Genomic DNA, 55890 nt, shown 5'->3' with positions numbered 1-55890 from the left:
CACCACCATCGAGGGGTTGGCCACCGACGGTCAGCTGCACCCGGTGCAGGAGGCCTTCCACGAGTGCCACGCCCTGCAGTGCGGCTACTGCACCCCGGGCATGATCATGCAGTCGGTCGACCTGCTGCGGGACAACCCCGACCCGAGCGAGGAGGAGATCCGCCTCGGTCTCGAGGGCAACCTCTGTCGCTGCACCGGCTACCACAACATCGTGCGAGCGGTGCAGACCGCAGCCGGGTCCTCCGGGGCGGCGGCCAATGCCGGCGCCTCCGACAGCGCGGGCGGCACCCGATGAGCGTCGAGGCCGCAGAGCAGACCACCGAGCAGACCACCGACAAGCCGGTCCGCGAGATCGGTCGGGACCGTCGCCGCAAGGAGGACCAGCGGCTGATCACCGGTCGTACCCGCTGGACCGACAACATCGTCCTGCCGGGCATGCTGCACATGGCCATGGTGCGCAGCCCCTTCGCCCACGCGAGGATCACCGCCGTCGACACGAGCGAGGCCAAGGCCGCGACCAATGTCGTGGCCGTGTACTCGGGGGCGGACCTCGACGAGTCGGTCGGCGTCCTGATCAACGCCTGGCCGCTGAGCCCGGACCAGGTGACCCCCGTGCACCCGCCGATGCCGACCGACCGGGTGACCTTCGCCGGCGAGATCGTCGCCGTCATCGTCGCTCGCAGCGCGGCCGAGGCTCGAGACGCGGCCGAGCTGGTCGACGTCGACTACGAGGAGCTACCCGCCGCGCTGGACCTCAAGGAGTCCGCGCAGGACAAGGTCCTGGCGCACCCGGACCTGGGCACCAACAAGTCGGCGCTCTGGGTCTTCGACTCTGTCGCGGCAGGGACCGGGACCGACGTCGAGGAGGCCATCGCGACGGCGCGTGACGGCGGCATCCTCATCGAGCGCGAGTATCGCCAGCAGCGGCTGATCCCTGCCTTCATGGAGCCGCGCTCCGTCGTCGTCGACCCGACCGGTGAGCAGCTGACCATGTGGACGGCGACCCAGATCCCGCACATCGTGCGCTTTGCCCTCGCGGCGACGACCGGTGTGCCCGAGTCCAAGATCCGGGTCATCGCCCCCGACGTCGGCGGCGGCTTCGGCGGCAAGCTGCAGGTGACGCCGGAGGAGTGGCTCGCCTGGTGGGTCGCCCGGCAGCTGGGCAAGCCGGTCAAGTACACCGAGACCCGCTCCGAGTCGCTCATGGCCGCCCACCACGGGCGCGACCAGTGGCAGCGGCTCACGCTCGCGGCCGACAAGGAGGGGCACGTCACCGGGCTCAAGGTCGACCTGCTCGCCGACCTCGGCTCCTACGTGGCCCTGATCGGCGGAGGGGTGCCCGTGCTGGGCGCCTTCATGTTCAACGCCATCTACAAGTTCCCGGCCTACCACTTCTCGATGCAGTCGGTCCTGACCAACAAGGCCTGGACCGACGCCTACCGCGGCGCCGGGCGACCCGAGGCGACCTTCGGCATCGAGCGGATGATGGACGAGCTGGCCCACGAGCTCGGTGAGGACCCCCTGGTCGTCCGTGAGCGCAACTGGATCACGCACGAGGAGTTCCCCTTCACCTCCGTCGCCGGTCTCGAGTACGACTCCGGCAACTACGAGGCCGCCACCGCGATGGCCAAGGAGATGTTCGGCTACGACGAGCTGCGTGAGGAGCAGCGGCGACGCCGCGAGAGCAATGACCCCGTGCAGCTCGGCATCGGGATCTCGACCTTCACCGAGATGTGCGGCCTGGCACCCAGCCGGGTGCTCGGCAGCCTGGACTACGGGGCCGGCGGGTGGGAGCACGCGAGCGTGCGGATGCTCGCCACCGGCACGGTCGAGGTCGTCGTCGGCGTGAGCGCCCACGGCCAGGGCCACGAGACGGCCTTCAGCCAGATCGTCGCCGACCGGCTCGGCGTCCCCTTCGAGAGCGTCGAGATCCTGCACGGAGACACGCAGATCTCGCACAAGGGCCTGGACACCTACGGCTCGCGGTCGTTGGTCGTCGGGGGAGAGGCCGTGGTCAAGGCTGCGGACAAGGTCATCGACAAGGCGCGTCGCTACGCGGCGCACATGCTCGAGGCCAACCCCGACGACCTGGAGTTCACCGACGGTCGCTTCGCGGTCGCCGGCACGGACCAGTCGGTGGGCATCACCGAGATCGCCGGGGCGGCCTTCGCCTCGCACGACTACCCGGACGACATCGAGCCGGGCATCGACGCCGACGCGACCTATGACCCGGTCAACTTCAACTACCCGCACGGCACGCACCTGTGCGCCGTGGAGATCGACACCGAGACCGGGCAGGTGACCCTGCGCAAGTACACCTGCGTCGACGACGTCGGCCAGGTGGTCAACCCGCTGATCGTCGAGGGACAGATCCACGGCGGTCTTGTCCAGGGCATCGCCCAGGCCCTGTGGGAGGAGGCCGTCTACGACGACTCGGGCACCCTCGTCAGCGGCAGCTTCGTCGACTACCTCGTGCCGACGGCGGCCGACACCATCAGCTTCGACACCGCCACCACCACGACCCTCGCGACGACCAACACGCTGGGGACCAAGGGCGTCGGCGAGGCGGGCACGATCGCCTCGACGCCGTGCATCGTCAACGGCGTGGTCGACGCGCTGCGGATCTTCGGCGTCGACGACGTGCAGATGCCCTGCACCCCGGAGCGGGTCTGGCAGGCGATCCGGTCCGGCTCCGAGGGTGAGAGCACGACGGGCGCGGCCGCCCCGCACTTCGACGAGGTGACGGGCACGCAGGGCCAGACCGACCGCACCGCCGGTGCGGACGGCCCCACCGGCGGGTCTGCCGGTACCGATGCAGAAGGAGCAGGGCGATGATCCCGGCGAAGTTCGACTACGCGGCGCCGACCACGGTCCAGGAAGCCCTCGGGCTCCTCGCCGAGCACGGTGACGAGGCCAAGGTGCTCGCGGGCGGGCAGTCCCTGCTGCCGGTGCTGCGGATGCGGCTCAACGCTCCCGAGATGGTCATCGACATCGGCCGGATCGACTCGCTGCGCGGCATCAGCGACGACGGGTCGAGCATCACCATCGGTGCGATGACGCCGTACCACGAGATCCTGGCGGACGAGCGGGTGCGCACCCGCTGCAGCTTGCTGCACCAGGCGATCAGCGAGGTCGCCGACCCGCAGATCCGGCACCGCGGGACCCTCGGCGGGGCCCTCGTCCACGCGGACCCCGCGGGTGACTGCGGGGCACCCGTCCTGGCGATGGGTGCCGAGCTGGTCATCACCGGTTCCTCCGGCGACCGGGTCGTCGCGTCGGGCGACTTCTTCGAGGGGCTCTTCGCCACGGCCGTCGGCGAGGACGAGCTCCTCACCGCGATCCGGGTCCCCACCTATGACGGGTGGGGCTCGCACTACGAGAAGTTCGTGCGCGTGGCGCACCAGTGGCCCATCGTCGCTGTGGCCGCTCAGGTGAGGACAGAGGGGGGCTCGATCGCCGAGGCCCGCATCGGCCTGACCAACATGGGCTCGACCCCGGTGCGGGCCGCTGCGGTGGAGGCCGCTCTCGTCGGCGCCTCGCCGACGGCAGAGGGCGTGCGGGCCGCGTGCGACCTCGCCGGCGAGGGGACCGACCCTCCGTCGGACCTCAACGGCGACGCCGACTACCGCCGCCACCTGGCCACGGTGCTCACCCGACGTGCCGTCCTCGCGGCCGTCGGGGGACAGGAGGGGTGACGTGCAGCTGACCCACACCTTCACCGTCCCTGCCGGCATCGAGCAGACCTGGGCGGCGCTCGGCGACATCGAGTCCGTGGCCGGGTGCTTCCCCGGAGCCCAGGTCACCAGTGCGGACGAGAGCTCCTTCGAGGGCACCGTCAAGGTCAAGCTCGGCCCGATCGCGCTCGTCTACAAGGGCTCGGGCGAGTTCGTCGACAAGGACGCGTCGGCCCACCGCATGGTGATCAAGGCCCTGGGCAAGGACAAGCGGGGCAACGGCACGGCCGGCGCCGACGTCGTCGCCACCATGACCGAGCTCGGACCGTCGAGCACGCAGGTCGAGGTGGTCACCGACCTCAACGTCACCGGCAAGCCGGCGCAGTTCGGCCGCGGCGTCATGCAGGACGTCTCCGACAAGCTCCTCGGGCAGTTCGTCGACTGCCTCGCGGGTCGGCTCGCCGGGCCCGCCGAGGACGCGACGCCCGAGCCGGCAGCGGCCACGTCGACGCCGGACCAGGTCGATGGGTCGACACCGGCGGCGGCTCCTGCGACGGCCGCGGCTCCTGCACCAGCCGGCGCTCCTGCGACGGCCACTACTGCTGCACCGGCCACCGCGCCAGCGCCGGCCGCCGCACCCGCCTCTCGCTCGTCCCGGACCGCGTCGAGCAGCTCCGGTTCCGTCGACGCGATCGACCTCGGGGCCACCGCGCTCCCGGTGCTGCTGAAGGCCTACGGCCCCCAGCTCGCCGCCGGTCTGGGCGGGCTGGCGATCCTGGCCCTCCTCCTGCGTCGTCGACGGCGCTGACCCTGCACGACCCCGTCGTGGGTCGGGGTCCCGGACGTCGCGGGACCCCGACCAGACGACTCCCAGACACGAGGGCGAGCATGGAGCGATGACTGCGTCGTCCCCGCTCGTCCTCGGCCCCCTGCTGCGCTTCGTCGGGGAGCACGACGCCTCGATCTGGGTCGAGATCGCGCGGCCCGCGAGGGTCACCATCGTCTCCGACGGGCGGGAGTGGCACGCCGCCAGCTTCGTCGTCGAGGAGCACCACTACGCCCTCGTCCTGCTCGACGGGCTGAGCCCGGGACGCATCTACGAGTACTCCGTGCAGGTCGATGGTGAGCCGGTGTGGCCGCTGGGGGACTCCCCCTTCCCCCACCCGAGCGTCGCGACCCTGGACCACGACCGTCCAGCGCTGCTGGCCTTCGGCTCCTGCCGCACGAGCGTCCCGCACGACGCCGAGCACCACGAGAGCCACGGTGTCGACGCGCTGCGGACCGTCGCCCTGGCGATGGCCGAGGGGGAGTTCCGCCGCCCGGACGTCCTGGCCATGCTCGGCGACCAGGTCTACGCCGACGAGACCAGCCCGCAGATGCGCGAGTTCATCGCCTCCCGTCGCAGCCTCGACGAGCCGCCGGGCGAGGAGATCAAGGACTACGCCGAGTACTCCCATCTCTACGAGCTGGCGTGGAGCGACCCGGCGATCCGCTGGGTGCTCTCGGTCGTGCCGAGCGCGATGATCTTCGACGACCACGACATCCGCGACGACTGGAACACCTCGTGGACCTGGCACCAGGAGATCAACCAGACCCCGTGGTGGCACGAGCGCCTCGTCTCCGGGCTGACGAGCTACTGGGTGCACCAGCACATCGGCAACCTCGCTCCGGAGGAGCTGGCCCAAGACGAGATCTGGCAGCTCCTCGACGGCGCCGCCCCCGGCGAGGTCGACCTCACGCAGCCGCTGCGCAGTCTGTCCGATCGAGTCGACCGGCACCCCGAGACCTACCGTTGGAGCTACACCCGCGCGCTCGGTGGCTCGCGGCTGATCATGCTCGACTCGCGCGCCGCCCGGGTGCTCGAGCCCGACCGGCGCTCGATGCTCGACGACGACGAGCTCGCCTGGCTCGACGAGCAGGTGACCGGCGACCTGGACCACCTCTTCATCGGGACGTCCATCCCCTTCCTCCTCCCGCCCGGGCTCCACGACGCCGAGGCGATCAGCGAGTCCCTCGCCAGCCCGCACCGGTCCGGGCCGGTGCGGCGCGGCACCGAGGCGCTGCGCCAGACCGTCGACCTCGAGCACTGGGGGGCCTTCCAGTCCGGCTTCGTCGAGGTCTTCGAGCTCGTCATGTCGGTCGCTCGCGGCGAGCGCGGCCACCCGCCGGCCACCGTCACCTTCCTCTCCGGCGACGTGCACCACTCCTACGTCGCCGAGGTCACCGATCCCGCATCGCACGGCGCGCGCAGCCGCATCGTGCAGGCCGTGTGCAGCCCGATCCGCAACCCGATGCCGCGCGGGATCCGCGTGCTGATGTCGCAGATGGCCAAGGGCCTGGTCCGGCCGATGCGATGGCTCGCCGTCAGGACGAAGGGGGTCCCGCACCTGCGCTACCCGTGGGAGCTGACGCACGGACCGTGGTTCGACAACAACCTCGCGGTCGCCGAGGTCCACGACGGGCACCTGACCCTGCGGTGGGTCACCGGCGACGTCGTGGTCGGCGACGACGCCCACCCGCGGCTGCGGGTCGTCTCCACCGTCGAGCTCTGAGGGGACCTCCCTTCGTCCTCCTGCGGCCCGCCACCCGTGGGCTGCGGGGGGATACCCCAGTGACCGGAGCCCACCGGCACACCTAGATTTGTCGCGGACGCATCGGACGACGCACGGGAGCAGGGGACATGAGCACGCAGGTTGCCGCAAGCACGCACGAGCTGCGCAAGGTCTACGGCAAGGGGGAGGCCAGCGTGGCCGCGCTCGACGGCATCGACCTGGACATCGGTGGGGGGCAGTTCACGGCGATCATGGGCCCCTCCGGGTCGGGCAAGTCGACGCTGATGCACTGCCTCGCCGGTCTGGACGCCGTCACCTCGGGGCACGCCTACATCGGCGACACCGACATCACCCGGCTGAAGGAGAAGGACCTCACGCGGCTGCGCCGCGACCGGATCGGCTTCGTCTTCCAGGCCTTCAACCTCATCCCCACGCTGACCGCGGAGGAAAACATCCTCCTTCCGCTCGCCATCGCCGGGCGCGCGGCCGACCCGGCGTGGTTCGACCTGGTGGTCGACACCGTCGGGCTGGGCGACCGCCTTCGCCACCGGCCGGGCGAGCTGTCCGGGGGGCAGCAGCAGCGCGTCGCGTGCGCCCGGGCGCTGGTGTCGAAGCCCTCGATCATCTTCGCCGACGAGCCGACCGGCAACCTCGACTCGACCTCGGGGGCCGAGGTGCTGGGCTTCCTGCGGCGCAGCGTCGACGAGTTCGACCAGACCATCGTCATGGTCACCCACGACCCCGTGGCCGCGAGCCACACCGACCGGGTGCTCTTCCTCGCCGACGGCCGCATCGTCGACGAGCTGTGGCAGCCCGAGCGCGAGAGTGTGCTCGAGCGGATGGTCGCCCTCAGCAACGGGGCCCACTGATGCTCAAGGCCACTCTCAAGTCCCTGCTGGCGCGCAAGGCGCGCCTGCTCATGAGCGCGATGGCGATCGTCCTCGGGACCGCCTTCGTCGCGGGTTCGCTGATCTTCACCGACACCCTCGGGCGCACCTTCGACGGCATCATGGACGGCACCGTCGGTGACGTCGTCGTCCAGGCGGAGCAGACCGACGACTACGGCGGCTCCGGTGGCGCGCGCATCTCCGCGGCCGAGGTCGACGAGCTGGCTGCGCTGCCGGGCGCCGCCCGGGCCGACGGCAGCATCGACGCCATCGGGGTCTTCGTCGTCGGGACCAACGGCAAGGTCGTCGGTGGCCAGGGAGCACCTGCGCTGGCCTTCAACTACAACGACGCCCCCAACCAGCTGGGGGAGCCGCCCCTGGCCATCGTCGACGGCCGGGCTCCCGAGCGCACTGGTGAGGTCGTCGTCGACACCACGACTGCTGAGCGCGCCGGGTACACGGTCGGGGACGAGATCCCCCTCGTCACGACGGGCAAGGTCCCGCGCATCACGGCCACGCTCGTCGGCACGATGACCTTCGGCGAAGGGGGGATGGCCGGCGCCTCGATCGCCGTCTTCGACACCGCGACGATGCAGAAGTACTTCATGGACGGCAAGGACGAGTACTCGTCCGTCTGGGTCACCGCCAAGGACGGCGTGAGCCAGGGCGAGCTGCGCAGCCAGGCCGAGCCCCTGGCGCCCGAGGGCTTCAAGGCCTGGACCGGCAAGAGCCTCGCCGACGCCAACCAGAACGACGTGCAGCAGGCGCTGGGCTTCATCACCACCTTCCTGCTGGTCTTCGCCGGCATCGCCCTCTTCGTCGGCTCCTTCCTCATCATCAACACCTTCAGCATCCTCGTGGCCCAGCGCGGCCGTGAGCTGGCGCTGCTGCGGGCCATCGGTGCGTCCAGGCGTCAGGTCGTGCGCTCGGTGCTCGTCGAGGCCTTCGTCGTCGGTCTCGTGGGGGCGACGCTCGGTCTGCTGCTCGGGGTGCTGCTGGCCCTGGGGATCCAGACGCTCTTTGCCACCTTCGGTCTCGACCTGTCGGGCAGCGGGCTCGTCTTCACGCCGCGGACCGTCATCGCCGCCTACGCGGTCGGCATCGTCGTCACCATGCTCGCGGCGTGGGTACCCGCTCGCCGGGCCGGCTCCGTGCCGCCCGTCGCCGCGATGCGCGACTCGATCGACACCGGCATCGGGCATCACCCGGTCCGGCGCGGCCTCGAGGTCGCCGTCCTGGTGCTGGGTGTCGTGGCCTTCCTGGTCGGCCTCTTCGTGGCCGACTCCCGCCAGCTGTGGTGGATCGGGGCGGGCATCGTCGGGCTCGTCCTCGGCACGGCCTTCCTCGCTCCCTTCGTCGGTCGTCCCCTGATCGCCGGGCTCGGCTGGGTCTACCGCAGGGCCTTCGGTAGCGTCGGGCGGATGGCGGAGCAGAACTCCGTGCGCAACCCGGGTCGCACCGCCGCAACGGCCTCGGCACTGATGATCGGGATGACTCTCGTGGCCCTCATGGGTGTCATCGCGTCGAGCGCGACCGCCAGCATCGACAAGCAGATCGCGGACAGCTTCCGCGCCGACTACATCCTCAGCAACGCCGTCGGGCAGCCCTTCTCGTCCACGGTGGCCGAGCAGGTTGCGCGCGTCGACGGGGTGCGGGAGGTCTCGCCCGTGCGGTTCGTGAGCGCCGAGGTCGACGGGGGTCGGCTCTTCGCCACCGCCATCGACCCGAGCACCTTCGCCGACGTCGAGCAGATCGAGCCGACCTCCGGGACGGCGGACATCGGCGCAGACTCGGTGATGCTCTCGACCAAGCACGAGGGCGGCCGGCAGGTGGGCAGCACCGTCAAGGTCTCGATGGGGGCCTCGACCAAGCAGCTGAAGGTCGTCGGCTTCTACGACGAGATCCAGGCGATCGGCTCACCCGACATCCTGCTGTCCGTCGACACCGTCGAGACGATGGGTGGTGCGGCCGCCGACAACTGGGCCTTCATCTTCCTCGACCAGGGCGTCGACAAGGCTGGCGTGCGGGCCGGGATCGAGAGGATCACCGACCAGCAGCCGCTCGTCACCCTCAAGGACCAGGAGGGCTACGCCGCCGAGCAGCGGGGCAGCATCAACCAGATCCTCTACCTCATCTACGCCTTGCTCGGGTTGGCGATCGTCATCGCGGTCCTCGGGATCGTCAACACCCTCGGGCTGTCGGTCATGGAGCGCACCCGAGAAGTCGGGCTGCTGCGGGCGGTGGGCCTCTCACGTGCCCAGCTGCGCAGGATGATCACTCTCGAGTCGGTGACGATCGCCCTCCTCGGCGCGGTGCTCGGCATCGTCCTCGGGGTCGTCGCCGGTGTCGCGATCCAGCGCTCGCTGGTCGACGACGGGATCACCGAGCTGGCGATCCCGTGGGTGCAGATGCTCGTCTTCGTGGGCCTCGCCGGGATCATCGGCGTGCTCGCCGCGCTGCTCCCGGCACGCCGCGCCGCGAGGATGGACGTCCTGCGGGCGATCTCCACGGAGTGAGTGGCCTACGCGGGTGGCGGGGGGGGTGACCGGTCGGCGGTCGCCGCCCCCGCCGCGCGTCGTCAGCGGCCGGAGCGCATCGTGCTCTTGACCGAGGTCTCGGAGGTGTCATAGGTCTGGCTCGCGTCGCTGAGCGCCCGACCGATCTCGTCCAGGCTCTCCTTGACCGTGCGCTGGGTGACGCGCCAGTCGTTGATGAGGTCCTGGAAGCTGGTCGACGCGTCACCCTGCCAGTCGTTCTGCAGCGAGATCAGGCGGCTCATCATGCTCGCCACGGTGGTCTCGACGTCCTCGGAGATCCGGGAGACGTCGGTTGCGCTGCTGGCGACCTGCGCGGTGTCGACGGTGAATGTGGCCATGGTTGGGTTCCCCTTCGTGCTCGTGGTCCGGACGCCTGCGGCCCGGCTCCCCTCAGACGCTAGGAGGAACCGGCCCGACGGGCGCCGGGTTTTCCACAGGACCGGTCTCGGGGGGGGGGGGGGGCGCCCGTCGGGTGCGCTCCAATGCCTGGGCGTAGCCGGCGCCCATGGCGAGCAGCAGCAGGCCCGCGACGATGAAGCTGAGGACCCGGGCGAGACCGCCGAGGAAGGACAGGTCGAAGAGCAGCAGCTTGCCGACGCTCAGCGCGGCCAGGGCCAGGCCGGCGGGGATGGCGAGGGTGGACCCGCGCAGGCCCCGCAGCAGCAGGACCGCTGCGATGGCCATCCAGACGACGGTCGCGCCGGCCTGACCTGCGGTGAAGCCTCCGCGCGGGTCGTCGACGAGCTGGCCGACGAGCGTGATGAGCAGGACGACGCTGCCGCCCACCCACAGCACGGACAGCGCGAGGAGCGCCCGGGGCAGGGCCGGCGCCAGGGTGGGCAGGACGCTCGTGACGGCCCGGGCGAGCACGAGGTAGAGGGCGGTGACTCCGACCGCCGCGACGAGGTGTCGCACCGCGACCTCGTCGGAGAGGCTGCGCAGGATGACGTGCGGCAGCAGCGTGAGGGCACCGAGCGTCGCCAGCGCGCCGAGGGCGAGCGCCACGACGAGCGTGACGCGGTGCCGCAGGGCCAGGGCGGCCACGGCCCAGACGAGGCAGAGACCGACGCCGATGACCGGGGTCCACCCCTGCCCGTCGCCGGCGCGGAGTGCAGCGCACAGCGAGGTCAGGCCAGCGGTGCCGAGGGCGAACTCGGGCAGCCGGTGCTGCACCGGGGTGCCCTCACGGTGGTCGGCCAGGCTGGCGACGAAGACGAGCAAGCAGGTGGCGACGACGAAGAGCCCGGCCCCGCTCCAGCGGTCGTCGACGGCCAGGGCGGCTGCGCCGAGCGGCAGGACCCCGACCGGGACCAATGCACCGAGCTGCCTGGGTAGGCGGGTGACCCGGGCGCCGGCCAGGCTGGTGGCGAGGACCAGGACCGCGAAGAGCACAGCGAGCAGACCGGCGACGTCGGTCCGCTCGTGGACGGCAGCCAGGGCGGTGAGGAAGAGCGCCGTCGGCAGGATGCGCGCCAGCTCCAGCACCCACCAGTCCCGCCCGACCTGTGCGGGCCAGGTGGCGGCGGCGAGGACGAGGAGGAAGGCGCCCGTGAGCAGTCCGTGCTCGAGACCGACGAAGGGGGCCATGAGCGCGACCCCGAGGACGGCGACGACCGCGAGCAGCTGGCTGTCCCAGGAGCGGGCGAGCAGGACACCGCCGAGGGCGATGAGGCCCGCGATGACCATGCCCACGGGCAACGGGACCCACTCGTAGATGCGGGTCATGGCCAGGACGTCGAGATATGCGGTCGCGATGCCGGTGGCGGCCAGCCCCAGGGCGCCGATGGTGCCAGAGGGCCGCCGCCGCACGAGGACCGCGGCACCGACGAGGGCGATGGCCAGCAGGGCGCCGCTCAGCACCCGGGCGAGGGGGCCGAAGAAGCCCATCTGGATGGCGAGAGCCAGCAGGAAGGCGACACCGATGAGGGTGATCGCGGTCCCGACGACGACCAGCAGCTTGGCGACCAGCCCGTCCCGCTGCCACCAGGGCTCGGCGGGTGCCAGCGCCATCGGTGGGACGAAGGGGGGAGTGCCCGCCGGCGCGGGCGGCGGCATGACATGTCCGGGAGCGACCGGTGGCGGGGACGGCTGGCCCCGGGTCGGCTGGGCCGGCGAGGGGTGACCAGCGCCCACCACCGGTGCCGCAACAGGGGTCCAGTGCTCGGGGCTCGCCTCGATCGCACTCGCCTCGATCGCACTCGTCTGCGGTGCGTCGGTGGCCTCCGCGCTCAGTCGTGCACGGACGCGGGCCAGGTCGTTGCCCACGCTGTACATGCGCGACATCGCCTCGGCGAAGTCGTCCTCGATCGCGCGCATCGAGTCGAGGATCGGTTCTGACATGCTCATGCCCCCAGTGTGCTGTGGTCAGCACGCTGGGGGCATGAGTTCGGCTACTCAACGCCGCCTTCAGACGCCACACCCAAAGGCGGGGGTAGCACCCCTGTGGGAGCCAGAGGAAGTCGGTGCCTGCGTCGGGGAGGAGACGATCGAGCGACCGTTGCTTCCTTGTCCTGTGCTCCTGAGAAAGACTCTGCACCACCAGACTTGGACGCTGCTGGCATCGACCTGTGAGTCCCCTGAGCCCGTCGGGCTCGGTCAGCTCTGGACGGACGGCGCCGTCCCGAGGGCGGCCTTGATCGTCTGCTCCTGGCCGTCGCGGATGACGCTCAACGAGACGGTCGAGTCGCTGCGCTGGGCGCGGATGAGGCCCACGAGCGACTCGGCCGAGCTGACATTGGTGCCGTCGACGCCCACGATGAGGTCGCCCTTGCGCAGACCGGCCTTGTCGGCGGCGCTGCCGCCGGAGACCTGGCGGACCTCCGCGCCCGAGCGGGTGGCCGCCCCCATCGTGGCCGACCCGTCGGCGGGGGTCACCCCGAGGAAGGCGTGCTGCGCGCTGCCGTCCTCGATCAGCTGCTCGGCGATCCACGAGGCCTCGTCCACGGGGATGGCGAAGCCGATACCGATGTTGCCCGACTGGCCTCCGGAGCCGCCGAGGGAGGCGATCGAGGAGTTGATCCCGACGAGGCGCCCGGCGGCGTCGACGAGGGCGCCGCCGGAGTTGCCGGGGTTGATCGCGGCGGAGGTCTGGATGGCGGAGGTGACCACCGGGGTCGACTGCTGCTGCCCGAAGGGGTCCTGGCCCTGGCCCTGGGTGGAGCTCGTGGCGACCGGCCTGTTCAGCGCGCTGACGATGCCGGTCGTGACCGTGCCGGCCAGGCCGAGCGGGTTGCCGACCGCCATGACCGGGTCGCCGACCTCGAGGCCGCCGGAGCTGCCCATCGTGATCGGCTTGAGGTCCTTGGGTGGGTCGGTGATCGTCACGACCGCGAGGTCCGTCGAGGCGTCCTGCCCGGCGATCGTCGCGGCATAGGTCTTGCCGTCGGCGAGGGTGACGGTGATGCGGGCGCCGTCACCAGCCCCGCTCACGACGTGGTCGTTGGTGAGTACCCGACCCTTGTCGTCGATGATGACGCCGGAACCCTCCCCTCCGGAGCTGCCGCTCTTGACGGTGATCGCGACGACGCTCGGGGAGACGGTGTCGGTCACGGCATTCCAGTCCGGGTTGCTCTTGGCGGCGGTGCTCACCGGGACGACGCTGGCGCTGTCCCCGCTGCCCTGGGAGGAGGACGTGGCCCCCGTGCTCCCGCCGGACCCCTGGTCGGTCAGGGAGATGACCCCCCACGTACCGCCGGTGGCGAGGGCCGCGGACAGGATGCCGACCGCGGTCAGCTCACCGATGCGGCGACCGCGGTGTCGCCGCATGGGCGGCGCAGGTGGTGCCGTGAGTGCCGTCGCGTAGGAGGTGGTCGGTGTCGGGCCGGCGTCGGGTCGAGGGGAGTGCGGCGGGATCGGTGCAGTCGGGTGGTCCATCAGGGGCTCCTTGTCGAGGCTGTCCCTCCACAGTGCCCCGGCAACTTCGGGCCCGGCTTGGCATTGCCTGTGGGCTTGCTGTGCGCCGGCCCGTCCGGCCACGCCCGGACCTCGGACCAGGCCCCTCAGACCCGGTCGGGGCGGATCGGCTGCGACCCGGGCAGCTCGACCCGGAAGGTCGCTCCGCCGCCCGGGGTCTCGAGCACCCGGACCGTGCCGTCGTGCTGGCCGACGATGGCGGCGACGATCGCCAGACCCAGCCCACTGCCACCACGGGCACGGGAGCGGGCCTTGTCCACGCGGTAGAAGCGCTCGAAGACACGCGCAGCCATGTCGGGCGCGATCCCCACGCCGTGGTCCCGGACCTCGACGACGGCGCGGTCCCCGACCTGACCGACCCGCACCTGGACGAGGACGTCGTCGGCGGTGTGCATGAGGGCATTGCCGATGAGGTTGCCGAGGACCTGTCGCAGCCGGCCGTCATCGCCACGCAGGACGACGGGGACGAGGTCTGCGTCGAGCCCGACGAGCTGGATGTGGCGCTGGGGCGCGCGGACCCGGGCATCGTGCACGGTCTCGGCGGCGAGCACGACCAGATCGACCTCGGCCAGCTCGAGTGGGCGCTGGTCGTCGAGTCGCGCCAGCATCAGCAGGTCGTCGACGAGGCCGGTCATGCGAGCGGCCTCACCCTCGATCCGGTCCATCGCCTGTGCGGTCTGGTCGGGTCCCTGCACGGCTCCCTGCCGGTAGAGCTCGGCGTACCCGCGGACGGTGGCCAGCGGGGTGCGCAGCTCGTGACTGGCGTCGGCGACGAACTGGCGCATCTTGGTCTCGGAGGCCTCCTGGAGGGTGAAGCTGCGCTCGACCTGCCCGAGCATGCCGTTGAGCGAGTCGCTGAGGCTCGCCACCTCGTCGCGGCTGTAGCGGACCGGGACGCGGCGGCTGAGGTCTCCTGCCGCGATGCCGGCGGCGGTGTCCTCGATGCGGCGAAGGGGGCGGAAGGCTCGCCTCGTCGCGAACCAGCCGAGCACTCCGCAGGTGAGCAGCGCCGCCAGGCCCACCACGATGGTGACGATGGCCAGGCGCCGGACGATCTGGTTGACCCCCGTCATCGGCATGCCCACGGCGAAGGTGGAGTTGTCGGGGGCGGTGTAGTGGCCGGCGATGAAGCGCCAGCGCGTGCTGCCGTCGAGGGATGGCACGGTGAAGGGTTGACCGTCGAGCACCCGTGGGTCGTCGAGCCGGAGCACCGGGACGTCGGGGCGGCTGGCCTCACCCGTGGGGAAGCGGTACTGCCACGCGGAGCCGTCGGAGGGCTGGCGCACGAAGAAGTAGTTGGTGGGGTCCGTGGAGGTCGTGTGGTTGTAGATGTCGCCGCTGTCGCCGCCGACGGTCACGGCGGCGTCGTCCTCGGCGATCGGTCTGGCCACGGCGCGCAGCTGGTCGTCGACATTGGCCTTGAGGTCGCGCTGGACGAGCCAGGCCGTCGTCAGGGAGGTCGCCATGAGGGCGGCGAGCAGGAGAGTGAGCAGGATGACGACGAGCCGCCAGGTGAGCGGCATCGCCTCGAGCTTGCGGACGACGGGCGCAGTGACCCGCTCCATGCTCATCTGCGGCTCATTCCGGGGGCAGGCGCAGCACGTACCCGAAGCCACGCTTGGTGTGGATCAGCGTGGGCAGGCCCTCGGTGTCGATCTTGCGCCGCAGGTAGGAGATGTAGGACTCGACGATCCCCATCTCCCCGCGGAAGTCGTAGTCCCACACGTGGTCGAGGATCTGCGCCTTGGACAGCACCCGGTTGGGGTTGAGCATCAGGTAGCGCAGCAGCTTGAACTCCGTGGGGGAGACGTCGATGGAGCGACCGGCACGCCGGACCTCGTGCCCCTCGTCGTCGAGCTCGAGGTCGGCGAAACGCAGCACCGACTCGGCGAAGGGCACGTCCTGCGTGCGGCGCAGGATGACCCGGATGCGGGCGATGACCTCCTCGAGGGAGAAGGGCTTGGTGACGTAGTCGTCGCCGCCGACGGTCAGGCCCTTGATCTTGTCGTCGAGCGAGTCGCGCGCAGTGAGGAAGAGGATCGGCTGGTGCCGCTCTGCCGCCCGCAGCCTGGAGGCGACCTCGAAGCCGTCGATGTCGGGGAGCATGACGTCCAGCACGATCAGGTCGGGCTCGAGGCGGTGGACGATGTCGAGCGCAGTGGCGCCGTCGCCGGCCACCTCGACCTGGAACCCGGCGAAGCGCAGCGAGGTCGCCAGGAGCTCACGGATGTTGGGCTCGTCCTCGACGACGAGCAGGTGCGGGCTCGTCTCGGCAGGGGTCGCATGAGTGCTCACCCATCGAGTGTGCGCCCGTTGTCTGGATGTCTGCTGAACGTCGCCGGTGGACCGCGAGGGTCCGTCGCGGGTCACGGATGGGCAACGAAGGGGGATGAAGGGCGGCGTTTGGCCCCCCTTCGGCAAGGTATTTGGTCGGGTGAGGGGAGAAGTGACTCGGCGGACCGGGACCGCCCCGGGGAAGACCCGCCGAGGGGAGGAAGACCGTGCGATACACGCGAACCCTGGCCGGAACCGCGGCCCTGACCCTGGCACTCACCCTCGCCGCCTGTGGTGACTCCGGTTCCGACGGAGCCTCCGAGGGAGGTGGTGACCACCTCGCCGAGCTGCAGGACAAGGGGACGATCACCGTCGCCTTCGCCGGTGAGGACCCGTACTCCTTCGAGAAGGACGGCGAGCTCACCGGCGCGACGATCGCCCTGCACAAGCAGATCTTCAAGGAGCTCGGGATCAACGAGGTCAAGGGCGTCAAGACCGAGTGGGCTGCCCTCATCCCGGGGTTGAAGGCTGGCCGCTACGACGCGGTCTCGGCGGGCATGTCGATCCTGCCGGAGCGGTGCAAGGAGGCCGACTTCGGTGACCCGGAGATCCTCTACACGACCGCGCTCATGGTCCCTGAGGGCAACCCCAAGAACCTCAAGAACCTCGACGACGTCAAGACGTCCGGCGCCAAGCTCTCGACGATGACCGGCGCCATCGAGTCCGACTACGCGAAGTCCCTCGGCATCGAGAACACCGAGGTCAAGTCGCCGCAGGACGGCATGGACGGTGTCGTGCGTGGCCGCAGCGATGTCTTCGCCCTCACCGGGATCTCGCTGCGCACCATGGCCGAGAAGGCCGACAACTCCAAGGTCGAGGTGACCGAGCCCTTCGTGGCCGTCGTCGACGGCAAGCAGCAGGTCGGAGCCGGCGCGACGGTCTTCAAGAAGGGTGACGACTCCCTGCGCGAGGCCTACAACAAGGAGCTCGCGAAGATCACCGGCGACGAGAAGGCCTACACGGACGTCATCGGCGAGTTCGGCTTCACCGACGCCGAGCGTCCCAAGGGTGACCTGACGACCGAGCAGCTCTGCGCCGGAGAGCTGCCGGACGCGAAGTGAGCGACAACCTCGATGCGCTCCAAGCGGCCCTGCCGCAGCTGGCCGAGGGTGTGCTCGTCACGCTCCAGCTGACTGTCGGCGGGGCCGTCCTGGCCTTCGTCGTCTCGGTGGGCTTCGGGTTGTTGAGCATCAGCCCGGTCGCGCCGCTGAGGTGGCTCTCGACCATCGTCGTGGAGTTCTTCCGGGGGACCTCGCTCGTCGTGCAGGTCTTCTGGCTCTACTACGTCATGCCACTCTTCGGCGTGAGCATGGATGCGGTGCTCACCGGCGTCATCGCCCTCGGTCTGAACTACGGCGCCTACGGCGCCGAGGTCGTGCGCGGCTCGATCAACGCGGTGGACAAGGGGCAGTGGGAGGGCGCCAAGGCCCTCAACATGTCGCCGCTGACGAGGATGCGCCGGATCATCTGGCCGCAGGCGTGGGTGCTCATGCTCTCGGGGTACAACAACCTGCTCATCATGCTCATCAAGGGCACGGCAGTGGCCCTCTTCATCGGGCTGCAGGACTTCGCCTACGAGCTCGACGAGCTGCGTGTCGACACGACGACGATCTTCGCCTACGGCATCGGACTGCTGGTCTACTACCTCTTCGCGCTCGTCTTCTCCTCCGGACTCAGACAGCTCGAGACACGCGCCCGCCGCCGACTCGGCCTGTCCGCCCGTAGTGCCCACGCGACCGCCGGAGCCGCCCTGTGATGCCCGCGATCACCTTCGACGAGTTCTGGAGCTGGGAGGCAGCGGCCGATCTGCTGCCCGAGGTGCTCACCGCCTTCGTCAAGGTCACCCTGCTCGTCACCGTCGTCGGCACCCTCGTCGCCGTCGTCGTCGGCATGCTGCTCGCCGTCCTCACCCAGGTCGCGCCACGGATCGTGGCCGCGCCCGTGCGCTGGGTCATGGACGTGATCCGGATGACGCCGCTGATCGTCCAGCTGGTCTTCGCCAGCTATCTCGTGCCCGTCTCCTGGGACCTGCTGTGGGTCGGCACCGCGGTCATCGGGATCCACTACTCGACCTACATGGCCGAGTCCTTCATCGGCGGCATCAGGTCCGTCGACCCCGGCCAGTGGGAGGCGGCGCGGGCGCTCAGCCTGCCGCAGGGGCGCACCTGGAGTGCGATCGTCCTGCCGCAGGCAGTGCGCTCGACCCTGCCCGCCCTGGGCAACTGGATGATCTCGATGTTCAAGGACACCCCCTACCTCTTCGCGATCACGGTCCTCGAGATGGTCACCGTCGCGCAGCAGGCCGGCGGTTCCACCTTCCGCTACAACGAGGCCTTCACGATCGCCGGCCTGATCTTCCTCGTGGCGAGCCTTGTCACCGCCTTCGCCGTCCGCAGATTGGAAAAAGCACTTGTCTACTGACCAGACCGGGGGGGCACCCCCTTCGTCCGCAGCGCCGCCCGTCATCCGCTTCGAGGGTGTCGAGAAGAAGTTCGGCGACAACACCGTCCTGTCCGGTCTCAGCTTCGACGTCGCCCAGGGCGAGCGGGTCACGCTCATCGGCCCGAGCGGGTCCGGCAAGACCACGATCCTGCGGCTGGTGATGACCCTCGAGGAGCTCACCGACGGCTACATCTGGATCGACGGCCAGCCGCTCACCCACGACCGTCGCGACGGCAAGCGGATCCGTCTGCGGGAGAAGGAGGTCGCCGCCACCCGCAAGAAGATCGGGATGGTCTTCCAGCACTTCAACCTCTTCCCCAACATGTCGGTCATCGACAACGTCACCGAGGCCCCGGTGCACGTGCTGGGCCGCGGCAAGGAGGAGGCCCGTGAGCGGGCGCTCTCCCTGCTCGACCAGGTGGGGCTGAAGGACCGGGCCGACGAGCACCCGAGCCGGCTCTCCGGTGGTCAGAAGCAGCGCGTGGCGATCGCCCGCGCGCTCGCGATGGACCCCAAGATCCTGCTGCTCGACGAGGTCACCTCGGCGCTCGACCCCGAGCTCGTCGGTGACGTGCTCGGCGTCCTGCGTGATGTCGCCGACTCGACGGACATCTCGATGCTCATCGTCACCCACGAGATGAGCTTCGCCCGCGACGTGTCGCACAAGGTGATGATGTTCGACGGGGGCCAGGTCCTCGAGCAGGGGCCACCCGACGAGATCCTCGGCAACCCGTCGCACGAGCGCACCCGCAAGTTCCTCGACTCGATCCTCTGACCGCCGCATCTCCTCAAGGTCGTGCGCACCCCAGGCGTATTTCCTTAAGGTCGTGCGCACCCCAGGCGTATTTCCTTAAGGTCGTGCGCACCCCTTCGCATTTCCTTAAGGAGATGCGAAGGGGGGGCTGCTCAGAGGTCGTCGGCGTCGAGGATCCGGTAGGCGTAACCCTGCTCGGCGAGGAAGCGCTGCCGGTGGGCGGCGAACTCCGCGTCGACGGTGTCGCGTGTGACGACGGTGTAGAAGTGCGCGGTGCGCCCGTCCTCCTTGGGCCGCAGCACCCGGCCCAGGCGCTGGGCCTCCTCCTGGCGTGAGCCGAAGGTGCCGCTGACCTGGATCGCGACGCTCGCCTCGGGGAGGTCGACGGAGAAGTTGGCCACCTTGGACACGACGAGGAGGTTGGACCTCCCTTCGCGGAAGTCGGCGAAGAGCTCTTGCCGCTGCTTGACGGGGGTCTCGCCCGTGATGAGATCGGCGTCGAGCTGCTCGGCGAGCTCGTGCAGCTGGTCGAGGTACTGGCCTATGACGAGCGTGGGCTGGCCCCGGTGCTGATCGACGATCGTGCGCACGACCCCGAGCTTGACCGGGGAGCAGGAGGCGAGCCGGTAGCGGTCCTCCGCCTCGGCGGTGGCATAGGCCATCCGCTCGGAGTCGGTCAGGCTCACCCGGACCTCGACGCAGTCCGCGGGCGCGATGTAGCCCTGCGCCTCGATGTCCTTCCACGGCGCGTCGAAGCGCTTGGGCCCGATGAGCGAGAAGACATCGGCCTCGCGGCCGTCCTCACGCACGAGGGTCGCCGTCAGGCCGAGGCGACGGCGGGCCTGCAGGTCGGCCGTCATCCGGAAGATCGGAGCCGGCAGCAGGTGGACCTCGTCGTAGACGACCAGGCCCCAGTCGCGGGCGTCGAGCAGGTCGAGGTGAGGGTAGATCCCCTTCCGCCGGAGCGTGAGGACCTGGTAGGTCGCGATGGTGACCGGCCGGATCTCCTTGCGGGCACCGGAGTACTCGCCGATCTCCTCCTCGGTCAGCGTGGTGCGCTCGAGCAGCTCCTGCTTCCACTGCCGGGCGCTCACCGTGTTGGTCACGAGGATGAGGGTGGTCGCCTTGGCAGCCGCCATCGCGCCCGCGCCGACCAGCGTCTTGCCCGCCCCGCAGGGCAGGACGACGACGCCCGAGCCACCGTCCCAGAACCCGTCGACCGCCTGCTGCTGGTAGGGCCGCAGGGACCAGCCGTCCTCGAGCAGCGCGATGGGGTGCGCCTCGCCGTCCACGTAACCGGCGCGGTCCTCCGCGGGCCAGCCCACCTTGAGCAGTTCCTGCTTGAGGGTGCCGCGCTCCGAGGGGTGCACGACGACCTCGTCGGGGGAGAGCATCTCGCCGAGCAGCGGCATGATCTTCTTGTGGCGCATGACCTCGGTGAGCACCGCGCGGTCGGTGGTGCGCAGGACGAGTTGGTCGCCGTCCTTCTCCAGGACGAGCCGGCCGTAGCGGTCCATCGTCTCGGCGATGTCGACGAGCAGGGCCTGGGGCACGGGGTAGCGCGAGTGGGTGAGCAGGGCATTGACGACCTGCTCGGCGTCGTGGCCCGCGGCGCGGGCGTTCCACAGCCCGAGCGGGGTCACGCGGTAGGTGTGGATGTGCTCCGGGGCCCGCTCCAGCTCGGCGAAGGGGGCGATGGCCCGCCGCGCGTCGGCCGAGCGCTCGTGGTCGACCTCGAGCAGGAGGGTCTTGTCGCTCTGGACGATGAGCGCGCCGTCGAGGGCCACCTCAGGACTCCGCGAGGACGGCGAAGAGGATGACGCCGGCGACGGCCAGGAGGGTGAGGCCGATCAGCGCCCCGAAGCTGATCCACCCGATCTTGGTCAGCTTGGCTGCACCCTCGGGGTCGGTGGCCTGCTTGGTCACGCCGAGGATGCCCAGGACGAGGCCGGGGATGCCGATGTAGCAGCAGTACCCGGTGAAGATCGTCAGCGACGAGAGCACGATCAGCACGATCGCGGAGGTGTTGGTCGGGGTCGGCGCTCCCATGGGGTAGGCGTACGGCGGAGGCAGGGGTGGGCCCGGTGGCTGGGGGAGCGGCGCGGAGCGTCCCGGCTCGTAGGCGGGGAGCTGCTGCTGGCCCGAGGGGCCGCCCGGGACATAGGGATCCGACGAGTACGGGTCCGACGAGTACGGGCCGTTGCCGCGCGGGTCGGGCCGATCGTTGGGGTACGGGTCGTTGCTCATGCTGTGGTGTCCTCCCTGGCCTGCTGCGGCAGGCCCGTGCCAACGGTACGTGATGCGAGATAGTGGTGACATGAGCCGTGCACTGCCGCAGAGCGAGCCGATGACAGACCTGCCTCCCCGGGTGACGATCTACGAGGTCGGCGCGCGGGACGGCCTGCAGAACGAGAAGGGTGTCGTCCCCACCGACGTCAAGGCGCAGTTCGTGCGGCGGCTGGTCGCTGCCGGCCTGCAGACCATCGAGACGACCTCCTTCGTCTCGCCGCGGTGGGTGCCGCAGCTGGCGGACGCCACCGAGCTCCTGGCCGACCTCGGCGAGGTGGGGCGCGGCCCCCTTCGTCCCGTGCTCGTGCCCAACGAGCGGGGCTTGGAGCGGGCGCTGGAGGCGGGCGTCGGGGCGGTCGCGATCTTCGGCAGCGCGACCGAGACCTTCGCGCAGAAGAACCTCGGACGCTCCCGCGAGGAGTCGGTCGAGATGTTCAAGCCCGTCGTCAAGCGGGCACAGGACGCGGGCCTGTGGGTGCGCGCCTACGTGTCGATGTGCTTCGGCGACCCGTGGGAGGGGCCGGTGCCCGTGGGGCAGGTCGCCGACGCGTGCGCGGAGCTGATGGACCTCGGCTGCGACCAGCTGTCGATCGGCGACACGATCGGCACGGGCACAGCGGGGCACGTCGAGGCGCTGCTGGCCGAGCTCGGCAGGCGCGACATCGGCGTGGAGCGGATCGGCGTGCACTTCCACGACACCTACGGCCAGGCGCTGGCCAACACCCTGACCGCGCTGCGTGCCGGCGTGAGCGTCGTCGACGCCTCCACCGGAGGCCTCGGCGGCTGCCCCTATGCCAAGTCGGCCACCGGCAACCTCGCGACCGAGGACCTGGTCTGGATGCTCGACGGGGCGGGCGTGGAGACCGGTGTCGACCTCGACGCCCTCGTCGAGACGAGCGTGTGGATGGCCGAGCAGCTCGGCAAGCCCTCGCCGTCGCGGGTGGTCAAGGCGCTCGCCGGAGCCTGACGAGGCCCGACGACGAAGGGGGCCGGCTCAGCCCTGGATGACCACACCGATGATGCGGTGCAGGCTGAAGACCTGCGGCTGGGCGTCGACCTCACCGATGATGCGACCCCCGTCGACCTTGGTGGGGTGGAAGAGGAACCGGCGGGTCGACCCGACCGCGTCGGTGACCCCGAGCCAGACCGGGAGCCGGTCGGCGGCAGCCTCGCGCAGGAGCGCGGAGCTGCTCGCCGGGTCGAGCGCCGGGATCGTCGGGGCACCGTCGTCCGGGATGCTGCGCTGCCGGTCGGCGCGAGCCTCGCCCTCGCGCAGGCGGGCGAGCACCTCGGTCGAGGGCTCCGGGGCGACCTCGGTGACCGGACGCTCGCGGCGGGGGGTGATGCGCGGCGCTGCAGGCTTGCTCGCGACCACACCTCCGGACCCCTCGAGAGCCGGTGAGGCGCCGACCTCGCGCAGCGACTCCAGCAGGACGGTCGGCCCCACGGGGGAGACGAGCACGGTCGGCGCGAGCTGCCGCAGCTGCAGGTGGCTCAGGTCGCGGTGGGTGAGCAGCGCCTCGAGGTGGGCGGCGTCGTCGCTGCGCAGGTAGCTGCTCGCGCTGCCGACGCGCAGCTGCCCGTGGCGCCGTGCGACATCGCGCACCAGGTAGTCCAGCGGCTGGGGGACGGGGCTGGCGCTGAACCGGGCGAGCGTCTCGAGCAGCTCGTCGGCGGTCCAGCCGGAGTCCAGGGCGGACCGGAGGGAGGTCTCGGTGAAGCGGTGCACGCTGGCGCCACCACGGGACTCGAGCGTCGCGCTGCGCCGCAGCAGCCCCGCGAGCTCGGGCACCGGGGTCCCGGGCACGACCGCGGTGAGGTCGGCCTGGAGGAGGAGCCGGTCGACCGGCTCGGGGACCATGGTCTCGAGCAGCTGGCCGGCGGCCACCTCGTCGTCGAGCAGCAGTCGACCGACGGAGCCGAGCGCACCCCGGCCGGTGACGCCGAGCTGCTCGCCCTCGCGCAGGAGGGCGGCCACGGCCTCGTCGGCCCCGTGCGGCATGCGGCGGGGGCGCCCGTGGCGCAGTCGCTCCAGCATCTCGGGGCCGTCGGGTGAGCTGCCACGGGGCAGGTCGGCCAGGATCTCGAGCAGCTCGCGGCGCAGGGCGCGCACCGGCGGCCAGACCATGCTCTCCGACAGGGCGTTGACCCGCCCGCCGTCCTCGGGGGCGGGGACCACGCTGGCGCGCAGGGACCGCAGCCACGGCCCGGCCAGGCCGACCCAGCGGCCGGCCGGCGGGAGGGCCCGCCACTCGTCGAGCGTCGTCGTGAGGCGCCAGGTCGGCTCGAGGGCGTGGTCGTCGCCGAGGAGCCCGGCGCCGAGCGCCAGCTCCAGCAGGAAGGTGGCGCTCGCCTCGTCGAGGTCGACCCGACCGGCGAGGGCGCGCAGGTCACGCACGGCCAGGCCGCCGCTGCGCAGGACCCTCGGGCGCAGGTCGTCGACCCGGTCGAGCAGCTCGTCGACGAGCGCGACGACCTCGGTGGCGCTGGCCGTCGCTGCGCGGTCGACGTCGTCGGGGTCGAGGGCTCGGGCACTCGCTGCGTCGAGGCCGGGCGAGGGGTCGAGGATGCGTCCACCGCGCACGAGCAGGCCGACCTCGCGGGGGAGCAGCACGTGCTGGTTGTCGGGGGCGACCACCAGGCCGGCATCGACGAGCCCGGCGACGGCGCGGCCGGCGGGCCCCTCGGGGTCGGCCGGCACGGCCGCGGTCGGGCCGTGGCGGGCGATCCGCTCCAGGACCGCGCGCTCCTGCGGGCCGATCCGCTCGAGAGCCGCAGGCAGGTCGTCGGGGAGGGAGTGCCCGACGGCCTGGGCCGTGGGCCCCAGGCCGGCAGGGTGCGGACCGAGCACGTCGGCGACCGTGCGGGACAGGGCCGTCCCCTCGCTCGAGCGCCACAGCAGGGCTGCGGTGGTGAGGTCGACGAGGAGGGCGGCAGCGCTCCCTTCGGTCAGGCCGAGGAGGGGGGCGATCGCCGCGGGATCGGTGGTGCCGGTGACGGCGCAGGCCTGCAGGGCCGCCAGGTGCGGCAGGTCGAGGTGGTCGACGGCGCGAGCCGTGGAGGCGCGCGTACTGGCACGAGCAGCGAGGGCGGTGAGGTCAGCGGGCTGCGGCCGGGCCAGGTCCGGACGCAGCTCCAGCAGGGCCACCAGCTCCTCGTCGGTGCGGTGGCGGATGTCCTCGGCGAGGGAGCGCACCGACCCACGGTAGTCGACCTGCGACGTCAGGCCTCCGCCGGCTCGAGTGGCTGGGCAGCAATGCCGTTGACCTCGGGGCTGATGATCCGCTCGAGCCGCAGCAGCAGCCAGCCGGTGACGACGAGCCCGGCGACGATCAGGCCGATGAAGAGACCGCCCAGGCCGCGGTCGAGCAGGACACCGGCCACGAGCGGGCCGAGGACCCCGCCGGACATGAAGGCGGTCGACTGGGCGGCGTTGACCCGGCCTCGCAGGTGGTCGGGCGCCATGTCGTTGGTGATCGCCGGCAGGGTCGGCTGCAGGAGGGTCTCGCCGAGGCCGAAGAGCGCACCGAAGACGACGACGAGGACGGCCGCGGTCAGGCTGGCGGGCAGCAGCCCGCTCAGGCCCATCGCGCCCCAGGCGCCGAACCACAGGACGAGCATGACCAGCCCCACCCGGGTGCGCCGGTGGCCGTCGATGCGCTGCAGCACCCAGAACTGCAGGAGCACGATGACCACGGTGTTGGCCGCGAAGAGCACGCCGATCGTCTCGGTGCTCACCTGGGAGACGGAGCGGGCGAAGGCAGGGACGCCGGCCTCGAACTGGCCGTAGCCGACGAAGCTCGACACGACGGCGATGAGCAGCACCCAGCCCATGCCGGGCAGGCGCAGGACGGTGGCGTAGCTGGCGGTCGCGCCGTCCTCCTGCGGGTGGGCGGCGCGGGCGTGGACATGGCGAAGGGGGCCCAGCAGCCAGATCCCGGGGATGAGCACCAGGACCGCGTCGACGAGGAAGATGATCTCGAAGGTGATCGGGGCGTGGACGTCGACGAAGGCACCGGCGATGAGGCCGCCGGCGCCGATGCCGAGGTTGAGCAGGGCGAAGTTGACGCCGAAGTAGCGCTGGCGCAGGGGGCCGCGCACGAGCGCGGAGATGAAGGTGTTGGCCGCGGACCAGCCGATGCTCGCCGACAGGCCCATGAAGACGGCACCGGTGATGGCGAGGGGGAGCCCGGTGGCGAAGCCCATCGCGGCGGCGCCGAGGCTCTGGCAGACCCCGGACGCGATGAGCATCCACCGGGCGCCGAGCCGGTCGGTGAGCGAGCCCATGGGGCCCGCCATGACCGCGGCCACGAGGGCGAGCAGCGCCATGATCGTGCCGGCGGCGTCGAGGGAGAGGTGACGCACCTCGTGCAGGTAGATGACGGTGAAGGGCAGGGTCATGCCCCGGCCGAGGTGCTGGAGGGCGACCGTGGAGAGGAGGAACCTCCCTTCGCGCGGCAGTGCCTGCCAGAACCCTCGCAGGCCGGGCCCGATCTCGTGGGCAGGCAGGTCCTTGGGCAGGGCGGTCACGACGGACCATCGTGCCGCACCCCACCGACAACCCACCACCGGGTTTTCGTCGTACGTTGGCGACATGGCTATCCCTCCCAGTGGCACGCAGTGGCGGCTGACCAGCGGCGACGTCGAGGCGGTGGTCGTCGAGGCGGGCGGCGGGCTGCGCAGCCTCGCCGTCGGCGGTGTCGACGTGGTGGCCGGGTACCCGGTCGACGAGATGGCCTCGTCCGGCCGCGGGCAGCTGCTCGTGCCGTGGCCCAACCGGATCCGGGACGGTCGCTACCGCGTCGCGGGGCAGGAGCACGAGCTGCCGATCACCGAGCGGTCCACGGGCACGGCCACCCACGGGCTCGTGCGGTGGGAGTCCTTCCGCCCGACGGAGCACGACGACGACCGGATCGTCCTCGTCCACACGGTGCACCCACGCCCGGGCTACCCCTTCGCCCTCGAGGTCCGGGTCGCGTGGCAGGTGGACTCGCGCGGACTGACCTGCAGCACCACCGTCGTCAACGTCGGCGCCACCACTGCGCCCGTCGGCTACGGCGCCCACCCCTACCTGGCCCTCGGTGCCACCCCGGCGGCGCGGGCCCGCCTGACCGTGCCCGCCGACCACGTCGTCCGGGTCGACCCGGACCGGCTGCTGCCGGTCGGGACCGAGCCGGTGGCCGGCACCGACCTCGACCTGCGGGAGGGCCCCGAGCTCGGTGACCGCGGCATCGACAACGCCTACACCGGGCTGGAGCGCGGCGCGGACGGCTGCTGGACCGTCACCCTCGCGACCGACGAGCGCACCGTCCACCTCTGGGGTGGTCCCGGGCTGGACTGGGTGCAGGTCTTCACCGGCCGCTCGGACCTGGCGACGGTGCCACCCGGCCACCCCGCCGGCATCGCGGTCGAGCCACTCTCGTGCCCGCCCGATGCCTTCAACTCCGGCGAGGGCGTGGTGGCGCTCGACCCGGGAGCCACGTGGGCCGGGCAGTGGGGGATCGAGGTCGGTCGCGTATTGGGGTGAGCGGCGCCCCTCGGGTTAGCCTTGACGGGGTGCACGATCCCGTGCGCCCACACACCCCAGGTACGAGCAAGAGGTGCACGGTGCCCACTGGCAAGGTCAAGTGGTACGACGCGGAGAAGGGCTTCGGCTTCATCTCCGGCGACGACGGCTCGGACATCTTCCTCCACGCCAACGCGCTGCCCGAGGGCACGACCACCCTCAAGGGCGGCACCCGCGTGGACTACGGCATCGTCGAGGGACGCCGCGGCGCCCAGGCGCTGGCCGTCACCGTCCTCGACACCCCGCCGAGCGTCTCGGCCAACCTGCGCCAGCGTGACCGCAAGCCGGCCGAGGACATGGCCGCGATCGTCGAGGACGTCATCAAGCTCCTCGACGACCTGGGCAACGGCCTGCGCCGCGGGCGCTACCCCGACAAGGCCCACGGCGCCAAGGTCGCCCAGGTCCTGCGTCGCATCGCCGACGACATGGAGGGCTGAGATGACCGAGACCACCACCAGGCCCCGGGCCAAGGCCAGGCCCAAGGCCGACGCCGTCCTCGCGGCCGCCGTCGAGCCCGCGCGTCGCGAGCTGCTCGAGGCGACGAAGGGAGAGGGCGTCGGCGAGCACGTCGGCTTCATCCTCGAGGCCGAGCGGCTGGGCACGCACTGGTTCGCCGCGACCCTGCCGGGATACGGCGGGTGGAGCTGGGCGGTCACCGTCACGCGCGCCCCGCGCTCCAAGACCGCGACGGTCTGCGAGTCGCAGCTGCTGCCCGGTGACGGTGCGATCCTCTCCCCGGACTGGCTGCCGTGGGCGCAGCGTCTGGCTCCCGGCGACGTCGGCCCCGGAGACGTCACCCCCAAGATCGACGACGACCCCAACCTCGTGGCCGGCTTCGAGGCCACCGGCGAGGAGGACGTCGACGCGGTCGCCCTGTGGGAGCTCGGCCTCGGCCGTCCCCGCGTGCTGTCCGCCGAGGGCCGCGACCAGGCCGCCCAGCGGTGGTACGACGGCGCGCACGGCCCGACCGCCGAGGTCGCGGTCAAGGCCCCCGCACGCTGCGAGGGGTGCGGCTACTTCATGCCCGTCACCGGGGCGCTGCGCAGCGTCTTCGGCATCTGCGCCAACGAGTGGAGCCCCAGCGACGGTGGTGTCGTCAGCCGCGACCACGGCTGCGGGGCGCACTCCGAGGTCGACATGGCCGACCCCGAGCCCGAAAAGGTCGGTACGCCGATCCTCGACGACGAGGTCCTCGAGAGCCTCTGATTGCAGGGTCGAGCGATGGTGGACAGACCCGGCGCAGCGTGTGACACTTTGACCGAGAAGTGTCACATCCGATGAGTGCTGAGGTGCCGGTGCCTGCTATAGTCCCACTCCCGCTCGGCGACCTGCCAGACCCCCTTCGCCGTGAGATCGATGGACGACTCGCGGCGGGTACGTTGAGCACCTCCTTGCCGGTCCAGATCTGGGGCCGGCGTCCCGAGGCAGCCACCGCATGGGTCCAGCTCCTCGGGGCCCTCCAGGAGCAGCAGGCCCTGCTCGAGCCGCGGCTTCGCGAGCTGGTGCGTCTGCGCATCGCGTCCTTCACCCAGTGTCGGACGTGTCAGGCGGCCCGCAAGAGTGATGCCGTCACCGAGGAGGACATCGCCTGCCTCGCCCCGGACGACGACCGCTTCTCTGCTCGGGAGCAGGCCGCCCTCGCGTATGCCGACGACTTCGTCAACGACTGGTTCGCCATCGACGACGATACGTACGCGGCGCTGGGCAGGCACTTCACGACCGACGAGGTCGTCGAGCTGCAGATGTTCTGCGCGATGATGCTCGCTGGTGGTCGTCTCGCCCTCGTGCAGCGCGCCTGGGCCGAGGACTCCGACCCGGCCGGCGAGCGGGTCAGCCGGGAGTGAGATCGAGGGGCCCGTCCGAGACGGTCGCCCCGACGACGCCCAGGTCGACGCCGAGCTCGTCGGCGACGGCCCGGGCCATCCGTACATCCTTGGTCAGGTAGGGCGTGACGGTCGCAAACATGGTCTCGGCGTCCGGGTAGCCGCCCAGCTTGGTGATGAAGGCGCTGGACCCGCTGCTCGCCGCGACGGCCTCGAGCAGCGTGGCCCGGTCGAGGTCCAGGGCGTCGCCGATCCGGAGGACGTGAGCGGTGAGCTGTGCCTGGGCGGCGAAGAGCAGGTTGTTGACCAGCTTGACGGACAGAGCTGATCCACGGGGCCCGGTGCGGATCACCGTGCGGGCGTAGGCGCGGACGAAGGGGGTGATCCGCTCCTGCGTGGCGTCGTCACCGCCGAGCATGATCGTCAGGCGTCCGGCGAGCACGTCCTTGCTGGTGCCGCTGAAGGGGGCATCGATGACGTCCACGCCTCGGGCGCTCGCTGCCTCCGCCAGCTCGGCCAGGGTCGAGGGCAGCCCGGTCGTGTGACTGGCCAGCAGCCCGCCACGGGGCATGGCGGCGATCGCGCCGTCCGGTCCCAGGCAGACCTCGTGGAGCTGGGAGTCGTCGTAGAGGCACACGAGGACGACCGAGCGCCCGGTGACGGCCCGGGCGACCGAGTCGTGGATCACGGCGCCGGCGGCGGCCAGGTCGTCGCGCACGTCGGGGCGCCGGGCGTGGACATGGACCTCGACCCCGTCGGCGAGCAGTCTGCGGACCATCGGGCCGCCGATCTGGCCGGTGCCGATGAAGGCGACGGGTGGACGCTCGTCGGCGGCCGAGGCGTGGTCAACCGAGCGCATCGACGAGCCCCCAGCGCAGGGCGGTGCGGGCGTCGACGGGCTCGCCGGACAGGGCGAGCCACGCGGTGCGATGACGACCGATCCGGCGCGGGAGGCTGACTGTGCCGCCGGCTCCGGGGACCAACCCCATGCTCAGCTCGGGGAGTCTCATGGTGGTTCCGGGGTCGGCGATGACGTGCCCGGCGAAGGCCGCGAGCTCGATGCCGGCCCCGATGCACGCCCCGTGGATGCGGACGGTCAGTCGCGGGGCGATGCGGTGCGCGCTGGCGCCCGGGTGACGGGTGGCCCGGACGGCGACCGAGGTTGCCGGGTCACCGACCTGCCCGAACTCGCTGAGGTCGCCGCCTGCGCAGAAGCTCGCCCCGCGTCCGCTCAGCTCGACGCGAAGTGCCGGGTCCGACTCGGCCAGGCCCAGGGCCTCGACGAGGGCATCACGCAGTGCCGTGTCCACCGCGTTGTGCACGCCCGGCCGGTTGAGCTCGACGCACAGCACGTCGCCGGAGCGGCTCAGGAGCACGGGTTCGTCGGCCACGTGGTGCTCGGCATCGGTGGCAGCGCGCCAGGTCGTGAAGGCTGCGCTGCCCAGCAGCGCGGCATAGGTGGCTGCCTCGGCGGCGATCGCCACGGAGACCTCGAGGGCGGGGGTGGCCCGGAGGAGGCGTACGAGCGCCAGGGCGGCCAGCGGCTGGGCCTTGACGGCATCGGCGCAGGCGCTCGGGTCGGAGCTCACCCACGGCGACGGGGGATCGGGGTGGGTGGTGACGCAGGCGTCGGCCACGTCGACGAGCCAGGGTGGGGCGACGAAGGGATCGCCGACCGCGAGCACCGGAGCGGCCACCTCGCGCAGCACGGATCCGGGCGACCCGGCGGCGGGTGCCGCCACGGCTGCTGCGTCCGCTGCATCGATGATGACGGGGGAGCCCGTGTGCAGCACGCTCAGGGATTCGCGTACTGCCGCGACAGCGCCGGGCGTCACGAGCGATGAGACGTCGAAGCGATCCACGTGGCTCACACTACGGTGAGATCATGCACGCCACACCCGACGCGATGACACCGTCGAAGGATGACCGCGCGTGGGCCAGATCCGGTGCGATGAGCCTCACCGGCCATGCCGGTGGTGCCCCCCTCTGCCCGCCGACACGCGCGGCCACCCTCGTCGACGAGCTCGCGGCCCCCTTCGGCCTCGACTCCGGGCTCCTCGCGGAGCGGGCCGCACTCACCGGCTGGGAGCGTGACGGTCGCGTGACGCTCGGGGGTGCCGGGCGTCTGCTGCGGGCACGGGACGGATGGGTCGCGCTGTCGCTGCCCCGCCCGGAGGACGTCGAGCTCATCCCCGCCCTGCTCGGCCTCGAGTCGCCCGCCGCCGACGAGCCGTGGCCTGTCGTGGAGTCCGCGATCGCCTCCCGTCCGGGCGCAGCGGTCGTCGAGCGTGCTCGGCTGCTCGGGCTGGCCGCGGCCGTCGTCGGAGGCGCGCGGGCCCACCCCTCGCCGTGGTGGTGGCCCCACGCGAAGGGGGCCGAGCGAGATCTCGACGGGGCGGTCGTCGTCGACCTCTCGGCGCTCTGGGCCGGCCCGCTGTGCGGGGCACTCCTGCTGCGTGCCGGAGCGCGGGTGATCAAGGTCGAGTCGTCGCCCCGACCGGATGGCGCGCGGCGGGGCAACTCCGACTTCTACGACCTGCTCAACGTCGGCAAGGAGTCGGTCGCGCTGGACCTCACCACGACGGCAGGGCGCGCCGACCTCGGGCTCTTGGTCGCTCGGGCCGATGTCGTCATCACCGCCGCACGGTCGCGAGCCATCGCCGGCCTCGGGCTGGACCCGGGAGCCATGACGGGCCGCACCCAGGCCTGGGTGGCGATCACCGCGCGAGGGCGGGACGATGACTCGGTGGGATTCGGCGACGACGTCGCAGCAGGGGCCGGGTTGGTCGCCTGGGACGAGGCGGGAGAGCCCTGCTTTGCCGGTGATGCCATCGCCGACCCGCTGTGCGGTGTGGTTGCCGCGGCAGCGGTCCTGCGGGGCGCCGCAGGCGTCGTCGACATCTCGATGGAGCAGGTCGCCTCCCTCGTGGTGGCCGAGCCGGGTGCGAGGGCCATCGCTGCACAGCGCTGCCAGCACGGGGGAGTGTCGGTGGAGCAGTGGTGCCTCGGCGACGAGCCGGTGTCCCGGCCGCGCCTTCGAAGGGCGGCCGGCAGCGCTGCCCCGCTCGGTGCGGACACCTCGCACGTGCTGGCCCGGGTCGCGCGATGAGCGTCGACCGCACGCTGCGCAACGCGTCGATCTCCGGTCGTCTCCGTGACCTCCACATCGTGGGGGGACTCCTGGCGGACCGCGGTGCGGCGGGTGCAGCCGAGGTGGATCTCGAGGGCGCGCGGCTGATCCCCGGCTTGCACGACCACCACATCCACCTGGCGGCCGCCGCCGCGGCCGTCGACTCGGTGTCCTTGACTCCCGATGAGCTGGTCGCCGGGGGTGGGCTGGGCGCGCTGCTCCGGGCGGCGCGACAGCGTCATCCCGAGGGATGGCTGAGGGGTATCGGTTATGACCTCACCCAGTCGGGATGGCTCGACCGCCGTGACCTGGACGAGGTCGCGGTCGGACCGGTGCGGATCCAGGACCGCACCGGCAGCAGGTGGGTGCTCGACTCGACCGGGCTCGCGGAGGTGCTGGGGGACAGGGCTGATGGATCACCGCAGCCTGACGGGGTGGAGCGCGACGCAGCAGGACGACCCACGGGTCATCTCGTCCGCCTGGACGCGTGGATGCGAGAGCGTCTCCCCCCGCACCAGCCGGACTGGCTGCGGCTAGGACAGCGGCTGGCGGCCCATGGTGTCACGTCGGTCACTGACGCTGGGCACCTCAACGACCTCGCCGCGTTGGCGATGCTCGCGAGCGCTAATCTGCCCCAGCGGATCTGGGCGATGACGAAGGGGTCGGTCACGTCCTTCGCCATGCCGGAGCCAACCGGTCGGGTCGTCGTGGACGCCGTCAAGATCGTGCTCGACGACGACGCCCTACCCCGCCTCGACCTGCTCGCTCAGCAGGTCGAGGCGGCACATGCCGTCGATCGCGGCGTCGCCGTGCACTGCGTCACCGACGTCCAGCTGGCGCTGGCTCTCAGCGCGGGGCTGGGCCCGGGCGATCGGATCGAGCACGCCAACGTCGTTCCCGAGGGTTATGCCGAGCTGATCGCCCGGGCCGGGGTCGCGGTGTGCGTCCAGCCCGGGTTGATCGCCACGCGCGGTGATCGCTATCTCGACGAGGTGGAACCCGATCGTCACCACGAGCTCTTCCGGCTACGCGCTCTCGCCGCCGCGGGCGTCCCCCTCCTCGGTGGGAGCGATGCGCCCCTGGGCCCGATCAGCCCGTGGCGCGGCATCGAGGCGGCGACGACCCGGCGGACCGGGAGCGGGGCAGTGCTCGGCGCCGACGAGGGCCTGGGCCCGGTGACCGCCGCGAAGATGTACCAGCGCAGCGCCGGTCGTGGTTGGCCGGTCAGGGTCCTGGCCCCGGGAGACCCGGCGGACCTGCTCGTCCTGGGTGACGACGCCCCCTCCGGCCCGGAGGTCGTGGCGACCCTCGTCGAAGGGGTCGTCGTCCACGGCTCGCTGTGAGCACCCGAGGGAGTGGTCCCCGGGCGAGTCGGGCTACTCGCCGAAGAACTCGCGCTCGTTGACGTGGTCACGCTGTGCCTGCCCGTGTCGCTCCACGCCATCCCGCAGCTGCTGGATGCGCTCTCGCAGCGCGGTGGCCTGCTCGGAGTCCTCGCCGTGGTTGGCGATCACCGCGGTCAGCTCCTGCCCGTCCATGACGATCTGGTCCCGCAAGCGGTCCGTGGCGATCGAGTAGGTGAGCAGGTCGTGGTCGTCCTCGTCGGGTGCCGAGGGAGCGCCGGCCGCCTGGGCCGTCCCGTCGAGGTCGTCAGGGGCTTCGAAGTTTTCGAGGTTGTCGGTCATCAGCCAGTCCTTTGTCGGTCGGGTTGGTCTCCGCAATGAACATGATATACGATAAGTGTACTATTAATCTATCGAGGAGGATGGACGTGCCGCTCCAGGACAACATGCAGATCGTCTCCGTCGACGACCACGTGATCGAGCACCCGCGGGTGTGGGCTGATCGCCTCCCGGAGCGGTACCAGGCTTCCGGTCCGCAGATCATCACCACGGCGGAGGGCAACCACACCTGGAAGTACGAGGGTCAGCTCTTCCCCTACATCGGCATCAACGCGGTCGCGGGCCGTGAGCCCAAGGACTTCGGCGCAGAGCCGGTCCGCTACGAGGACATGATCCCCGGTTGCTACGAGCCCAAGGCCCGCATCGAGGACATGGACATCGACGGCGTCCAGGCCGCGCTCAGCTTCCCGTCCTTCCCGGGCTTCGGCGGCGGCGTCTTCCACCGCGCCAAGGACAAGGAGCTCGCCGAGCTCTGCATCAAGGCGTGGAACGACTGGCAGGTCGACGAGTGGTGCGCATACGCGCCCGACCGGCTCATCCCCATGGCGCTGCTCCCGGTGTGGGACGTCGACGCTGCGGTCAAGGAGGTCGAGCGCATGGCCGCCAAGGGCGCCAGGACGATCTCGTTCCCCGACAACCCGATCCCGCTCGGCCTGCCGGGCTTCACCAACGACTACTGGACGCCGTTGTGGGACGTCTGCGAGGAGACCGAGATGCCGGTCAGCCTCCACTTCGGATCCGGCGGCTTCGTCCCGGGGTTCCCCTTCAGCGTGGCGACCGGCACCATGGGCCGCTCTGCGGAGGCCATGGCCGAGTCGCCCGTGCCCTACGCGATCCCGACGGCGCTCTTCGCGAGCAACCTCATGTGGTCCTCGGTCGAGCTGCTCTTCTCCGGCCAGCTGCAGAAGCACCCCAAGCTACAGTTCATCCTCGCCGAGGGTGGTATCGGCTGGTTCCCCTACATCCTCGAGCGCGCCGACTACACGTGGGAGCGGCACCGCTGGTACCAGAACATCGACAAGGCGGCCAAGCCGTCCGAGCTCTTCCAGAAGCACTTCTGGGGATGCTTCATCGACGACGTGCACGGTCTGGCCAACCTCGGTGACGGCTACATCAGTGCCGACCGGGTGATGCTCGAGGTCGACTATCCTCACTCCGACTCCAACTGGCCCAACAGCCGCAAGCGCGCCGCCGAGATCCTCGCCGACGTCTCCGACGAGGACTGCCACAAGATCACCGAGCTCAACGCGCGCAAGATCCTGCGCTTCGATCGCTGAGCACTCGCGTCCGACCGGGATGAAGGGCGGGTAGCGTGCGAGCTGCGCCGGGGCGCCGCGCGCTCTTCATCACCTTGGTCATGCTGTCGGCGTCGACGGCGCTCATCAGCAGTCTCGGCGCACCGCTCGTCACGGCCGTCGCGCTCCAGGAGCAGGTGCCCCTGGTCTGGGCCCAGTGGGTGCAGACCGCGCCTCTGCTCGTCGGCGCCGTCATCTCACCGATCGTCGGTCGACTGGGCGGTGGGACACGCCGGCGCCCGGTGCTGCTGGCCTGCTTGGGCCTGGTTGCGCTCGGCTGCCTGCTGTCCGCGCTGCCGCTCGGGTTCGCCGGGCTGGTCGTGGGACGGGTCCTCCAGGGATTTGGCATCGGCGTCCTCCCTCTGGCGATGGCTGCCGCTCGGGATGCGGCCCCGCCGGAGCGCCTGCCCCAGCTCCTGGGGGTGCTGTCCGTCAGCAACCTGACGTTCGCCGGGCTCGGGTATCCGACGACCTCCCTCCTCGCGACCCTCTGGGGGGTGCGGGGTGCCTTCTGGTTCGGTCTCGCGCTCACCGCGGTCGCCCTGGTCCTCGCGGTACGCACCCTGCCGGCGAGCTCCCACCCGGACCAGCAGGTCGACTGGTTGGACGGCGTCGTCCTGGCGGCCGGCACGCTCGCGCTCATGCTGGCCATCAGCCAGGCCTCTCGCTGGGGCTGGACCTCCACCCCCTTCGTCGTCCTGGCACTGTCGGGCCTTGCGCTGCTCGGGGTCTGGGCCGTCAGGGCCTGGGGTCTGCCGGACCCGATGGTCGATCTGCAGCAGGCGGTGCGCAGGGGTGCCCTCGGGGCCAACCTCGTGGCACTGCTCGTCGGTGCCGGCGTCTACGTCCTCATCACGCTCATGGTCCAGCTGGTCCAGGCGCCGCGGGAGTCCGGCGGGTTGGCGAGCTCGCCGCTCTTCGCCGGCCTCATGCTGGTGCCCTACGCCATCTGTGGTTTCGGGGGCAACCGGGTGGCCCGTCGGATCGCTGACAGGTGGGGGCCGGAGCGGGTGCTGCCGCTGGGGTCGCTCGCCTACCTGGGTGCGATCCTCGTCTTCGCCGTCGACCGGGACGGTTGGGTGCAGATCGCGGTGGCGATGGGGATCGCGGGCCTCGGGGCAGGGGGGACCTTCGCGATGATCCCTGTGGTCGTCGTCCGGCACGTCCCCGCACACGACACCAGCAGCGCATTGAGCGCCAACCAGGTGGTGCGCTTCTTCGGGTTCGCTGCCGGCAGCGCGCTGGCGGCCACGGTCCTCGATGCCCTCTCGCCGGGCGAGACCCTCGCTCCGCACGCTTTCACCATGGCGGCGCTGGTCGGTGCGGGGCTGGCGCTCGCCTCGGCCGTGTGCGCCGTGATCACCCTGCCGCGCCGCAGCCCCGACCCCGGTGTGGGTGTCAGCGCGCAGCCAGGGCCATCACTTGACACTGCGTGAGCATCGGTGCCAAGGCTCGGGCGCACTCGTCGAGCAGGTCGGTGAGTGACTCGGACCCGTCCAGGGCGGCCCAGTAGGACATCGTCGTCGAGCGGGCGGTGATCGTCACGGCCCCCGCCAGCTGGATCGGTTGCACCGCTGGGTCGACGCCGATCATCCGACCGAAGAGGTCGCACAGGGTCTGCACGTCCTCCTCGCGGCCGCGGGCCATCGCCGTCCGCAGGCCTGCGTCGAGGTGGATCGTCTTGAGGCGGGTGTGCAGGCTGACGTCGTAGCTCTCGACCGCGGCGGCGTACCTCGAGAAGAGGCCGGCCACCGCCCGTGGCATGTCGTAGGAGACATCGATCCGGTCCACGAGGGAGCCGTAACGCTCGGGTGAGAGCCAGCGCCTGGTGATCACGTCGTCCTTGCCGGAGAAGTGGCGATAGAAGGTGGCGACCGAGATGCCCGCTCCCGCAGCGATGTCCTCGACCGTCACCTCGTCATACCCGCGCTCGTTGACGAGCTGCCAGGCCGTGGCGTGGACGTTGTGGCGCAGCCGGGTCCGGTTCTGCTCGCGGCGGCCGGAGCCCGCGCCCGCCGGCGTTCCCGCACTCTCGACCGCAGGCGCAGCGGTCTGGGCAGCTGTTCCTGACTGCACCATCAGACCGAGTGCAGCCAGCGACGGCTGCGGTGGTCGGGGGCCGACAGGCGATGCGTGGTACGAGCGTCGCCCCCACCGGCGACAGCGGCGACCGGCACGGCCTGGACGCTGTGTCGGCGGCACCGACCCTCGCATGAGAGCGCCGGGTGGCTCTCGAACCACTCCATGACCTCTCCCTCGTCCCAGGTGACGGCTCGGCGCCCCGCGACCGGGGCAGGTGCGACCACGCGCGTCCTCGGGCCAACGGTCACCCGGCAGCCCGCCGCCGCGTCCTGGACGGTCCGCCAGTCACCGAGCGACATCCCGACGACGGTGGCGCAGTGCCGGGCGGGGACGAGATGGCCGGTGTTGCCTCGGGAGGGCGCGCCGTAGCGCAGCCAGGTCGACATGGTGCGCCGGTCGCTGCCCACCAGCCGCGTGAGCTGTGCCGGCGTCATGCCCCGGTTGGTGGCGAGGCAGTGGCAGGTGACCCGCTGCAGCAACCGGACCTCGCTCACCGAGGGCTGGTCCGCGGCCGGCATCGACGCGACCTGGGCGACGAGCTCGAGCAGCGAGACGCCGCATGCCGAGGTCCACGCCGCTGCGAGGCGCTCGGCCCCGAGGTCAGACGCCAGGACCTCCTCGGCTGCCACGGCGCCCTCGGCATAGACCTCGCCGGACGAAGCGGTGGACGAGGTCGCCCGCAGCCAGCCGGCCATCGTCGTCGAGTCGAAGACCTGGTCGGCGGGTGAGCTGGAGCGCCGGGAGCCGTGGGGCTGGTCGTCGGGGACGTGCAGATCGGCCCGGGCCACGCTGGCCACCAGGACCGCGAGGAGCGTCCGGGCATCATGGCGACCCCCGAAGATCTGGTCCGCCCGGGCCATCGCCATCGCCGAGCGGGTCTCGGCGGCCTGCCAGTAGCTGGCGTCGGCGGGCAGGGCTGCGCGGTCCGCCGCCGCGACGCGCGCCCGGTGCAGGAGCTCGGCCAGGGCCGAGTCGCCCTGACGGGTCAGGTGAGGGCTCCGGGGGAGTGGGCGAACGATCATGTGCTTTTCCTAGCCAGGCGCAATTTTGAGAGACGCCTCTCACTTCGATGGGAGATGGCCATTGTGTGGCGCGCAGCACGTCGCGTCAAGGGCTGCGCGACGGGCGGTCGGATTCTCGCGGGCCCATTGACTTGGATTGAGCAGTCTGTGCAGAATATGTCTTACGTGTACGGGGTGGGCGACGCGACGACGGGGTCGCGACCGACGCCACCCGGCAAAGGAGCCAGCGTGGGACTGCTTGATGGGAAGGTTGCGCTCGTCACGGGCGCCGCAGGGGTGATCGGTGCAGACAGCGCCCGAGCCCTGGCCGAGGAGGGCGCCCGCGTGGTGCTGACCGATGTCAACAGCGAGGGCCTCGAGGCTGCGACTGCCGCACTCGCCACCGCGGGTCACGAGGTCCGGGGGCACGTCTGCGACCTGACGGACGAGGCGAGTATCAAAGAACTGGTCGCGGCGGCCGCATCGGCCTTCGGCGGCGTCGACATCCTCGACAACAACGCCGGCGCCACCCACCTCTCGGGTCAGGACTCCGACCTGCTGAGCATCTCGCCCGAGCTCTGGGCCCAGTCGACGGCGATCAACCTGACCGCTCCCATGCTCATGTGCCGCAACGTCATCCCGCTGATGATCGAGCGCGGCGGTGGCACCATCGTCAACATCTCCTCGGGTCAGTCACTCGGTGGCGACGACCGCAACACCGCCTACGCCGCGGGCAAGGGGGGGCTCAACTCGCTGACCCGCCACCTCGCCGTCCAGTACGGACCCAAGGGCGTGCGCGTCAACGCCATCGCGCCCGGACTGATCGTCAGCGAGGAGAACCAGGCGAAGTTCCCCGGCGCCTACCGCGAGATGTTCGTCGGCAACCTCTCGGTGCAGCGCCTCGGCAAGCCCGAGGACATCTCCAACGCCGTCGTCTTCCTCGCCTCCGACCGTTCGTCCTACATCAACGGCCAGATCCTCTCGATCGACGGCGGGTTCTCGACCCAGCTCGGTTACGTCGGGTCGAGCCGCCAGCTGAACCTCGCCGCCATCAACACCAAAGGATGATTGCTGATGCCTACTGACACCGCGACACCCACCCACGAGGAGCGTCAGCCGACGGCGGCCGACCTCATGGTGGAGATCAGCGAGGCCTTCGGAGCCAACTCCGTCGAGACCCCCTACCCGACCTTTGCCAAGTACCGCGAGACCCAGCCCGTGATGAAGGGGGACGTGCTCGCCGAGTTCGGTACCCCGTCCATGGCAGCGGGATTCAACGGCGAGCGCGAGGTGTACTCGATCTTCAAGTTCGAGGACTGCCTCACCGCGCTCAAGGACTTCGAGTCGTTCGGCAGCGAGGCGGTGGCCGCAGCCTTCCGCCCGCTCATGGGCAACGTGATGACGGGCCTCGACGGTGAGGAGCACTCGCGCCTGCGCAAGCTCTTCATGCCGGGGCTCGGTCGCGAGAACTTCGAGCTGTGGGGCGACACGATCGTGACGCCCGTCATCAACAAGATGGTTGGCGAGCTCAAGGCGAAGGGGGACCGCCTCAATCTCACCGAGTTCGCAGTCGACTTCCCCGTCCGCATCGTCTACGAGATCATCGGCTTCCACGGTGAGGACGACGCGTCCTTCGACGACTTCCAGACGAAGGCGTTGACCATCCTCCTCGGCTTCGGCAGCACCGACCCCAACAAGCGCGAGCAGGCCAAGATCAACCAGGGCCGGGCCATCGCGGCGGTCAAGGCGCTCTACGACGACATCCTTCCGGTGGTCCAACGCCGTCGCGCGGAGGGTGCCACCGGCAACAACCTCATCTCACACCTGCTGCGCACCGAGGTCGACGGGGAGCGGCTCACCGACGACGAGGTCGTGGTCTTCACTCGCTCGCTGCTCCCGGCTGCCGCCGAGACCACGACGCGAAGTTTCGGCAACGCACTCGTGCTGCTCCTGACCAGGCCCGATCTACTCGCCGAGGTCAAGGCCGACCGCAGCCTCGTGCCCAAGGCGATCACGGAGGCGACCCGATTCGAGCCCGTCTCGATCACGGCGGCCCGGACCGCTTCGAAGGACGTCGAGATCCGTGGCGTCAAGATCCCCGAGGGGGCGGGGGTCACGATCGTCAAGGGTGCCGGCCTGCGCGACCCCGACGCCTGGCCCGACCCGGACACCTACGACATCCACCGCCGGATGAACAAGCCCAACATCGCCTTCGGATTCGGGCCGCACACCTGTCTGGGTATGAACCTCGCCAAGCTTGAGATGTCGACTGCACTCAACGTCCTCCTCGACGAGCTCCCGAATCTGCGAGCCGACGAGGATGCCGAGCCGATGATGATCCGTGGCGCCCACATGCGTCAGCCCACCTCTGTCCCCGTCCGCTGGGGCTGACCCACTTCCTCCCCCGATCTGATCCGCAGTACGAGACCAAGGAGTAGCCATGACCATCGATGACCGGCCCAGGACTGACGTCGGGCCGATCTTGTCCGACGGGACACCATTCGCAGACCTCTTCGACCTCGACAAGCACGAGGTGTCGATGCGGTTGCTCAAGGACCCAGAGGTGTACCGCCTCGAGCTGAGTCGACTCTTCGGCAAGGCATGGACCGTCCTCGCCCACGAGACCGAGATCCCCAACGCCTTCGACTACGTGGCTCGCCACATCGGTGCCGACCCCGTCATCGTCACCCGCTCGCGGAGTGGCGATGTCAACGTCGTCCTCAACATCTGCAGCCACCGCGGCATGCAGGTCTGTCGCGGCGAGGCCGGCAACGAGAAGCAGTTCAAATGCCCGTACCACGGCTGGAGCTTCAGCGAGCAGGGCAAGTTCATGGGTTCCCCCGTCGCTCGGGAGAACATGCACGGGGCCTTCCGTTCCAAGGAGGAGCTCGCACTGCCCAAGGCACGGGTCGAACTGTACGCCGGCTTCGTGTTCGCCACCTGGGACGAGGACGCGCCGTCCCTCGACGACTATCTCGGCGAGATCAAGTTCTACCAGGACCTCATGTTCGACCGCACCGAGTCGGGTCTGGAGGTGCTCGGCCCGCCGCAGCGCTTCGTCATCCCGGCGAACTGGAAGTGCCCGGGCGAGCAGCACGCCGGTGACGGCTACCACGCGATGACCCTGCACCGTTCGATCAACGAGCTGGCGGCCTCCGAGGCCGACGACTCCTCGATGTACGGCATCGACGTCAGCGCCAACGGTCACGGCCTGCGACTGATCGACCGGCGCAAGGGCAAGTGGAAGGACAACCGTGAGGCCGTGCTCGCGGCCCAGACGCTGCCTCCCTTCGAGAAGCTCAAGTCGATCATGCTCCCTCCGGGAATGACGCCGGAGATGGCTGAGAAGCTCGACAAGAAGCTGTCCGAGGCGCAGATGAAGGTCTTGGCGGACTACCCGCCGAGCGTCGGTGGCCTCTTCCCCAACATGGGGACCTTCTGCTTCGAGTTCCCTACCCCGATGGGCATGGCTGCGATCATCTCGTGGCACGCCTTCGTGCCGCGCGGCCCGGGCAAGTTCGAGTTCATCAACTGGTTCCTGGTCGAGAAGGACGCGCCCGAGGACTTCAAGGACCTCATGCGTCGCGCCTCCACGCTCGGTCTCGGCACCACCGGTTTCGTCGAGACCGACGACGCCGACACGTGGCCGCTGATGACCGAGTCTGCTGAGGGCTTCATGGGTGAGCAGCAGAAGATCAGGTACGGCGCGCTCTGCGGCGAGGACCAGCCCCTCGACGGCTACTGGGACGAGGGCGAGTTCCCCGGTGGCGGTCACCTCTACCCGGGCTTCACCAAGGATGACGCGCAGTGGAACTGGTGGCTGCGGTACCGCGACTTCATGCTCGGTGACCCGTGGGGTCCCGAGGCCCACCACTGAGACGAAGGAGAACCGACATGACTGACACTTCTGTGGCGGTGGCCAAAGGCGGAGCCGAGTCCAAGATCCACGAGCACCTCCCTCACGGTGGGCGCATCGGCTCGGCTGACGAGCGTTACCACCACGTGGTCGACTTCCTCCACGACGAGGCCAACCTGCTTGACGAGTACCGTAGCGTCGAGTGGCTCAAGCTCCTCGCGGAGGACATCACCTACCGCGTGCCTGTCCGGGTCTCGCGGATGCGCGACGATCCGTTGCCGCAGTTCGCGACGAACATGTTCCACTACGACGAGAACCACGTGACGCTCACGATGAAGGTTCTGCGACTGGCCACCACGGCCAGCCCGTGGTGCGAGAACCCGCCGTCGCGCTCACGGCGACTCATCACCAATGTGCGTGTCTTCGAAGGTGTGGAGCCCGACGAGTTCTACGCGGTCAGCTCCATGCTGATGACCCGCAACCGGCACTCCGAGTCGGTCCCGCTGATCATCTCGGGGGAGCGTCGGGACCTGCTGCGACGCGAGGGCGACGGTTATCTCATCGCCCACCGGGAGTTCCTCATGGACCAGACGACGCTCGGGTACCCCAACCTGACCGTCATCTTCTGAGGGGAAGGACACACATGCACGTGCACGGGACTGCCTTTGGTCTCGCGAGCGACGCCGAGGAGGGCATCGTCGACACCGTCGCTGCCCTCCTCGGGCACGTCGGGAGCGAGACCGATGGCGTACGCCACGTCCAGGTCGGCCCGAACCCGAGCAAGCTGGCGGATGGTCGCGACTACGGCGTCGTGGCGCTCATGGACGACGAGAGCGTGCTCGAGCGCTATCGCGCTCATCCTCGTCACCCCGAGGCAGGCGCCCTTCTGCGCGCCAACGTCGAGCGTGGAGTGGGCATCGACACCGGGCCGATGTACACCTCGGAGTCCACTGCCACCGACAGGCCGCGGGTTCACATCACGCTCTTCGAGCCCGACCAGACGGTCGGCCCCGAGGTGCTCGAGGAGGTCGACACGCACCTGAGGGCTGCGGTCGATGACTGCCCGGGCGTCCTCGGTGTCTACGTCGGTCGGAATCGCACCAGGCACTCCCCGCCGGTCAGCGAGTGCGTCGTCATCGTCACCGACGGCGACCAGGGCTTCGAGGAGTTCCAGCAGCACCCGCAACGCGCACGGATCGCCGAGCTCATGACCGCGGTGGTCCGCCAGCCGATCGGTCTGGACCTCGGCCAGGCGCAGACTTCAGCGGGCTGACGAGGAGGGAGCGCAAATCATGACGCACGATGACGGCAGTGACCGAGGCACCGACCTCGCGGTGGTCTTCATCCATGGCGCCAATCACAGTGGTGCTTGCTGGAGGCCGACGATCGCCGAGCTCGCCAAGGCCGCCCCCGGCCTTCGGACGCTGGGCGTGGACCTTCCCGGGCGTCGGACTCAGCCCGGCAACCTTCGCTCGCTCACTGTGGCCGCCTGTGTCGACTCCGTCGTACGGCAGATCGATGAGGCAGGGATCAACCGGGTCTTCCTGGTCGCACACTCGCTCGGCGGCATCACCCAGCTAGGGGTGATCGCCCAGCTAGGGCCTGAGCGCGTCTTGGGTGCGCTCTATCTCGCGGCGTGCATCCCGCCCGACGGTGCGTCAGCCAACTCAACTTTGAAGCAGCCGGTACGCGGCATCATCGGTCTGGTCACTCGCCTCTCGCGCGGCCAGGCCAAGCCGGTGCCGCGACCCGTTGCGAGCTGGATGTTCACCAACGGCATGGACCGTGCCACCCGCGAGCGAGCCTTGAGCGAGCTCGTCCCGGACAGCACCGGGTTGAGTGCTGAAGCTGTCTATCGCCGTCGCCTGCCACGGGTCCCGACGACCTACGTCGTGACGTTGCAGGACCACTCGCTCCGGCCAAGCGCTCAGCGGCAGTTTATCGACAACCTCGGCCACGTGGACGAGGTTGTCGAGCTCGATGCCTGTCATAACGCCATGCAGAGTCACCCCATCGAGGTGGCTCGCCTCATAATCGAGCGGATGACTTTGGCTTTCGGGTGATTGTGGGGCCTCCGCCCAACGGGGGTTTGTCGGCTAATTGGAGTGCTCGCATCCGGAGCTCGGCCGGGTACCAGTCAATATGGTGAGGCCGATGCGCTTCTTGACGTCCTGCAGCAGGTTGAGGACTTGGGCCGGCACCGAGACGTCCAGCGCGGCGAATCCCTCGTCGCGGACGAGCAGCGCGGGCTCAAGCGCCAGTGTGCGCGCAATGGCGATGGCGATGCGCTGGCACGCCCCGCCGGAGAAGACTCCCTCGGATAGCGGTCCTTTGACCTTGTCGGGCTCGAGCCCGACCTGCGACAAGAGGACGTCCAGCCATTCCTCACTCGTAATGTCGCTCCAAGGTCATGCGGATCGCGGCGCGGCCCCGTACGGGTGCGCGAAGGGGGAGGAGTGGCACGTAGCGCGCGTCCTCTGCCAGCAGCCCCTCGGTGAGCACGGCGAAGTCGGGGTCGGACACGTGCAGCGCGTCGAGGAAGCCTCGCACCATCTGCTCGTGGTGATCAGTCATGGGTTCCCTTCCGGGGCGAAGGGCACCACACGGCGGTCGCTCATCCGCCCAGCGCGCCGAGGTCAGCGGGACGCGAGTCGTAGCCGGGCATGTGCAACCCGCCGTCGGCGTGGATCAGCTCGCCGGTCACGAAGCGCGACATCTCGGAGGCGAGGAAGACGACGACCGGGGCGATGTCGAGCTCGGGGTCACCATTGCGGCCCAGGGGCTTGCGTGCTGCGGAGGCCTCGGCGAAGCCGGGGTGCTCGGCGGCCAAGGCATTGAAGTGGGTACCCATGGCGGTCGGGGCGATCGAGTTGACCCGGATCCCGAAGCGGCCCCACTCGTGGGCCGAGCTGCGGGTCAGCCCGAGGAGGGCCGACTTGGTCACGACGTAGTCGGAGTTGAGCCAGGCGGCGGTCTCCACGTCGATCGAGTAGAAGTTGACGATCGCGCCGCCCCCGCGCTCGGCCATGATCGGCCGAGCTGCCTGCATACCCCACCACGCAGCCCACAGGCCGGCGTGCAGGGTGCCGTCGAGCATGTCATCGGTCTTGTGCTCGAGGAGCACCCGTGGGGAGAGCGTGAAGGCGTTGTTGACCAGGATGTCCAGACCGCCGAATGTGTCGAGGGCAGCCTGGACGGCGGCCAGGACCTGCTCCTTCTCCCGCACGTCGGTGCGGACGACGTGGAGGGAGTCGTTGCCCGCGTAGTCGTCGCGGAGCGTGCTGCAGCGCTCCTCGTCGTACTCCGCCACGACGACCTTCGCGCCCTCGGCGAGGAAGCGCGTGACGATGCCACGACCGATGCCTGCGCCGCCCCCGGTGATGAGGGCGATCTTGTCTGCGAGCAGCCCGGCGCCGGTCATGCAACCCCACTGGGGTTGCAGCCCTGCTCGCGTGGTTGGGGCGCTCAGGCGGTCATGGTCGGCAGGGCCAGCAGCTCGGGCATGTCCTCGGCGAAGTGACAGGCGACCTTGTGCTGGTCCGCGACCGTCAGCAGCGGCGGCTCCTCTGTGGCGCAGATGTCCTGGGCGTGCCGGCACCGCGTTCGGAAGCGACACCCGCTCGGTGGGTCCAAGGGCGACGGGGCCTCGCCGTATAGCTCCAAGGGCAGGACAGGGAGTGTCGGATCAGGTTCGGGGACCGCCTCGAGCAAGGCGGACGTGTAGGGGTGGTGCGGCCGGGCGAACAAGGCGTCGACCGTCGTCTCTTCTACCACCTTGCCCAGGTACATGACGGCGACGCGGTCGCAGACGTTGCGCACCACCGCAAGGTCGTGCGAGATGAACACCATGGTGAGGCCGCGGCGCTCCTTGAGGTCGTGCAGCAGGTTGAGGACCTGGGCCTGCACCGAGACGTCGAGCGCGGAGACCGCCTCGTCGCAGACGAGCAGCTCGGGCTCGAGCGCCAGTGCGCGCGCGATGGCGATGCGCTGGCACTGCCCGCCGGAGAACTCGCTCGGGTAGCGGTCCTTGACCTCGTCGGGCTCGAGCCCGACCTCCGACAAGAGGGCGTCCAGCCACTCCTCGGTCACGGGACGACCCCATACCGTCATGCCCTCGGCGACGATGTCGCGGACCTTCCGGTGCGGGTTCAGCGAGGAGACCGGGTCCTGGAAGATCATCTGGAGGTGTGGCCGCAGACGCCGTAGTTCCTTGGGCCGTAGTCCGGCCAACGAGGTCCCATCGAACTCGATCATCCCGGACGTTGGTGTCCGCAGCATCACCATGGCCCGAGCGGTGGTCGACTTGCCACATCCCGATTCCCCGACGATCCCCAGGGTCTCGCCACGATGCACCTCGAGACTGACGCCCGAGACCGCGTGGACCGTCCGCCCTCCTGCGGCGGGGAACTCGACGACCAGGTCCTGGACGCTGAGCAGGCCCTGTCGGGCATCTTCTGCGGTGCTGGTCACGATGACACCTCTTCCTCGGGCACGGACAGCCCGGCTGCGGTCGTCCCGGCGGCACGGTTGCTGGCGAGCGCGGCCTCGCCATGTGCCGTACCTCGGGGGAAGAAGCAGGCGTAGGCGTGATCCGGCGAGCTGTCGTCCGTTGTGAGATCGGGCTCGATCCGGAGGCACTTGGGCTGTGCCGATGCGCAGCGATCGGCGAACCTGCAACCCTGGGTGGGGCCGGCCGAGCGGACCTGGCGGCCGGGGATGGCCACCAGGCGGGTGTGCGGAGCGTCGGCGAGCCGAGGCATCGAACGCATCAGCCCGACCGTGTAGGGGTGACGCGGGGTGCGGAAGAGGTCCGCGGTCGGAGCCGTCTCGACCACCCGCCCCGAGTACATGACCGCAACCCGGTCGGTACGGGAGGCGGCGACCCCGAGGTTGTGCGTGATGAGCAGCATCGACATGCCACCCCGGCCCATGTCGGTGAGGACATCGAGGATCTGTCGTTGGATGGTCACGTCGAGGGCGGTGGTCGGCTCGTCCGCGATGAGCAGTCTCGGGCCGCAGATGAGAGCAGCAGCGATGCAGATGCGCTGCCGCATGCCCCCGGACATCTCGAAGGGGTAGGCGCGCAGGCGCGCCTCGGCATCAGGGATGCCCACGCGCCGCATCATCTCGAGCGTGGCCTCTCGGACCGCCTGGCGATCGTTCGAGCCGTGGAAGCGCAGGCCCTCGCTGATCTGCCGACCGACGCGGACGACGGGGTTCAGCGCCGTCATCGGGTCCTGGAAGACCATCGAGACGTCGGCGCCCAAGAGCGTGCGACGTTGGTTCGGGTCCAGCCCGAGGAGCTCGGTCCCCGCGAAGTCGATCTGCCCGGTCGTGCGGGCGGTCCTCGGGAGCAGCCCCATCACTGCCCGGGCAGCGACGGACTTGCCGGAACCCGACTCGCCGACGATGCCCAGCCTCTCGCCCGTCCTGATCTGCAGACTGATCCCGTCGACGGCCCGGAGGGGGCCGTGCCCGGTGTCGAACTCGACCGAGAGGTCCTTGACGTCGAGGAGGAGGTCGCGCGGTGGGTCGCCGGACCCGGAGAGCGGCTCGGGGCGTTCGGTGTCGACGATCTGGCTCACAGGGCTGCCGCCTTCTTGTCGGTGAGGCGACGGGCGTGGTCGCCGATCACGTTGATGGACAGCACGGTCAGGAAGAGCGCAATGGCTGGGACGAAGGTCAGCCACGGGCTGGAGGACAGTATCGGCCGTCCGCTCGCGATCATGCCGCCCCAGCTGGGACGTGGCGCGGGGATCCCCAGACCGAGGAAGCTCAGCGACCCCTCGGCCACGATGAGCCCAGCCAGGACGAGCACCCCGTAGGAGAGGACGGGCAGCACGACGTTGGGGAGCACTTCGCGCAGCAGGACCCGCCGCGGGCTGCTGCCCAGGAGCCGGGCTGCATCGACGAACTCCCGCTTGGACAGTGACAGGGTGTTGGCACGCACCAGACGAGCGAAGCCGGGGACGCTGAGCAGGCTCAGGGCCAGGGTCAGGGTCAAGAAGCTCTGGCTCTGGATCGCTGTGATGGCCAGGAGCAGCACGAGCGGTGGGAAGGCCAACATGCTGTCGAGCAGGAGGCCGATGACCCTGTCCGGCCAGCCGCGAAGGTACCCCGCGAGGACCCCGAGCAGGCCACCGACGAGTGCGGCCGCCGTGACGGCGACCAACCCCACCGCCAAGGAGACCCGGGCTCCGAAGATGACACGGGAGAGCACGCTCCGGCCGAGCTGGTCGGTGCCCAGGAACTCGGGCCAGGTGAGGCCGGGTGGGGTCCGGGGGGTGCCGATCCGCTGCTCGTACGACGCGAGCGGGAGTAGGTCGGCCAGCAGTGCGGCGCCGATCATCACGGTGATCCAGGCGAGGGCGACCCACAGGAGGGCCGATGACAGGATGCCCCTCCTCCTGCGCCGACGGGCGCTCGTTCCGTCAGCCGGTGGCGCGATCGGCTCCGGGAGCGCCTCGGTGGATGTGCTCATCGGGCGGCCGCCTCTCGGACGCGCGGGTCCAACAACCCATAACCCACATCCACCAGTCGGTTGATGAGCACGTAGGCCACGGCCATGAAGAGCACGACCCCCTGGACGACGAGCAGATCTCGGCTCAGGACCGAGTTGACGAGCAGCTGACCCAGACCCGGCAGGGCGAAGAGGACCTCGATGACCACGGCCCCGCTCAGCAGCCTTCCCACGGAGAGCCCAAAGAGCGTGAGCACCGAGAACGACGAAGGCCGCAGGGCATGCCGCAGCAAGATGTACCCGGTCGGCAGACCGCGGGCCCTGGCGTTGAGGATGTAGTCCTCACGAAGGACCGTGATCATGTCCGATCGCAGCACGCGGTAGAACATGGCAGCCTCGGTCAGGGCCAATGTGATCGCCGGGAGGACCACCCGCTGAAGGTTGTCCCCCAGCCCCTCGGAGAGTGGTGCCCACCCGGTCGGCGGGACGAGGTCTGCCTTGATGGCGAAGATGAAGATCAAGAAGACACCGGTGAGGAACGGCGGCGAGGCGATGAACCCCGAGGTCAGCGTGTTCATCACCCGGTCCACCACACCCTCAGGTCGGTAGGCAGCCAGGATGGCGACGGGGATCGCGATCAGGGCGGCCAGCATGATGGCCAGGAGGGTCAGCTCGGCGGTGACGGGAAGTCGGTCCAGCACGACGGAGGTCACCGACTCGCCGGTTGCCAGCGAGTTGCCGAGATCGCCTTGGGCGGCATGCGAGGCCCAGGCGACGTACCTCACCGCCAACGGGTCATCGAGCCGTAGCTCCTGGTGCAACGCAGCGACCTGCTCGGGAGTCGCTGTCTCGCCCAGCAGTGCGACCGCGGGGTCCCCGGGGACGAGGTCCAGCAGCAACGAGGTTGCGAAGCTGACGATGACGATGACCAGGAGCAGCCGCAGCACTGCCCGGCCTGCTGTGTGTGCGAAGCGCATGGCACGCCCTCGGTGGGCTCAGTTCCCCACGCTCGCCCGGTCAAGGGCCGGGATGCCGTCCGAGAACCACTGGGGCACGATGACCCCTTCGTTGAGGACATCCATCCCGTTGACACGAGCGGTGATCATCTCGGCGTGGTCCTTGATGAGCTGCTCCTGGACCTTCGCGTACCCCTTGCGCTGCTCGTCAAGGTCTGCGCTGGCTTCGATCTCGGCCAGGGCCTTGTCGACGACTTCGGACGAGTACTTGCCGAAGTTCCGGCTCCCGCCGGTACGGAACTCATCGTGGAACTGGGGCGCGGGTGTGACGACCTGAATGCCCAGGGTCGAGGCGACGAAGTTGCCGGAGAACGCGTTGCCCACCTGGGTGGGGCCGGCTAGCTGCTCGACCTTGACCTTGACCCCCTTGAGCTGCTGGAAGGTCTGCTGGAGGTACTCGGCCGGACCCGGCTGTTGGGTCTGGATCGAGAAGGAGACGGAGCCCTTGTCCTTGGTGTACTCGTCGATGAGCTGCTGGGCCTTCGCCAGATCCGGCTCGGGGAACTTCACCTCGGGGGTGAAGTAGGGCGAGCCCTCGGCGAAGTAGTTGGTGGGCGTCGTGGCGTTGCCACCGAAGACCGTCTCGTTGTAGTCCTTGTGATCGAAGGTGAGCCACAGGGCCTCGCGAACCCGCGCGTCGTCGAAGGGAGCCTTCTGGAAGTTCATGATGAAGGTCGTCCCGCCGCTGACGTCGACGACGTGCACGGTGGCGCCGTTGGTCTTGAGGTCGGCTGCGGTCTGGGGGTTGGTGATGCGAGCGATCATGTCGGAGCCCGAGGTCACCGTGTCGGCCCGCTGCTGCTCGTCCGGCACGCTGCGGATGGTGAGGTGTTCGAGCTTGGGGGCGCCGGCGTAGTAGTCAGGGTTCGGCTTGTACTCGACGGCATCATTGCGCCGCCAGCTCTCGAAGATGAACGGGCCGGCGCCGACCGGGGAGCCGGCGAACTCCTTGCCCTTGTCCTTGAGCGCCTTGGGTGAGCCGATGAAGGTCAGGCCGCCCGCTACCAGGGACGGCCACTGGGCCAGGGGCTCCTTGAGGGTGATCTCGAGCGTGGTCGCGTCGCTAGCCTTCATCGACTTGATGCGTCCGGCGATGGAGGCTTGGACCGATCCCAGCTTGGGGTCGGTGTGGCGCTCCCAGTTGTACTTGACGGCTTCGGCGTCGAAGGGGGTGCCGTCGGTGAACTTGACGCCGTCCTTGAGCTTGAGGGTCCAGCTGGCCAGGTCGGTGGTCGACTCGAGCGAGTCGGCGATGCCCGGGACGACCTCACCCTTCTCGGAGTCCACGCCGAGCAGCATCCCGAAGACCGCGTAGCCACGGCCACCGTGGCCGCTGCCCGCCGTGATCTGCAGATTGGCCGGGTCCAGGCCGACCGGCTCCGGGCCGGTGACGTAGGTGAGCGTCCCGCCGGTCGCGCCGCCGTCCTTGGCGGCACCCGTGCTGCCCGTCGGGTCGTCGCCGCCGCAGGCGCCCAGGGCCAGGGGAGTGCTGAGCGCAATCGCAGCAAGGATCGAGCGTCGGGTCAGGTCAGTCACGTGGTACCTCTCGTCGGCCCGCTGTCGATTCGGCAGCGTGTGTAGGTTGCAGGCAACTATTGCAAATAGTGCACTAACTGTCTAGTGCGTATCAGCGAGGAATGACGAAGGGCCGCAACCCTCTCGGGTCGCGGCCCCTGGCCGTGCGGGTGAGCCGCACACGGGTTGATCAGCCGGTCCTTCCTGACGAGGTCAGCGGGGCCGGGCGTACGAGCGCATGTGGTCGGCGAACTCCTGCGGTGTCTGACCCAGCTGCTCGGCCATGTCGGCGGAGTCGTAGTACTCGCGCCAGCTGGTGACCAGGCCGCGGTCGTCGAACTCGAAGACCCCGCAGACCCGGACGACGACTTCGCGACCGTCACGACGCAGCGTCACCCGGTCGACACGCTCGGTGAAGACGAATCGGTCGTCGGACGCGAGCGCGATGATGTCGCAGCGACACTCCGTGTAGAAGTCGTACTGTCGCTCCAGCTCGGTGCGGATCGCGGCGCGGCCCCGTACGGGTGCGCGAAGGGGGAGGAGTGGCACGTAGCGCGCGTCCTCTGCCAGCAGCCCCTCGGTGAGCACGGCGAAGTCGGGGTCGGACACGTGCAGCGCGTCGAGGAAGCCTCGCACCATCTGCTCGTGGTGATCAGTCATGGGTTCCCTTCCGGGGCGAAGGGCACCACACGGCGGTCGCTCATCCGCCCAGCGCGCCGAGGTCAGCGGGACGCGAGTCGTAGCCGGGCATGTGCAACCCGCCGTCGGCGTGGATCAGCTCGCCGGTCACGAAGCGCGACATCTCGGAGGCGAGGAAGACGACGACCGGGGCGATGTCGAGCTCGGGGTCACCATTGCGGCCCAGGGGCTTGCGTGCTGCGGAGGCCTCGGCGAAGCCGGGGTGCTCGGCGGCCAAGGCATTGAAGTGGGTACCCATGGCGGTCGGGGCGATCGAGTTGACCCGGATCCCGAAGCGGCCCCACTCGTGGGCCGAGCTGCGGGTCAGCCCGAGGAGGGCCGACTTGGTCACGACGTAGTCGGAGTTGAGCCAGGCGGCGGTCTCCACGTCGATCGAGTAGAAGTTGACGACCGCGCCGCCACCGCGCTCGGCCATGATCGGCCGAGCTGCCTGCATGCCCCACCATGCAGCCCACAGGCCGGCGTGCAGGGTGCCGTCGAGCATGTCATCGGTCTTGTGCTCGAGGAGCACCCGTGGCGAGAGGGTGAAGGCGTTGTTGACCAGGATGTCCAGACCGCCGAAAGTGTCGACGGCAGCTTGGACGGCGGCCAGGACCTGCTCCTTCTCCCGCACGTCGGTGCGGACGACGTGGAGGGAGTCGTTGCCCGCGTAGTCGTCGCGGAGCGTGCTGCAGCGCTCCTCGTCGTACTCCGCCACGACGACCTTCGCGCCCTCGGCGAGGAAGCGCGTGACGATGCCACGACCGATGCCTGCGCCGCCCCCGGTGATGAGGGCGATCTTGTCTGCGAGCAGCCCGGTGCCGGTCATTTCGCCGTCAGCCCGACGCGACCATCCATTTTGCCCATGAAACATCCTTTTCAAAGAGGCTCGTACCCGCGACGTTGCGGACCCCCTGCAATGTACATACAAGACAATTCATGTTCAATAGGTGTAGTCCGTTGTGCGGTTCCACCACCGGGCCGCTGGACCCTGAGGCCCTGCCGTGCACAAAGGAGTGTCAATGGACATCGAGCCGCAGAAGATGCTGATCGACGGCGATCTGGTCGCCGCCGCGAGCGGACGCGAGTACGACAACATCAATCCCGCCACCGAAGAGGTCCTGGGTCAGGCGCCGGACGCAGGCGCCGACGACGTCGAGCGCGCGATCGCCGCGGCCCGCCGTGCCTTCGACGAAGGGAGGTGGGCGGGCGACCCCGAGTTCCGCGCCCGCTCCCTGACGCAGCTGCAGGAAAAGCTGCGGGAGAAGGCCGACGTCATCCGAGAGGCTCACACGGCAGAGGTCGGCATGCCGGTCGGGCTCGCCCATGCCGTCGGCGTGGACCCGCCCATCGAGTGGCTCGGCTACTGGCCTGAGCTGATGAAGTCCTATGAGTGGGAGTACGAACGACCCCCGGTGGAGTTCATGGGCGCCCTGTCCAAGCGCGTCGTCCGGCGGGAGCCGGGCGGCGTCGTCGCGGGGATCACCCCGTGGAACTACCCCTTTCAGCTCAACCTCGCCAAGCTCGGCGCCGCGCTTGCGGCAGGCTGCACCGTGGTTCTCAAGGGTGCGCCCGACACGCCGTGGAGCGCGACCCTGCTCGCGCAGGCCGTCGCCGAGACCGACATCCCGGCCGGGGTCGTCAACATCATCACGACCCAGGACAACTCGGTGGCCGAGATCTTGACGACGCACCGCGAGGTCGACCACGTCACCTTCACCGGCTCGACGCAGACGGGCCGGCTCATCATGCGCAACGGGGCCGAGACGATCAAGAAGGTCTCCCTCGAGCTCGGTGGCAAGAGCGCGGCGATCGTCCTCGACGACGCCGACCTCGCGAGCGTCATCCCCGCGGCGGCCGGCATCGCGTGCATGCACTCGGGCCAGGGCTGTGCCCTGATGACCCGGCTCCTGGTGCCCAGGTCGCTGATGGGGGCGGCGTCCGAGATCGTCAAGGCCGTGTACTCGCAGTTCCCGTACGGCGACCCCAACGACCCGGCCAACATGATGGGCCCGCTCATCAACCAGCGTCAGCTCGACCGGGTGCTCGGGTACATGGCGAAAGGGAAGGCCGAGGCCGACCTGCTCATCGGTGGTGGGCGCGCGGAGCAGTTCGACAAGGGCTACTACGTCCAGCCGACCGCCTTCGCCGATGTCAGCAATGACAGCACGATCGCGCGCGAGGAGATCTTCGGCCCGGTGCTCTCGCTCATCGGGTACGACGACGACGACGATGCGGTCCGGATCGCCAACGCGTCGCCCTACGGACTCTCCGGCTCGGTCTTCAGCGCCGACCTCGAGCGCGGCATCGCTGTTGCCAAGCGCATCCGGACCGGCTCGATCGGGGTCAACGGTGGCAATTTCACCGCCCCCGACACGCCCTACGGCGGCTACAAGCAGAGCGGCATCGGCCGCGAGTACGGAGTCGAGGGCCTGGAGGACTTCCTCGAGACCAAGGCGATGGGTCTCCCCGTCTGACGGTGGGGGAGTCGTCAGAGGGGGTCAGTCGGCGGCGGCTGACCCCCTCGTCGTGCCGCCCTGGGTGGCCGTCGGGTCGACCGCTGACCAGAGCCGCATGAAGATCGCCTCGACCTCGGCCGCCGTCGATGTCGGGATGAGGAAGGAAGAGGTGACGAGCCGGTAGAGCAGCTCGGCGACGTCCTCCGCCGACAGGGCCCCGCGGCGTCGGCTCTTGGGAAGGGCCGGGCGGAGGTAGCCGGCGATGCTGGCGATGACCCCGTCGGCCTCCCTGTGGAGGAAGTCGAGTGAGGCCTTGGGCTCGTACTCGAAGAGGACCTTCATGTGGGGGAAGAGGCTCGGGAAGTCGAGCATGGTGTGCAGCATCACCTCGACCCGGTCAGCGGGATCGGGCCGCGCGGCGATCGCCGCGTCGAACAGGGCGCGGTTGACCTCGAGGATCTTGGCGTTGACGGCCTGCAGCACCTCTTCGCGGTTGGCGAAGTAGCGGTAGAGGGTCCCGCGCGAGACACCGGACTCGCGACAGATGTCCGTCATCGACAGCCCACTGCCATGACGCGCGAGTGCGCGCATGGCGCCGTCCAGGATGGTCTCGGTCGTGTCGGACGAGGAGGGGCTGCTCATGAGTGGCAGCCTAGGAGAGTCAGCTGGCCAGAGTGCGGCGGACCGTAGGCGCGTCGCTGATGATGCCGGCCATCGTGTCCTGGAGGAGGGCCGATCGGCTCGTGTCGGATGCCGGGGCGAGCAGGCAGACGGACACGGCGCTGTGCACCATCAGCTCGACGAGACCACGCTCGGTGACGCTCCCGTCGCGCACCGCTGACGCCTTCTCCAGGGCAGGGTGCAGGCAGTCGAGGAAGAAGTCGACGGTGCTGTCGAGGTGGTGACCGAGCCGCTCCAGCACCATGCCGGGCTCGGTCTGGACCAGCAGCTCGAGCGCCGGGAAGTCCGACCAGTGGGCCGACATCGCCGTGAAGACGACCTCGACGCGGTGCTCGAGTGCCGCGTCGGCCGCGATCGCCTCCGTCACGTGCTCGCGCATGCTCGAGTCGAGGCGGGTCTCGATGGCGTCGAGCACCTCTTCGCGGCTGGCGAAGTAGCGATAGAGCGTGCCTCGGGAGACTCCCGACTCGGCACAGACATCGGTCATCGAGAACTTGTGCTGGCCGCGACGTGCGAGCGAGGTCAGCGCACCGTCGACGATGCGTGCCCAGGTCTGGGTGCCGGTGTTAACTGTCACGGACAGGACAGTATCACCAATATGTGTCACATACATGACCACAGGAAGGACGACCTCCCCACCCGCAACCGTCTACCGCTCCCCTGGGGCGTCGCCCCAGGTGTTGGCCAGGCTGCCGAGCCCCTCGATCCGCAGCTCGACCCGCGAGCCGCGAGGGGGGTACTTGCCGAGCTCCAGCCCGCACCCGCCGCCGACGGTGCCGGTGCCGATGATGTCGCCCACGCGCAGGGTCTCGCGCTGACTGATGTGGGCGACGATCTCCTCGACGGGGAAGTGGATGGTCGTCGTCGACCCGCTGCTCCACTCCTCGTCATCGACGAAGGCCTGCATCGTGTGGTGCACGTGCGGGTCCCACTCGTCGGGTGTGACGAGTGCCGGGCCGAAGAGGTTGGATCCGTCGAAGTCCTTCGACTTGGCCGGCCCGAGCCCCACAGACATCTCACGGAACTGCACGTCCCGGACGGAGACGTCGTTGAAGATCAGGTAGCCCGCGATGTGGTCGAGCGCCTGCTCGGGACTGAGGTCGCGGCCCGACCGGCCGATGACCGCGGCGTACTCGAGCTCGTAGTCACACTTCTCCGAGTCGTCGGGGACCGGCACGACCGTGTCCGGTCCGAGGACGGCGAAGGGGTTGCCCTTGTAGTAGGTGGGGAAGTCGTACCAGCGCTTGGGGACGCTGCCGCGGGAG

Annotated in this window: 54 protein-coding genes (2 of these 54 only partly in view); 27 read left to right on the top strand and 27 right to left on the bottom strand. The window is 70.1% G+C overall.

Features of this window, described 5'->3' with window-relative positions; translation table 11 throughout:
• From EXU32_RS13525 to EXU32_RS13495, 7 genes are all read left to right on the top strand, one after another.
• Positions 1 to 295, top strand: the 3' portion of a protein-coding gene (locus EXU32_RS13525) for a (2Fe-2S)-binding protein (protein ID WP_130630371.1). It extends 215 nt beyond the left edge of the window; only the last 295 of its 510 coding nucleotides appear in the window; its start codon lies beyond the left edge, outside the window; its stop codon occupies positions 293 to 295.
• Positions 292 to 2835: a xanthine dehydrogenase family protein molybdopterin-binding subunit gene (locus tag EXU32_RS13520; RefSeq protein ID WP_130630370.1), complete on the top strand. Its 2544-nt coding sequence runs from the start codon at positions 292 to 294 to the stop codon at positions 2833 to 2835. The genes EXU32_RS13525 and EXU32_RS13520 overlap by 4 nt, the downstream gene beginning before the upstream one ends.
• Positions 2832 to 3695: an FAD binding domain-containing protein gene (locus EXU32_RS13515; protein WP_130630369.1), complete on the top strand. Its 864-nt coding sequence runs from the start codon at positions 2832 to 2834 to the stop codon at positions 3693 to 3695. The genes EXU32_RS13520 and EXU32_RS13515 overlap by 4 nt, the downstream gene beginning before the upstream one ends.
• Before the next feature lies 1 nt (position 3696).
• Positions 3697 to 4482: an SRPBCC family protein gene (locus EXU32_RS13510; protein ID WP_130630368.1), complete on the top strand. Its 786-nt coding sequence runs from the start codon at positions 3697 to 3699 to the stop codon at positions 4480 to 4482.
• Positions 4483 to 4570: 88 nt separating this feature from the next.
• Positions 4571 to 6226 (top strand): alkaline phosphatase D family protein, encoded by a 1656-nt coding sequence (locus EXU32_RS13505; RefSeq protein ID WP_130630367.1) that lies wholly within the window; start codon positions 4571 to 4573, stop codon positions 6224 to 6226.
• 128 nt (positions 6227 to 6354) lie between these two features.
• The gene (locus EXU32_RS13500) at positions 6355 to 7095 is read left to right on the top strand and encodes an ABC transporter ATP-binding protein (RefSeq protein ID WP_130630366.1); all 741 of its coding nucleotides are present in this window, start codon (positions 6355 to 6357) and stop codon (positions 7093 to 7095) included.
• The gene (locus EXU32_RS13495; RefSeq protein ID WP_130630365.1) at positions 7095 to 9629 is read left to right on the top strand and encodes an ABC transporter permease; all 2535 of its coding nucleotides are present in this window, start codon (positions 7095 to 7097) and stop codon (positions 9627 to 9629) included. The genes EXU32_RS13500 and EXU32_RS13495 overlap by 1 nt, the downstream gene beginning before the upstream one ends.
• Positions 9630 to 9691: 62 nt before the next feature.
• Here EXU32_RS13495 and EXU32_RS13490 read toward each other — a convergent pair whose 3' ends face one another.
• From EXU32_RS13490 to EXU32_RS13470, 5 genes are all read right to left on the bottom strand, one after another.
• Complete coding sequence (locus EXU32_RS13490; RefSeq protein WP_130630364.1) at positions 9692 to 9988, bottom strand: WXG100 family type VII secretion target; 297 nt, start codon at positions 9986 to 9988, stop codon at positions 9692 to 9694.
• A 52-nt stretch (positions 9989 to 10040) separates the two neighbouring features.
• The gene (locus EXU32_RS13485; RefSeq protein WP_130630363.1) at positions 10041 to 11996 is read right to left on the bottom strand and encodes a DUF2339 domain-containing protein; all 1956 of its coding nucleotides are present in this window, start codon (positions 11994 to 11996) and stop codon (positions 10041 to 10043) included.
• Between the two features lie 249 nt (positions 11997 to 12245).
• The gene (locus tag EXU32_RS13480) at positions 12246 to 13523 is read right to left on the bottom strand and encodes a S1C family serine protease (protein WP_242612792.1); all 1278 of its coding nucleotides are present in this window, start codon (positions 13521 to 13523) and stop codon (positions 12246 to 12248) included.
• A 125-nt stretch (positions 13524 to 13648) separates the two neighbouring features.
• Positions 13649 to 15133, bottom strand: a complete 1485-nt coding sequence (locus tag EXU32_RS13475) for a sensor histidine kinase (RefSeq protein WP_130630362.1) — start codon at positions 15131 to 15133, stop codon at positions 13649 to 13651.
• A 7-nt stretch (positions 15134 to 15140) separates the two neighbouring features.
• Positions 15141 to 15857: a response regulator transcription factor gene (locus EXU32_RS13470; protein WP_130630361.1), complete on the bottom strand. Its 717-nt coding sequence runs from the start codon at positions 15855 to 15857 to the stop codon at positions 15141 to 15143.
• Between the two features lie 206 nt (positions 15858 to 16063).
• Here EXU32_RS13470 and ehuB point away from each other — a divergent pair, with 206 nt between their 5' ends.
• The 4 genes from ehuB to ehuA are packed head-to-tail and all read left to right on the top strand — an operon-like array spanning position 16064 to position 19113.
• A complete protein-coding gene (gene ehuB / locus EXU32_RS13465; RefSeq protein ID WP_130630360.1) occupies positions 16064 to 16957 on the top strand; it encodes an ectoine/hydroxyectoine ABC transporter substrate-binding protein EhuB in 894 nt (297 codons plus the stop codon).
• Positions 16954 to 17652, top strand: a complete 699-nt coding sequence (ehuC, locus tag EXU32_RS13460) for an ectoine/hydroxyectoine ABC transporter permease subunit EhuC (RefSeq protein WP_130630359.1) — start codon at positions 16954 to 16956, stop codon at positions 17650 to 17652. The genes ehuB and ehuC overlap by 4 nt, the downstream gene beginning before the upstream one ends.
• The gene (locus tag EXU32_RS13455) at positions 17652 to 18317 is read left to right on the top strand and encodes an amino acid ABC transporter permease (RefSeq protein ID WP_165399679.1); all 666 of its coding nucleotides are present in this window, start codon (positions 17652 to 17654) and stop codon (positions 18315 to 18317) included. The genes ehuC and EXU32_RS13455 overlap by 1 nt, the downstream gene beginning before the upstream one ends.
• A complete protein-coding gene (ehuA, locus tag EXU32_RS13450; RefSeq protein WP_130630357.1) occupies positions 18307 to 19113 on the top strand; it encodes an ectoine/hydroxyectoine ABC transporter ATP-binding protein EhuA in 807 nt (268 codons plus the stop codon). The genes EXU32_RS13455 and ehuA overlap by 11 nt, the downstream gene beginning before the upstream one ends.
• A 131-nt stretch (positions 19114 to 19244) precedes the next feature.
• Here the strand turns inward: ehuA and EXU32_RS13445 are convergent, their stop codons facing one another.
• The gene (locus EXU32_RS13445) at positions 19245 to 20879 is read right to left on the bottom strand and encodes a DNA repair helicase XPB (RefSeq protein WP_130630356.1); all 1635 of its coding nucleotides are present in this window, start codon (positions 20877 to 20879) and stop codon (positions 19245 to 19247) included.
• Position 20880: 1 nt separating this feature from the next.
• On the bottom strand, positions 20881 to 21339 hold the full coding sequence (locus tag EXU32_RS13440; protein WP_130630355.1) for a hypothetical protein: 459 nt from the start codon (positions 21337 to 21339) through the stop codon (positions 20881 to 20883).
• Positions 21340 to 21409: 70 nt separating this feature from the next.
• Here EXU32_RS13440 and EXU32_RS13435 point away from each other — a divergent pair, with 70 nt between their 5' ends.
• Positions 21410 to 22348, top strand: coding sequence for a hydroxymethylglutaryl-CoA lyase (locus EXU32_RS13435; protein ID WP_130630354.1), 939 nt, complete (start codon positions 21410 to 21412; stop codon positions 22346 to 22348).
• 27 nt (positions 22349 to 22375) lie between these two features.
• On the opposite strand, the gene EXU32_RS13430 is transcribed toward EXU32_RS13435, so the two are convergent.
• Both EXU32_RS13430 and EXU32_RS13425 read right to left on the bottom strand, forming a co-directional pair.
• On the bottom strand, positions 22376 to 24577 hold the full coding sequence (locus EXU32_RS13430; RefSeq protein WP_130630353.1) for a helicase-associated domain-containing protein: 2202 nt from the start codon (positions 24575 to 24577) through the stop codon (positions 22376 to 22378).
• A 26-nt stretch (positions 24578 to 24603) separates the two neighbouring features.
• Positions 24604 to 25911: an MFS transporter gene (locus EXU32_RS13425; RefSeq protein WP_130630352.1), complete on the bottom strand. Its 1308-nt coding sequence runs from the start codon at positions 25909 to 25911 to the stop codon at positions 24604 to 24606.
• Between the two features lie 64 nt (positions 25912 to 25975).
• Here EXU32_RS13425 and EXU32_RS13420 point away from each other — a divergent pair, with 64 nt between their 5' ends.
• The 4 genes from EXU32_RS13420 (at position 25976) to EXU32_RS13405 (ending at position 28791) form a co-directional block, all read left to right on the top strand.
• Positions 25976 to 26908 carry an aldose 1-epimerase family protein gene (locus EXU32_RS13420; RefSeq protein ID WP_130630351.1) on the top strand — a complete coding sequence of 311 codons (933 nt, stop codon included), beginning with the start codon at positions 25976 to 25978 and terminating at the stop codon, positions 26906 to 26908.
• Between the two features lie 80 nt (positions 26909 to 26988).
• On the top strand, positions 26989 to 27384 hold the full coding sequence (locus EXU32_RS13415) for a cold-shock protein (protein WP_055997141.1): 396 nt from the start codon (positions 26989 to 26991) through the stop codon (positions 27382 to 27384).
• A gap of 1 nt (position 27385) precedes the next feature.
• Positions 27386 to 28153 (top strand): DUF3027 domain-containing protein, encoded by a 768-nt coding sequence (locus EXU32_RS13410; RefSeq protein WP_130630350.1) that lies wholly within the window; start codon positions 27386 to 27388, stop codon positions 28151 to 28153.
• 185 nt (positions 28154 to 28338) lie between these two features.
• Complete coding sequence (locus EXU32_RS13405) at positions 28339 to 28791, top strand: carboxymuconolactone decarboxylase family protein (RefSeq protein WP_207233803.1); 453 nt, start codon at positions 28339 to 28341, stop codon at positions 28789 to 28791.
• On the opposite strand, the gene EXU32_RS13400 is transcribed toward EXU32_RS13405, so the two are convergent.
• Both EXU32_RS13400 and EXU32_RS13395 read right to left on the bottom strand, forming a co-directional pair.
• Positions 28778 to 29629 (bottom strand): NAD(P)-dependent oxidoreductase, encoded by an 852-nt coding sequence (locus EXU32_RS13400; RefSeq protein ID WP_130630348.1) that lies wholly within the window; start codon positions 29627 to 29629, stop codon positions 28778 to 28780. The two genes, EXU32_RS13405 and EXU32_RS13400, sit on opposite strands and share 14 nt — an antisense overlap.
• The gene (locus EXU32_RS13395; protein ID WP_165399678.1) at positions 29616 to 30632 is read right to left on the bottom strand and encodes an enoyl-CoA hydratase/isomerase family protein; all 1017 of its coding nucleotides are present in this window, start codon (positions 30630 to 30632) and stop codon (positions 29616 to 29618) included. The genes EXU32_RS13400 and EXU32_RS13395 overlap by 14 nt, the downstream gene beginning before the upstream one ends.
• A gap of 23 nt (positions 30633 to 30655) precedes the next feature.
• On the opposite strand from EXU32_RS13395, the gene EXU32_RS13390 reads away from it, so the two are divergent.
• A complete protein-coding gene (locus EXU32_RS13390) occupies positions 30656 to 31879 on the top strand; it encodes a CoA transferase (RefSeq protein ID WP_130630346.1) in 1224 nt (407 codons plus the stop codon).
• On the top strand, positions 31876 to 33243 hold the full coding sequence (locus EXU32_RS13385; RefSeq protein ID WP_130630345.1) for an amidohydrolase family protein: 1368 nt from the start codon (positions 31876 to 31878) through the stop codon (positions 33241 to 33243). The genes EXU32_RS13390 and EXU32_RS13385 overlap by 4 nt, the downstream gene beginning before the upstream one ends.
• Positions 33244 to 33276: 33 nt before the next feature.
• On the opposite strand, the gene EXU32_RS13380 is transcribed toward EXU32_RS13385, so the two are convergent.
• Positions 33277 to 33585, bottom strand: a complete 309-nt coding sequence (locus EXU32_RS13380; RefSeq protein ID WP_130630344.1) for a hypothetical protein — start codon at positions 33583 to 33585, stop codon at positions 33277 to 33279.
• Positions 33586 to 33665: 80 nt separating this feature from the next.
• On the opposite strand from EXU32_RS13380, the gene EXU32_RS13375 reads away from it, so the two are divergent.
• Together EXU32_RS13375 and EXU32_RS13370 are read left to right on the top strand one after the other, a co-directional pair.
• Positions 33666 to 34859, top strand: coding sequence for an amidohydrolase family protein (locus tag EXU32_RS13375; RefSeq protein ID WP_242612791.1), 1194 nt, complete (start codon positions 33666 to 33668; stop codon positions 34857 to 34859).
• Between the two features lie 35 nt (positions 34860 to 34894).
• The gene (locus EXU32_RS13370; RefSeq protein ID WP_130630342.1) at positions 34895 to 36313 is read left to right on the top strand and encodes an MFS transporter; all 1419 of its coding nucleotides are present in this window, start codon (positions 34895 to 34897) and stop codon (positions 36311 to 36313) included.
• On the opposite strand, the gene EXU32_RS13365 is transcribed toward EXU32_RS13370, so the two are convergent.
• Positions 36276 to 36956 (bottom strand): TetR/AcrR family transcriptional regulator, encoded by a 681-nt coding sequence (locus tag EXU32_RS13365; RefSeq protein ID WP_165399677.1) that lies wholly within the window; start codon positions 36954 to 36956, stop codon positions 36276 to 36278. The two genes, EXU32_RS13370 and EXU32_RS13365, sit on opposite strands and share 38 nt — an antisense overlap.
• Positions 36956 to 37981 carry a hypothetical protein gene (locus EXU32_RS17215; RefSeq protein WP_165399676.1) on the bottom strand — a complete coding sequence of 342 codons (1026 nt, stop codon included), beginning with the start codon at positions 37979 to 37981 and terminating at the stop codon, positions 36956 to 36958. Before EXU32_RS17215 ends, EXU32_RS13365 begins: the two co-directional genes overlap by 1 nt.
• Positions 37982 to 38209: 228 nt before the next feature.
• Between EXU32_RS17215 and EXU32_RS13360 the strand changes: the two genes are divergently transcribed.
• From EXU32_RS13360 to EXU32_RS13335, 6 genes are read left to right on the top strand one after another with little or no spacing between them, the layout of a single operon-like run.
• Positions 38210 to 39028 carry an SDR family NAD(P)-dependent oxidoreductase gene (locus EXU32_RS13360; protein ID WP_207233802.1) on the top strand — a complete coding sequence of 273 codons (819 nt, stop codon included), beginning with the start codon at positions 38210 to 38212 and terminating at the stop codon, positions 39026 to 39028.
• A gap of 6 nt (positions 39029 to 39034) precedes the next feature.
• Positions 39035 to 40351, top strand: a complete 1317-nt coding sequence (locus EXU32_RS13355) for a cytochrome P450 (RefSeq protein WP_130630339.1) — start codon at positions 39035 to 39037, stop codon at positions 40349 to 40351.
• Positions 40352 to 40400: 49 nt separating this feature from the next.
• Positions 40401 to 41837: an aromatic ring-hydroxylating oxygenase subunit alpha gene (locus EXU32_RS13350; RefSeq protein ID WP_068424583.1), complete on the top strand. Its 1437-nt coding sequence runs from the start codon at positions 40401 to 40403 to the stop codon at positions 41835 to 41837.
• Positions 41838 to 41854: 17 nt separating this feature from the next.
• The gene (locus tag EXU32_RS13345) at positions 41855 to 42445 is read left to right on the top strand and encodes an aromatic-ring-hydroxylating dioxygenase subunit beta (RefSeq protein WP_082817198.1); all 591 of its coding nucleotides are present in this window, start codon (positions 41855 to 41857) and stop codon (positions 42443 to 42445) included.
• Positions 42446 to 42459: 14 nt separating this feature from the next.
• A complete protein-coding gene (locus EXU32_RS13340; protein ID WP_130630338.1) occupies positions 42460 to 43089 on the top strand; it encodes a Dabb family protein in 630 nt (209 codons plus the stop codon).
• A 19-nt stretch (positions 43090 to 43108) separates the two neighbouring features.
• Positions 43109 to 43879 carry an alpha/beta fold hydrolase gene (locus EXU32_RS13335; RefSeq protein WP_068424590.1) on the top strand — a complete coding sequence of 257 codons (771 nt, stop codon included), beginning with the start codon at positions 43109 to 43111 and terminating at the stop codon, positions 43877 to 43879.
• A 33-nt stretch (positions 43880 to 43912) separates the two neighbouring features.
• On the opposite strand, the gene EXU32_RS13330 is transcribed toward EXU32_RS13335, so the two are convergent.
• The 10 genes from EXU32_RS13330 to EXU32_RS13285 all read right to left on the bottom strand — a co-directional run bounded on the left by EXU32_RS13330 (position 43913) and on the right by EXU32_RS13285 (position 52314).
• Entirely contained in the window at positions 43913 to 44182 is a 270-nt protein-coding gene (locus tag EXU32_RS13330) for a hypothetical protein (RefSeq protein WP_068424599.1), read from the bottom strand.
• Positions 44183 to 44201: 19 nt separating this feature from the next.
• Complete coding sequence (locus EXU32_RS13325; RefSeq protein WP_130630337.1) at positions 44202 to 44390, bottom strand: hypothetical protein; 189 nt, start codon at positions 44388 to 44390, stop codon at positions 44202 to 44204.
• A gap of 40 nt (positions 44391 to 44430) precedes the next feature.
• Positions 44431 to 45237 (bottom strand): SDR family NAD(P)-dependent oxidoreductase, encoded by an 807-nt coding sequence (locus EXU32_RS13320; protein ID WP_130630336.1) that lies wholly within the window; start codon positions 45235 to 45237, stop codon positions 44431 to 44433.
• A gap of 44 nt (positions 45238 to 45281) precedes the next feature.
• On the bottom strand, positions 45282 to 46286 hold the full coding sequence (locus tag EXU32_RS13315) for an ABC transporter ATP-binding protein (RefSeq protein ID WP_165399675.1): 1005 nt from the start codon (positions 46284 to 46286) through the stop codon (positions 45282 to 45284).
• Positions 46283 to 47401 (bottom strand): ABC transporter ATP-binding protein, encoded by a 1119-nt coding sequence (locus EXU32_RS13310; protein ID WP_207233801.1) that lies wholly within the window; start codon positions 47399 to 47401, stop codon positions 46283 to 46285. Before EXU32_RS13310 ends, EXU32_RS13315 begins: the two co-directional genes overlap by 4 nt.
• A complete protein-coding gene (locus EXU32_RS13305; protein ID WP_130630335.1) occupies positions 47398 to 48297 on the bottom strand; it encodes an ABC transporter permease in 900 nt (299 codons plus the stop codon). Before EXU32_RS13305 ends, EXU32_RS13310 begins: the two co-directional genes overlap by 4 nt.
• Positions 48294 to 49253 carry an ABC transporter permease gene (locus tag EXU32_RS13300; RefSeq protein ID WP_130630334.1) on the bottom strand — a complete coding sequence of 320 codons (960 nt, stop codon included), beginning with the start codon at positions 49251 to 49253 and terminating at the stop codon, positions 48294 to 48296. Before EXU32_RS13300 ends, EXU32_RS13305 begins: the two co-directional genes overlap by 4 nt.
• 18 nt (positions 49254 to 49271) lie before the next feature.
• Positions 49272 to 50828: an ABC transporter substrate-binding protein gene (locus EXU32_RS13295; RefSeq protein ID WP_130630333.1), complete on the bottom strand. Its 1557-nt coding sequence runs from the start codon at positions 50826 to 50828 to the stop codon at positions 49272 to 49274.
• A gap of 192 nt (positions 50829 to 51020) precedes the next feature.
• Entirely contained in the window at positions 51021 to 51467 is a 447-nt protein-coding gene (locus tag EXU32_RS13290; protein ID WP_130630332.1) for a limonene-1,2-epoxide hydrolase family protein, read from the bottom strand.
• A gap of 40 nt (positions 51468 to 51507) precedes the next feature.
• A complete protein-coding gene (locus EXU32_RS13285) occupies positions 51508 to 52314 on the bottom strand; it encodes an SDR family NAD(P)-dependent oxidoreductase (RefSeq protein ID WP_130630331.1) in 807 nt (268 codons plus the stop codon).
• A gap of 193 nt (positions 52315 to 52507) precedes the next feature.
• On the opposite strand from EXU32_RS13285, the gene EXU32_RS13280 reads away from it, so the two are divergent.
• The gene (locus EXU32_RS13280; RefSeq protein WP_207233800.1) at positions 52508 to 53962 is read left to right on the top strand and encodes an aldehyde dehydrogenase family protein; all 1455 of its coding nucleotides are present in this window, start codon (positions 52508 to 52510) and stop codon (positions 53960 to 53962) included.
• A 24-nt stretch (positions 53963 to 53986) separates the two neighbouring features.
• Here EXU32_RS13280 and EXU32_RS13275 read toward each other — a convergent pair whose 3' ends face one another.
• The 3 genes from EXU32_RS13275 to EXU32_RS13265 form a co-directional block, all read right to left on the bottom strand.
• On the bottom strand, positions 53987 to 54586 hold the full coding sequence (locus EXU32_RS13275; RefSeq protein ID WP_130630330.1) for a TetR/AcrR family transcriptional regulator: 600 nt from the start codon (positions 54584 to 54586) through the stop codon (positions 53987 to 53989).
• Between the two features lie 19 nt (positions 54587 to 54605).
• On the bottom strand, positions 54606 to 55202 hold the full coding sequence (locus EXU32_RS13270; RefSeq protein WP_165399674.1) for a TetR/AcrR family transcriptional regulator: 597 nt from the start codon (positions 55200 to 55202) through the stop codon (positions 54606 to 54608).
• A 72-nt stretch (positions 55203 to 55274) separates the two neighbouring features.
• Positions 55275 to 55890, bottom strand: partial view of a fumarylacetoacetate hydrolase family protein gene (locus EXU32_RS13265; RefSeq protein ID WP_130630328.1) — the 3' portion only. 377 nt of this gene lie beyond the right edge of the window; only the last 616 of its 993 coding nucleotides appear in the window; the start codon falls outside the window, past its right edge; the stop codon is at positions 55275 to 55277.

The sequence above is a fragment of the Janibacter limosus genome, assembly GCF_004295485.1.
GTDB lineage: Bacteria > Actinomycetota > Actinomycetes > Actinomycetales > Dermatophilaceae > Janibacter > Janibacter limosus_A.
Note: the sequence above shows the minus strand (reverse complement) of the source record. Positions and strands in the feature narration are given on the sequence as shown.

Excerpts from the sequence above, each read along its gene's own strand:
- EXU32_RS13520 (WP_130630370.1), top strand. The coding sequence starts at position 292 with ATGAGCGTCGAGGCCGCAGAGCAGACCACCGAGCAGACCACCGACAAG.
- EXU32_RS13515 (WP_130630369.1), top strand. The coding sequence starts at position 2,832 with ATGATCCCGGCGAAGTTCGACTACGCGGCGCCGACCACGGTCCAGGAA.
- EXU32_RS13505 (WP_130630367.1), top strand. The coding sequence starts at position 4,571 with ATGACTGCGTCGTCCCCGCTCGTCCTCGGCCCCCTGCTGCGCTTCGTC.
- EXU32_RS13500 (WP_130630366.1), top strand. The coding sequence starts at position 6,355 with ATGAGCACGCAGGTTGCCGCAAGCACGCACGAGCTGCGCAAGGTCTAC.
- EXU32_RS13495 (WP_130630365.1), top strand. The coding sequence starts at position 7,095 with ATGCTCAAGGCCACTCTCAAGTCCCTGCTGGCGCGCAAGGCGCGCCTG.
- EXU32_RS13490 (WP_130630364.1), bottom strand. The coding sequence starts at position 9,988 with ATGGCCACATTCACCGTCGACACCGCGCAGGTCGCCAGCAGCGCAACC.
- EXU32_RS13485 (WP_130630363.1), bottom strand. The coding sequence starts at position 11,996 with ATGAGCATGTCAGAACCGATCCTCGACTCGATGCGCGCGATCGAGGAC.
- EXU32_RS13480 (WP_242612792.1), bottom strand. The coding sequence starts at position 13,523 with ATGGACCACCCGACTGCACCGATCCCGCCGCACTCCCCTCGACCCGAC.
- EXU32_RS13475 (WP_130630362.1), bottom strand. The coding sequence starts at position 15,133 with ATGAGCATGGAGCGGGTCACTGCGCCCGTCGTCCGCAAGCTCGAGGCG.
- EXU32_RS13455 (WP_165399679.1), top strand. The coding sequence starts at position 17,652 with ATGCCCGCGATCACCTTCGACGAGTTCTGGAGCTGGGAGGCAGCGGCC.
- EXU32_RS13440 (WP_130630355.1), bottom strand. The coding sequence starts at position 21,339 with ATGAGCAACGACCCGTACCCCAACGATCGGCCCGACCCGCGCGGCAAC.
- EXU32_RS13435 (WP_130630354.1), top strand. The coding sequence starts at position 21,410 with ATGAGCCGTGCACTGCCGCAGAGCGAGCCGATGACAGACCTGCCTCCC.
- EXU32_RS13420 (WP_130630351.1), top strand. The coding sequence starts at position 25,976 with ATGGCTATCCCTCCCAGTGGCACGCAGTGGCGGCTGACCAGCGGCGAC.
- EXU32_RS13410 (WP_130630350.1), top strand. The coding sequence starts at position 27,386 with ATGACCGAGACCACCACCAGGCCCCGGGCCAAGGCCAGGCCCAAGGCC.
- EXU32_RS13400 (WP_130630348.1), bottom strand. The coding sequence starts at position 29,629 with ATGCGCTCGGTTGACCACGCCTCGGCCGCCGACGAGCGTCCACCCGTC.
- EXU32_RS13390 (WP_130630346.1), top strand. The coding sequence starts at position 30,656 with ATGCACGCCACACCCGACGCGATGACACCGTCGAAGGATGACCGCGCG.
- EXU32_RS13385 (WP_130630345.1), top strand. The coding sequence starts at position 31,876 with ATGAGCGTCGACCGCACGCTGCGCAACGCGTCGATCTCCGGTCGTCTC.
- EXU32_RS13380 (WP_130630344.1), bottom strand. The coding sequence starts at position 33,585 with ATGACCGACAACCTCGAAAACTTCGAAGCCCCTGACGACCTCGACGGG.
- EXU32_RS13375 (WP_242612791.1), top strand. The coding sequence starts at position 33,666 with ATGGACGTGCCGCTCCAGGACAACATGCAGATCGTCTCCGTCGACGAC.
- EXU32_RS13365 (WP_165399677.1), bottom strand. The coding sequence starts at position 36,956 with ATGGTGCAGTCAGGAACAGCTGCCCAGACCGCTGCGCCTGCGGTCGAG.
- EXU32_RS17215 (WP_165399676.1), bottom strand. The coding sequence starts at position 37,981 with ATGATCGTTCGCCCACTCCCCCGGAGCCCTCACCTGACCCGTCAGGGC.
- EXU32_RS13355 (WP_130630339.1), top strand. The coding sequence starts at position 39,035 with ATGCCTACTGACACCGCGACACCCACCCACGAGGAGCGTCAGCCGACG.
- EXU32_RS13350 (WP_068424583.1), top strand. The coding sequence starts at position 40,401 with ATGACCATCGATGACCGGCCCAGGACTGACGTCGGGCCGATCTTGTCC.
- EXU32_RS13345 (WP_082817198.1), top strand. The coding sequence starts at position 41,855 with ATGACTGACACTTCTGTGGCGGTGGCCAAAGGCGGAGCCGAGTCCAAG.
- EXU32_RS13340 (WP_130630338.1), top strand. The coding sequence starts at position 42,460 with ATGCACGTGCACGGGACTGCCTTTGGTCTCGCGAGCGACGCCGAGGAG.
- EXU32_RS13335 (WP_068424590.1), top strand. The coding sequence starts at position 43,109 with ATGACGCACGATGACGGCAGTGACCGAGGCACCGACCTCGCGGTGGTC.
- EXU32_RS13325 (WP_130630337.1), bottom strand. The coding sequence starts at position 44,390 with ATGACTGATCACCACGAGCAGATGGTGCGAGGCTTCCTCGACGCGCTG.
- EXU32_RS13320 (WP_130630336.1), bottom strand. The coding sequence starts at position 45,237 with ATGACCGGCGCCGGGCTGCTCGCAGACAAGATCGCCCTCATCACCGGG.
- EXU32_RS13305 (WP_130630335.1), bottom strand. The coding sequence starts at position 48,297 with ATGAGCACATCCACCGAGGCGCTCCCGGAGCCGATCGCGCCACCGGCT.
- EXU32_RS13300 (WP_130630334.1), bottom strand. The coding sequence starts at position 49,253 with ATGCGCTTCGCACACACAGCAGGCCGGGCAGTGCTGCGGCTGCTCCTG.
- EXU32_RS13290 (WP_130630332.1), bottom strand. The coding sequence starts at position 51,467 with ATGACTGATCACCACGAGCAGATGGTGCGAGGCTTCCTCGACGCGCTG.
- EXU32_RS13285 (WP_130630331.1), bottom strand. The coding sequence starts at position 52,314 with ATGACCGGCACCGGGCTGCTCGCAGACAAGATCGCCCTCATCACCGGG.
- EXU32_RS13280 (WP_207233800.1), top strand. The coding sequence starts at position 52,508 with ATGGACATCGAGCCGCAGAAGATGCTGATCGACGGCGATCTGGTCGCC.
- EXU32_RS13275 (WP_130630330.1), bottom strand. The coding sequence starts at position 54,586 with ATGAGCAGCCCCTCCTCGTCCGACACGACCGAGACCATCCTGGACGGC.